Annotated in this window: 51 protein-coding genes and 1 pseudogene (1 of these 52 only partly in view); 28 read left to right on the forward strand and 24 right to left on the reverse strand. The window is 71.2% G+C overall.

Annotation, left to right across the window (positions count from 1 at the left end; all coding sequences use genetic code 11):
* Nucleotides 1–294 carry the 5' portion of a sterol carrier family protein gene (locus tag J5V16_RS24590; RefSeq protein ID WP_243901394.1) on the reverse strand. Its footprint begins 48 nt before the window's first position, so only the first 294 of its 342 coding nucleotides appear in the window; it begins with the start codon at nt 292–294; its stop codon lies beyond the left edge, outside the window.
* Between the two features lie 280 nt (nt 295–574).
* On the opposite strand from J5V16_RS24590, the gene J5V16_RS17375 reads away from it, so the two are divergent.
* The 3 genes from J5V16_RS17375 (at nt 575) to purM (ending at nt 5,681) form a co-directional block, all read left to right on the forward strand.
* The gene (locus J5V16_RS17375; protein ID WP_243901366.1) at nt 575–2,566 is read left to right on the forward strand and encodes a carboxypeptidase regulatory-like domain-containing protein; all 1,992 of its coding nucleotides are present in this window, start codon (nt 575–577) and stop codon (nt 2,564–2,566) included.
* A gap of 524 nt (nt 2,567–3,090) precedes the next feature.
* Nucleotides 3,091–4,605 carry an amidophosphoribosyltransferase gene (gene purF, locus J5V16_RS17380; protein WP_208497779.1) on the forward strand — a complete coding sequence of 505 codons (1,515 nt, stop codon included), beginning with the start codon at nt 3,091–3,093 and terminating at the stop codon, nt 4,603–4,605.
* Nucleotides 4,602–5,681 (forward strand): phosphoribosylformylglycinamidine cyclo-ligase, encoded by a 1,080-nt coding sequence (gene purM / locus J5V16_RS17385; protein ID WP_208497780.1) that lies wholly within the window; start codon nt 4,602–4,604, stop codon nt 5,679–5,681. The genes purF and purM overlap by 4 nt, the downstream gene beginning before the upstream one ends.
* Here purM and J5V16_RS24595 read toward each other — a convergent pair.
* Together J5V16_RS24595 and J5V16_RS17395 are read right to left on the reverse strand one after the other, a co-directional pair.
* Nucleotides 5,647–6,699 (reverse strand): phosphatase PAP2 family protein, encoded by a 1,053-nt coding sequence (locus J5V16_RS24595; RefSeq protein ID WP_208497781.1) that lies wholly within the window; start codon nt 6,697–6,699, stop codon nt 5,647–5,649. The two genes, purM and J5V16_RS24595, sit on opposite strands and share 35 nt — an antisense overlap.
* 255 nt (nt 6,700–6,954) lie before the next feature.
* Complete coding sequence (locus tag J5V16_RS17395; protein WP_208497782.1) at nt 6,955–8,106, reverse strand: alkene reductase; 1,152 nt, start codon at nt 8,104–8,106, stop codon at nt 6,955–6,957.
* A gap of 56 nt (nt 8,107–8,162) precedes the next feature.
* Here J5V16_RS17395 and J5V16_RS17400 point away from each other — a divergent pair, with 56 nt between their 5' ends.
* Entirely contained in the window at nt 8,163–8,525 is a 363-nt protein-coding gene (locus J5V16_RS17400) for a MerR family transcriptional regulator (RefSeq protein ID WP_208497783.1), read from the forward strand.
* A gap of 186 nt (nt 8,526–8,711) precedes the next feature.
* Here J5V16_RS17400 and J5V16_RS17405 read toward each other — a convergent pair whose 3' ends face one another.
* Nucleotides 8,712–9,287: a maleylpyruvate isomerase family mycothiol-dependent enzyme gene (locus J5V16_RS17405; protein WP_208497784.1), complete on the reverse strand. Its 576-nt coding sequence runs from the start codon at nt 9,285–9,287 to the stop codon at nt 8,712–8,714.
* On the reverse strand, nt 9,251–10,051 hold the full coding sequence (locus J5V16_RS17410) for a nuclear transport factor 2 family protein (RefSeq protein ID WP_208497785.1): 801 nt from the start codon (nt 10,049–10,051) through the stop codon (nt 9,251–9,253). The genes J5V16_RS17405 and J5V16_RS17410 overlap by 37 nt, the downstream gene beginning before the upstream one ends.
* Nucleotides 10,052–10,144: 93 nt before the next feature.
* Here J5V16_RS17410 and J5V16_RS17415 point away from each other — a divergent pair, with 93 nt between their 5' ends.
* Both J5V16_RS17415 and J5V16_RS17420 read left to right on the forward strand, forming a co-directional pair.
* The gene (locus J5V16_RS17415; RefSeq protein ID WP_408612485.1) at nt 10,145–10,651 is read left to right on the forward strand and encodes a hypothetical protein; all 507 of its coding nucleotides are present in this window, start codon (nt 10,145–10,147) and stop codon (nt 10,649–10,651) included.
* Between the two features lie 116 nt (nt 10,652–10,767).
* Nucleotides 10,768–11,343, forward strand: coding sequence for a dihydrofolate reductase family protein (locus J5V16_RS17420; RefSeq protein ID WP_208497787.1), 576 nt, complete (start codon nt 10,768–10,770; stop codon nt 11,341–11,343).
* Between the two features lie 8 nt (nt 11,344–11,351).
* On the opposite strand, the gene J5V16_RS17425 is transcribed toward J5V16_RS17420, so the two are convergent.
* The 4 genes from J5V16_RS17425 to J5V16_RS17440 are packed head-to-tail and all read right to left on the reverse strand — an operon-like array spanning nt 11,352 to nt 13,644.
* The gene (locus J5V16_RS17425) at nt 11,352–11,939 is read right to left on the reverse strand and encodes a DinB family protein (RefSeq protein WP_208497788.1); all 588 of its coding nucleotides are present in this window, start codon (nt 11,937–11,939) and stop codon (nt 11,352–11,354) included.
* 33 nt (nt 11,940–11,972) lie between these two features.
* Complete coding sequence (locus J5V16_RS17430; RefSeq protein WP_208497789.1) at nt 11,973–12,461, reverse strand: AAA family ATPase; 489 nt, start codon at nt 12,459–12,461, stop codon at nt 11,973–11,975.
* Nucleotides 12,462–12,483: 22 nt separating this feature from the next.
* A complete protein-coding gene (locus J5V16_RS17435) occupies nt 12,484–13,077 on the reverse strand; it encodes an O-methyltransferase (RefSeq protein WP_208497790.1) in 594 nt (197 codons plus the stop codon).
* A 30-nt stretch (nt 13,078–13,107) separates the two neighbouring features.
* Nucleotides 13,108–13,644: a GNAT family N-acetyltransferase gene (locus J5V16_RS17440; RefSeq protein ID WP_208497791.1), complete on the reverse strand. Its 537-nt coding sequence runs from the start codon at nt 13,642–13,644 to the stop codon at nt 13,108–13,110.
* 557 nt (nt 13,645–14,201) lie between these two features.
* Here J5V16_RS17440 and J5V16_RS17445 point away from each other — a divergent pair.
* Nucleotides 14,202–14,621, forward strand: a complete 420-nt coding sequence (locus tag J5V16_RS17445) for a low affinity iron permease family protein (RefSeq protein ID WP_208497792.1) — start codon at nt 14,202–14,204, stop codon at nt 14,619–14,621.
* Nucleotides 14,622–14,698: 77 nt separating this feature from the next.
* Here the strand turns inward: J5V16_RS17445 and J5V16_RS17450 are convergent, their stop codons facing one another.
* From J5V16_RS17450 to J5V16_RS17475, 6 genes are all read right to left on the reverse strand, one after another.
* Complete coding sequence (locus J5V16_RS17450) at nt 14,699–15,139, reverse strand: peptidase inhibitor family I36 protein (RefSeq protein ID WP_208497793.1); 441 nt, start codon at nt 15,137–15,139, stop codon at nt 14,699–14,701.
* Nucleotides 15,140–15,368: 229 nt separating this feature from the next.
* Nucleotides 15,369–16,106 (reverse strand): SDR family NAD(P)-dependent oxidoreductase, encoded by a 738-nt coding sequence (locus J5V16_RS17455; protein ID WP_208497794.1) that lies wholly within the window; start codon nt 16,104–16,106, stop codon nt 15,369–15,371.
* Nucleotides 16,106–17,380 (reverse strand): enolase C-terminal domain-like protein, encoded by a 1,275-nt coding sequence (locus J5V16_RS17460; RefSeq protein WP_307793004.1) that lies wholly within the window; start codon nt 17,378–17,380, stop codon nt 16,106–16,108. The genes J5V16_RS17455 and J5V16_RS17460 overlap by 1 nt, the downstream gene beginning before the upstream one ends.
* 82 nt (nt 17,381–17,462) lie before the next feature.
* The gene (locus tag J5V16_RS17465) at nt 17,463–18,293 is read right to left on the reverse strand and encodes a fumarylacetoacetate hydrolase family protein (protein ID WP_208497795.1); all 831 of its coding nucleotides are present in this window, start codon (nt 18,291–18,293) and stop codon (nt 17,463–17,465) included.
* Nucleotides 18,290–19,141, reverse strand: a complete 852-nt coding sequence (locus J5V16_RS17470; protein ID WP_208497796.1) for an amidohydrolase family protein — start codon at nt 19,139–19,141, stop codon at nt 18,290–18,292. The genes J5V16_RS17465 and J5V16_RS17470 overlap by 4 nt, the downstream gene beginning before the upstream one ends.
* Nucleotides 19,138–20,127: an aldo/keto reductase gene (locus tag J5V16_RS17475; RefSeq protein WP_208497797.1), complete on the reverse strand. Its 990-nt coding sequence runs from the start codon at nt 20,125–20,127 to the stop codon at nt 19,138–19,140. The genes J5V16_RS17470 and J5V16_RS17475 overlap by 4 nt, the downstream gene beginning before the upstream one ends.
* 90 nt (nt 20,128–20,217) lie before the next feature.
* On the opposite strand from J5V16_RS17475, the gene J5V16_RS17480 reads away from it, so the two are divergent.
* The 5 genes from J5V16_RS17480 (at nt 20,218) to J5V16_RS17500 (ending at nt 25,485) form a co-directional block, all read left to right on the forward strand.
* Entirely contained in the window at nt 20,218–21,015 is a 798-nt protein-coding gene (locus J5V16_RS17480) for a GntR family transcriptional regulator (RefSeq protein WP_208497798.1), read from the forward strand.
* Nucleotides 21,016–21,067: 52 nt separating this feature from the next.
* Nucleotides 21,068–21,763 (forward strand): (Fe-S)-binding protein, encoded by a 696-nt coding sequence (locus tag J5V16_RS17485; RefSeq protein ID WP_208497799.1) that lies wholly within the window; start codon nt 21,068–21,070, stop codon nt 21,761–21,763.
* Nucleotides 21,760–23,187 (forward strand): lactate utilization protein B, encoded by a 1,428-nt coding sequence (locus J5V16_RS17490; protein WP_208497800.1) that lies wholly within the window; start codon nt 21,760–21,762, stop codon nt 23,185–23,187. Before J5V16_RS17485 ends, J5V16_RS17490 begins: the two co-directional genes overlap by 4 nt.
* Entirely contained in the window at nt 23,184–23,774 is a 591-nt protein-coding gene (locus J5V16_RS17495) for a LutC/YkgG family protein (protein ID WP_208497801.1), read from the forward strand. Before J5V16_RS17490 ends, J5V16_RS17495 begins: the two co-directional genes overlap by 4 nt.
* A 76-nt stretch (nt 23,775–23,850) precedes the next feature.
* Complete coding sequence (locus J5V16_RS17500) at nt 23,851–25,485, forward strand: serine/threonine-protein kinase (RefSeq protein WP_208497802.1); 1,635 nt, start codon at nt 23,851–23,853, stop codon at nt 25,483–25,485.
* A gap of 14 nt (nt 25,486–25,499) precedes the next feature.
* Here the strand turns inward: J5V16_RS17500 and J5V16_RS17505 are convergent, their stop codons facing one another.
* Nucleotides 25,500–26,195, reverse strand: a complete 696-nt coding sequence (locus tag J5V16_RS17505) for a glycosyltransferase family 2 protein (protein ID WP_208497803.1) — start codon at nt 26,193–26,195, stop codon at nt 25,500–25,502.
* A 94-nt stretch (nt 26,196–26,289) separates the two neighbouring features.
* Here J5V16_RS17505 and J5V16_RS17510 point away from each other — a divergent pair, with 94 nt between their 5' ends.
* From J5V16_RS17510 to J5V16_RS17530, 5 genes are all read left to right on the forward strand, one after another.
* On the forward strand, nt 26,290–28,452 hold the full coding sequence (locus J5V16_RS17510; RefSeq protein ID WP_208497804.1) for a hypothetical protein: 2,163 nt from the start codon (nt 26,290–26,292) through the stop codon (nt 28,450–28,452).
* A 61-nt stretch (nt 28,453–28,513) separates the two neighbouring features.
* On the forward strand, nt 28,514–29,089 hold the full coding sequence (gene dcd / locus J5V16_RS17515) for a dCTP deaminase (RefSeq protein WP_208497805.1): 576 nt from the start codon (nt 28,514–28,516) through the stop codon (nt 29,087–29,089).
* Nucleotides 29,090–29,188: 99 nt separating this feature from the next.
* The gene (locus J5V16_RS17520) at nt 29,189–30,067 is read left to right on the forward strand and encodes a mechanosensitive ion channel family protein (protein WP_208497806.1); all 879 of its coding nucleotides are present in this window, start codon (nt 29,189–29,191) and stop codon (nt 30,065–30,067) included.
* Nucleotides 30,068–30,319: 252 nt separating this feature from the next.
* The gene (locus tag J5V16_RS17525) at nt 30,320–30,907 is read left to right on the forward strand and encodes a TetR/AcrR family transcriptional regulator (RefSeq protein ID WP_208498005.1); all 588 of its coding nucleotides are present in this window, start codon (nt 30,320–30,322) and stop codon (nt 30,905–30,907) included.
* 161 nt (nt 30,908–31,068) lie between these two features.
* Complete coding sequence (locus J5V16_RS17530; protein ID WP_208497807.1) at nt 31,069–31,974, forward strand: hydroxymethylglutaryl-CoA lyase; 906 nt, start codon at nt 31,069–31,071, stop codon at nt 31,972–31,974.
* Between the two features lie 221 nt (nt 31,975–32,195).
* Here the strand turns inward: J5V16_RS17530 and J5V16_RS17535 are convergent, their stop codons facing one another.
* Nucleotides 32,196–32,807 (reverse strand): hypothetical protein, encoded by a 612-nt coding sequence (locus J5V16_RS17535; protein WP_208497808.1) that lies wholly within the window; start codon nt 32,805–32,807, stop codon nt 32,196–32,198.
* A gap of 201 nt (nt 32,808–33,008) precedes the next feature.
* Here J5V16_RS17535 and J5V16_RS17540 point away from each other — a divergent pair, with 201 nt between their 5' ends.
* Both J5V16_RS17540 and J5V16_RS25800 read left to right on the forward strand, forming a co-directional pair.
* Nucleotides 33,009–35,810 (forward strand): helix-turn-helix transcriptional regulator, encoded by a 2,802-nt coding sequence (locus J5V16_RS17540; RefSeq protein WP_208497809.1) that lies wholly within the window; start codon nt 33,009–33,011, stop codon nt 35,808–35,810.
* Nucleotides 35,811–36,047: 237 nt separating this feature from the next.
* Nucleotides 36,048–36,474 (forward strand): annotated as a pseudogene (locus J5V16_RS25800) (type II toxin-antitoxin system VapC family toxin).
* A 39-nt stretch (nt 36,475–36,513) separates the two neighbouring features.
* On the opposite strand, the gene J5V16_RS17555 reads toward J5V16_RS25800, so the two are convergent.
* Nucleotides 36,514–37,890, reverse strand: a complete 1,377-nt coding sequence (locus tag J5V16_RS17555; protein WP_208497812.1) for an MFS transporter — start codon at nt 37,888–37,890, stop codon at nt 36,514–36,516.
* A gap of 214 nt (nt 37,891–38,104) precedes the next feature.
* On the opposite strand from J5V16_RS17555, the gene J5V16_RS17560 reads away from it, so the two are divergent.
* A complete protein-coding gene (locus tag J5V16_RS17560; RefSeq protein WP_243901369.1) occupies nt 38,105–38,707 on the forward strand; it encodes an NADPH-dependent FMN reductase in 603 nt (200 codons plus the stop codon).
* Between the two features lie 252 nt (nt 38,708–38,959).
* Nucleotides 38,960–41,689 (forward strand): helix-turn-helix transcriptional regulator, encoded by a 2,730-nt coding sequence (locus tag J5V16_RS17565; RefSeq protein WP_208497813.1) that lies wholly within the window; start codon nt 38,960–38,962, stop codon nt 41,687–41,689.
* 283 nt (nt 41,690–41,972) lie between these two features.
* On the opposite strand, the gene J5V16_RS17570 is transcribed toward J5V16_RS17565, so the two are convergent.
* The 3 genes from J5V16_RS17570 to radA all read right to left on the reverse strand — a co-directional run bounded on the left by J5V16_RS17570 (nt 41,973) and on the right by radA (nt 44,629).
* Nucleotides 41,973–42,434: a GNAT family N-acetyltransferase gene (locus J5V16_RS17570; RefSeq protein WP_243901400.1), complete on the reverse strand. Its 462-nt coding sequence runs from the start codon at nt 42,432–42,434 to the stop codon at nt 41,973–41,975.
* Between the two features lie 142 nt (nt 42,435–42,576).
* Nucleotides 42,577–43,080: a GNAT family N-acetyltransferase gene (locus tag J5V16_RS17575; RefSeq protein WP_208497815.1), complete on the reverse strand. Its 504-nt coding sequence runs from the start codon at nt 43,078–43,080 to the stop codon at nt 42,577–42,579.
* A gap of 67 nt (nt 43,081–43,147) precedes the next feature.
* Nucleotides 43,148–44,629 (reverse strand): DNA repair protein RadA, encoded by a 1,482-nt coding sequence (gene radA, locus J5V16_RS17580; RefSeq protein ID WP_408612480.1) that lies wholly within the window; start codon nt 44,627–44,629, stop codon nt 43,148–43,150.
* A 177-nt stretch (nt 44,630–44,806) separates the two neighbouring features.
* Here radA and J5V16_RS17585 point away from each other — a divergent pair, with 177 nt between their 5' ends.
* The 4 genes from J5V16_RS17585 to J5V16_RS17600 all read left to right on the forward strand — a co-directional run bounded on the left by J5V16_RS17585 (nt 44,807) and on the right by J5V16_RS17600 (nt 48,674).
* Nucleotides 44,807–45,673, forward strand: a complete 867-nt coding sequence (locus J5V16_RS17585) for an HAD family hydrolase (RefSeq protein ID WP_208497817.1) — start codon at nt 44,807–44,809, stop codon at nt 45,671–45,673.
* Nucleotides 45,674–45,707: 34 nt separating this feature from the next.
* Nucleotides 45,708–46,727: a LacI family DNA-binding transcriptional regulator gene (locus J5V16_RS17590; RefSeq protein ID WP_208497818.1), complete on the forward strand. Its 1,020-nt coding sequence runs from the start codon at nt 45,708–45,710 to the stop codon at nt 46,725–46,727.
* 536 nt (nt 46,728–47,263) lie between these two features.
* Complete coding sequence (locus J5V16_RS17595) at nt 47,264–47,623, forward strand: ArsR/SmtB family transcription factor (protein WP_208497819.1); 360 nt, start codon at nt 47,264–47,266, stop codon at nt 47,621–47,623.
* A 208-nt stretch (nt 47,624–47,831) separates the two neighbouring features.
* On the forward strand, nt 47,832–48,674 hold the full coding sequence (locus J5V16_RS17600) for a hypothetical protein (RefSeq protein WP_208497820.1): 843 nt from the start codon (nt 47,832–47,834) through the stop codon (nt 48,672–48,674).
* 6 nt (nt 48,675–48,680) lie between these two features.
* Here the strand turns inward: J5V16_RS17600 and J5V16_RS17605 are convergent, their stop codons facing one another.
* Complete coding sequence (locus J5V16_RS17605; RefSeq protein WP_208497821.1) at nt 48,681–49,871, reverse strand: hypothetical protein; 1,191 nt, start codon at nt 49,869–49,871, stop codon at nt 48,681–48,683.
* Nucleotides 49,872–50,117: 246 nt separating this feature from the next.
* Between J5V16_RS17605 and J5V16_RS17610 the strand changes: the two genes are divergently transcribed.
* The 3 genes from J5V16_RS17610 to J5V16_RS25130 all read left to right on the forward strand — a co-directional run bounded on the left by J5V16_RS17610 (nt 50,118) and on the right by J5V16_RS25130 (nt 53,173).
* On the forward strand, nt 50,118–50,837 hold the full coding sequence (locus tag J5V16_RS17610) for a DedA family protein (RefSeq protein WP_255537493.1): 720 nt from the start codon (nt 50,118–50,120) through the stop codon (nt 50,835–50,837).
* A gap of 441 nt (nt 50,838–51,278) precedes the next feature.
* A complete protein-coding gene (locus J5V16_RS17615) occupies nt 51,279–51,866 on the forward strand; it encodes a hypothetical protein (protein WP_208497823.1) in 588 nt (195 codons plus the stop codon).
* Between the two features lie 332 nt (nt 51,867–52,198).
* Nucleotides 52,199–53,173, forward strand: a complete 975-nt coding sequence (locus tag J5V16_RS25130; RefSeq protein WP_208497824.1) for a chaplin family protein — start codon at nt 52,199–52,201, stop codon at nt 53,171–53,173.
* A gap of 88 nt (nt 53,174–53,261) precedes the next feature.
* Here the strand turns inward: J5V16_RS25130 and J5V16_RS17625 are convergent, their stop codons facing one another.
* Both J5V16_RS17625 and J5V16_RS17630 read right to left on the reverse strand, forming a co-directional pair.
* Complete coding sequence (locus J5V16_RS17625; RefSeq protein ID WP_208497825.1) at nt 53,262–53,771, reverse strand: SRPBCC domain-containing protein; 510 nt, start codon at nt 53,769–53,771, stop codon at nt 53,262–53,264.
* On the reverse strand, nt 53,768–56,320 hold the full coding sequence (locus J5V16_RS17630) for an Hsp70 family protein (protein ID WP_208497826.1): 2,553 nt from the start codon (nt 56,318–56,320) through the stop codon (nt 53,768–53,770). The genes J5V16_RS17625 and J5V16_RS17630 overlap by 4 nt, the downstream gene beginning before the upstream one ends.
* Nucleotides 56,321–56,343 lie beyond the last annotated feature (23 nt).

Below are 56,343 nucleotides of genomic sequence, written 5' to 3' on the forward strand. Positions count from 1 at the left end.
GCCGAGGTCGGCGCGCTGGCCTGAGGCCGAGACCTTGCCGGAGGCGACCGCCTCCTGCCACCCGGTGCGGCCGGTGGCGAGGAGGAGGAACACGAGGGGTTGACATTCCACGACGTTCGGCGGCGTGCCGCGGCGGTGCCGGGGGCCCTCGACGCACTGCACCGCGCCGTACGGCGGGACCCGCACTTCCACGGAATGACCTGGGGCTTTGGCGGCCAGCGCCTGCAGCAGCTCCCTGACGGCGCCCTTGAGCGTCTCGCGGTCGGGCGCTTCGTCGTTGTCGATCGCGGCCATGGCATCGACCACAGCGTCCACGGGGAGACCTCCGAACCACGTTAGACTGCCCGTTACGGCATGTCGCCGAACGGGCGTGCTTTGTATATCGTGCCGTTGGTGAACAGCACTCGACTTGCGAGTGTCGAATGAACGCCGCCGTGCCTGCACCCCGGTCCCGTGACCGAAATGAGACCAGGCATAGTGGCGACGACGGCCCGCTTCCGTGGGTTCGTCGTGCCTGCCCGTGGCAGATCGCCGCGAGTGGCGCTGGATGGCACATGCCCAGGAGGGGATGTAGATGACCGTAGCGGCCGAACCGAGCGGGACCCAGACTAACGTCCCGCGGTCCCGGCGCGGAAGACGGGGTGGCCTGCGCGCGCGCCTGGCCGGCCTCGCCGCGGCGGGCGGTGTGCTCCTCGGCATCCTGGCGTTCCCGCAGGCGGCGGCCGCGCAGGACGTCGCCGGGTGGTTCAACGGGGCGTTCAACCCGAACCCCGTCTCGATCGGCGGCCAGGCCACGGTCGTCTCCTTCACGGTCATGAACAACAACCCGGTGCAGCCCAAGGACATCACCCTGAAGGCGAGCCTCGACGGGCTGAACGACTACGTCTCCGCGGTCGACAACGACGGCGGCGGGGGCTACTGCACCCGCGAGGACGGCGACAAGGTCAAGTGCGCGGCGGTCGAGCCGGGCGGGCAGCGGACCGTCACGTTCTCGGTCGTCACCGCGACCGAGTCGGACCTGCCGAGCGGCGAGCAGGCCTCGGGGAACTTCACGGTCGACTTCGAGGGGCAGACCCAGTCGAGCGGCCTCAGCATCGTCGGCACCGCCACGGTCGCCAACGTCTCGTCGATCAAGGGCGAGGTCACCTCGAACGCCGAACCGGTGCCGGACGCCGAGCTCGAGCTCACCGACGGTGAGGGCGAGACGCACGAGACCACCACCGACGACGAGGGCATGTACGAGTTCACCGGCGACTCGTCGAACCCGATCGCGCCCGGCGAGATGACGCTGAAGATCACCGCGGAGGGGTTCGAGGACAAGGAGGAAGACCTCACCGTCCGCGAAGGCAACAACGAATTCACGCTGAACATCACGCTCTCCGCGACGGCGGAGGAGACCACGGCCGCCGCTGAGTCGCCGGCCCCGGAGACGACCGAAGCGTCGCCGCCGCCCGCCGACGACGGCGAGGGCGGCATGTCCGGGACCCTCATCTTCCTCATCATCATCGGCGCGCTCCTGGTCGTCGGCGGCATCGTCGGCATCTTCTTCCTGCTGCGCGGCGGCAAGGACGACAAGGACGACGACGGGGAGAGCTTCGCGCCCGACACTCCGCCGGACCACACGCCGACCGCGGCCCAGGTCGGGACGCCCGGCGTGTACCAGGCCGGACCCGCGCCCGGTTCGGACGCGCCGACGATGATCCACCCCGGCGGCCTCGTCGACGGGGCGGGCGCCGCCCCGACCCAGTTCGGCCCCGCGTACGGCGGCGGCTCGGACTCGACGCAGGTCATGCCGCAGGGCGGCTTCGGCGCTGCGCCGGGCATGCCGGGTGGCCAGGTCGGCCCCGACGGGACGACGATCCTCCCGGTCGTCAAGACGCCGGGCGGGCCCGGCGCCTCCGACGCGACGCAGATCATGCCGCAGGCCAACCTGTCGCAGCCGCCGGCGGCCCCGCCCAGCCCGTACGGCGACGCGCGCCACTCGGCCCCGCCGAGCGCCTTCGCCGACCCGGGCGCGACCCGGCCGCACCCGGGGCCGTCGCCGGCCGGCTCGCCGAGCCCGTACGGCGACCTGGGTTCGACCCGCCCGCACCCGGCGCCCACGCCGCCGCCCGCGACCGGTTCGATGTTCGACCCGCAGCAGCCGGGCAGCGCGCCCCGCGACTCGGGTTACGGCGCGCCGAGCGCTCCGCAGGACTCCGGTTACGGCGCGCCGAGCGCGCCGCGCGACCAGAGCTACGGTCCGCAGGGTTCGCCGAGCGCGCCCCAGTACGGGCCGGGCTCGCAGGCCTACGGCGCCCAGGGCGGCCAGCAGGGCTACGGCGCGCCGAGCGCGCCGCGCAGCGACTCGTACTCGAGTGCTCCGCGCCGCGACCCGTATGCGCCGCAAGAACAGCCGCCCGCAGGCGACTTCGGGGCGACCCGGCCGATGCCGCAGTACGGGGACCAGCCCCAGCCGCCGGCCGCGCCGTATGGCGGCGAGCCGAACCGCGAGGGCGACGACCAGGACCAGCGCGGCGAGCGCCGAAACTGGGGCGAGTGGGACGACCGCCCCCGCTCCTGGTAGCAGCCGCAGGGACTACTGAAACGCCGTGCCGGGCATTGCCCGGCACGGCGTTTCCCTTCGAGGGGTGGTCTGGCGGCTGGTCCAAGAGTCGCATCGGGGTACGACATTCCAGTGTTCGAAGATCGGCGGCGGGCGGAGTCGGCGGTTCGCGGGCACGCCGCATCTCTAGGCCGCGGGTTCCGAAGCGCCCCCGATACCGAGGGTGGCAGGCGGGTGCGACGTCGAGGTGTTCGAAACGGCGGCGGGGCGGCTTCCGGCGGACCGAGGCGGGAACCGCTGCCTGGCGTGATCGCTTTCACGGACGGGTGAATCCGGCCCCCGTAGGCCGGTATGCGGTGAGTTTCACCTCTTCAGCGAGGGGTCCGGCCCACAACGGCCGTTGTTGGACGGTGGCGACTTCCCGCAGGTCCGATAGACTGTGAATGGCGGTTCCGCCAGATGGTCGAAGCTCGCGTGCAGCATCGTTGGATGCCGCGACGCGGCTCGTGAGCCATCGACTCAGCCCAGCAAACTGAGGAGTTGCAGTGGCCCGAGGTGACGGTCGACTCACCACGGAACTCGATCCCGACAGTCCCGGCCCCCGCGACGCCTGCGGCGTCGTCGGCATCTGGGCCCCCGGGGAAGAGGTCTCGAAACTCACTTACTTCGGGCTCTACGCGCTGCAGCACCGCGGCCAGGAAGCCGCGGGCATCGCCGTCTCGGACGGCGCGCGCACCGTCGTCTACAAGGACCTCGGCCTCGTCGCCCAGGTCTTCGACGAGTCCACCCTCGCGCCCCTCCAGGGCCACCTGGCCATCGGCCACGCCCGCTACTCCACCACCGGCGCCTCCACCTGGGAGAACGCTCAGCCGACCATCCGGTCGACCTCGACGGGCACCGCGATCGCCTTGGCGCACAACGGCAATCTGGTGAACACCGCCGATCTCGTCAAGGAGGTCGACCGCCTCGGCATCGACATGGGCGGCACCACCTCCGACACGCACCTCATCACCGCGCTCCTGGCCGCGCATCCGGACGAGTCCGTCGAGGCCGCCGCCGAGCGCGTGCTCCCGCAGCTGCGCGGTGCCTTCTGCCTCGTCTTCATGGACGAGAACACGCTGTACGCCGCCCGCGACCCGCAGGGCGTGCACCCGCTCGTCCTCGGCCGCCTCGCCTCCGGCTGGGCCGTCGCCTCCGAGACCGCCGCGCTCGACACGATCGGCGCGCACTTCGTGCGCGAGGTCGAGCCGGGCGAGCTGCTCACCATCGACGAGCACGGCCTGCGCTCGACCCGCTTCGCGAACCCCGAGCCCAAGGGCTGCCTGTTCGAGTACGTCTACCTCGCCCGCCCCGACACGAAGCTGGCCGGACGCAACGTCTACGCCACCCGCGTCGAGGTCGGCCGCACCCTCGCCCGCGAGTACCCGGCCGACGCCGACCTCGTCATCGGCGTCCCCGAGTCCGGCATCCCGGCCGCGATCGGATTCGCCGAGGAGTCCGGGATCCCCTACGGCCAGGGGTTCACCAAGAACCAGTACGTGGGCCGGACCTTCATCCAGCCCTCGCAGTCGCTGCGCCAGCTGGGCATCCGCCTGAAACTCAACCCGCTCGTCGACCAGATCAAGGGCAAGCGCCTCGTGATCGTCGACGACACGATCGTGCGCGGCAACACCCAGCGCGCCCTCGTCCGGATGCTCCGCGAAGCGGGCGCGGTCGAGGTCCACATCCGCATCTCCGCGCCGCCGGTTAAGTGGCCGTGCTTCTACGGCATCGACTTCGCCACCCGCGCCGAGCTCATCGCCGGATCGCTCGACACCGACGGCATCCGCGCCCAGATCGGCGCGGACTCCCTCGGCTACGTCTCGATGGAAGGCCTCGTGCGCGCCACCGAGCAGCCCGCGTCCCGGCTCTGCATGGCCTGCTTCGACGGCCAGTACCCCATCGAACTGCCCGCTTCCGATCTGATCGGCAAGCACCTCATGGAAGCGCCCCAGGCATCGAAGCCCGGCGTCCGATCGACCGAAGCGAGCACGCAAGTGCGGGAAGGGACCACAGCGTGAGCAGCGGCACCACCACTCCGAGGACCATCTCCTACCAGTCCGCGGGCGTCGACATCGACGCCGGCGACCGGGCGGTCGACGCCCTGAAGCCCCTGATCAAGAAGACCGTCCGGCCCGAGGTGGTCGGCGGGATCGGCGGATTCGCCGGGCTGTTCGCGCTCGACACCGAGAAGTACAAGAAGCCGCTGCTGGCCTCCTCGACCGACGGCGTGGGCACCAAGCTCGTCATCGCCCAGAAGATGGACATCCACGACACGGTCGGCATCGACCTCGTCGCGATGGTCGTCGACGACCTCGTCGTGTGCGGCGCCGAGCCCCTGTTCCTCCTGGACTACATCGCCACCGGCCAGGTCGTGCCGGAGAAGATCGCCGCGATCGGCGGCGGCATCGCCGACGGCTGCCGCTGGGCCGGCTGCGCGCTCATCGGCGGCGAGATCGCCGAGCACCCGGGCGTCATGAAGCCCGACGACTACGACATCTCCGCCACCGGCGTGGGCGTCGTCGAGGCCGACCAGCTGCTCGGCCCCGAGCGCGTCAAGCCCGGCGACGTCGCGATCGCGATGCGCGCCTCCGGTGTCCACTCCAACGGCTTCTCGCTCGTGCGCGAGGCCCTGTTCGGCGTGGGCAAGATGGAGCTCGACACGGTCGTGCCCGAGTTCGGCAACCAGCGGACCCTCGGCGAGGAGCTGCTGACCCCGACCCACATCTACGCCAAGGACTGCCTCGAGCTCGCCAAGGAGTGCGACGTGCACGCCTTCGCGCACATAACCGGCGGCGGGCTCGCCGGCAACCTCATCCGGTCCGTCCCCGAAGGCCTCCAGATCGAGGTCGACCGCGGCACGTGGACGCCGAACCCGGTGTTCGACGTCGTGCAGCGCGTCGGCGGCATCGGCGGCGAGGAGATGGAGCGCACCTTCAACATGGGCGTCGGCATGGTCGCCATCGTCGCGCCCGACCAGGTGGACCGCTCGCTGGCGGTGCTCACCGCCCGCCACGTCGAGGCCTGGACCATCGGCGAGGTCACCGAAGGCCCCGGCGGCGTCACCCTCGCGGGTGAGTATCTGACGGCTGGCTAGGGATCCCCGGGTCCTCGGACCCGGCCTCCCGCCCGTCCAGGCCGGCGGCCTCCGCCTCGGCCGCTTCGAGCGCGTCCCGGTGCTGCTTCGCCTTCGTGCTGAGCCACAGCCAGATCAGGCCGAGCGTGGGCAGCACCGCGGCGGCGATGAGCGCCGGCACCAGGTGCAGGGTCGGCGTGAGCATGACGCCGAGGATGAGCAGCACCGAGATCAGGATCGTGCGCCGCGTCGCGGGGTCGAACACCGAGAGTGGGCCGAGCGGGATCGTGTGCCACGGCACGCGCTTGGCCATGCGGATGATGATGAGGCCCAGCAGGAACCCGGCCGGCTCGTCGGAGAGCCAGTGCTGGCCGAGGAACACCTGCGAGCAGAACACGATCACCGGCGGGGCGATGAGCAGCGTCCAGCGCGCCCACGCGGGGATCACGTGGCCGATGAGCATCACGATGAGGCCGAACAGCAGGATCGAGTTCACGGCGTGCCCGGAGGGGAACGCCGTGGCGTCGACGATGTTGGGGCCGCCGCCCTCGGGGTGGTACGTGAAGAGCAGCGGCCCTTCCGGGGAGACCTTGAACAGCGCGAACGGGTGCTGCGAGAGCGGGCGGCCGAGCAGGTGCTTCATGCCGAGGATGCTCGCGAGCGTGATGAACGAGATGACGTACATCAGCAGCGGCCGGATCGACCGCGAGCGGAGCGCGCACCAGATCGCGATGAGCAGCGTGACCGTCGCGACCGTGCGGGCCTGGCCGAACTCGGCCCCGCCCTTCGCGATGTTCGCCAGCCACTCCACGTCGTTCGCGTCCACGGCCCACAGGCGCACCTCGATGTCGAGGCGCACGAGCCACGACGGGTAGCTCACGAAGAACGCGAGGGCGAGGAACCCGAGGAACATGAAGAGGTCGGGCCACCAGCTCTTGGGGCGCTTCCCGTACGGTTCCCAGTCGAACCAGCCCACGGGGATGTAGCGGCGCAGCGGCGTGATGATCTGACCGACGAACGCGTCGTCACGGACAGTCACACCTCGGTCCGTGATCCCCGCGCTCCTGCGCGCGGTCGTCGACCGGTTCGATTCAGAAGGCATAGATGGATGTTCGCCTGCGAAAGTGAATTTTGATGCCGCCACACCCGAACTGGACCGAATTTGTTATCAGGTCGGTATATATGGTGTGGTTTGGGACGCAGCAGGATTGAGCTGCGCCGATACTCCGCGATACCGGTCACGTTCCACCGAAACCCCGGCGTTACTCCGAATGTGACCGGCATCGCCTGCGGCTCAGGCGGGAACGGGCTGCGTGTCGGAGGCGCCGATCACCGGGTAGTCGGTGTAGCCTGCCGCGCCGCCGCCGTAAAGCGGCAGGTCGGTGCGGAGTGGATTGAGGGGCGCGCCGGTGCGCAGCCGCTCGGGCAGGTCGGGGTTGGCGATGAACGGGCGGCCGATCGCGACCAGGTCAGCGCCCGCGTCGAGGATGCGCGCGGCGGCGGCGACCCCGCCGTCGGCGGGGATCGGATCCGCTTCGGGCGCCTCGGGATTCGAGGGGTTCGCGATGAGCACGCCGTCCCAGCGCCGCCGCAGTTCAGCGAAGAGCGGCGTGGGGGAGGCGTAGGCGAGGTGCAGGTAGGCGAGGCCGAGCGGCGCGAGCGCGTCGAGCAGGGCCGGGAACAGCTCGTCGGCCTCGTCGACCTCGATCCCGTTGTGCGGGTTGCCGGGTGAGATCCGCAGGCCGGTGCGCTCGGGGCCGACCTCGGCGGCGACGGCCCGTACTACCTCGACGACGAACTTGATGCGCCCGGCGACCGAACCGCCGTACTCGTCCGTGCGGTGGTTGGTGCTGGTGGCGAGGAACTGGTTGAGCAGGTAGCCGTTGGCGGCGTGCACTTCGACGCCGTCGGCGCCGGCCCGGACGGCGTTGCGGGCGGCGGCGATGAAGTCCTCGCGGGTGTCCTGCAGGTCGGCAGTGGTCATCTCGCGCGGGACCGGCGGCGTGCCGTGCCCGTTCGGAGTGTGGATGTAGCCGGGGAGCCGGATCGCGGAGGGTGCCAAGGGGACCAGGCCGCTGGTGTCGGGGTGGCCGATGCGGCCGCCGTGCTCGACCTGGAGGAAGATCCGGCCACCTGCCGAGTGCACGGCGTCGGTGACCGTCCTCCAACCATCCACTTGGGACTCGGTGAAGAGGCCGGGGATGTCCGGGTAGGTGTAGCCGACCTGGCTGGGGGAGCTGGCTTCGGCGACGATGAGGCCGGCGGAGGCGCGCTGGGCGTAGTACTCGGCCATGAGCGGCGTGGGCACGCCGCCGGCGGCCGCGCGGTTGCGGCTCATGGGGGGCATGACCAAGCGGTTCGGCAGGTCGAGTGAACCCAGCCGGGCGGGTTCGAAGAGGCGCTGAACAGGGTTTTCGGACGCGGCGGTCGCGGTTTCGTTCGTCATGCCGGTACCGTAGAACCTGACACCAATGTCAGGTTCAAGGGAATGTGAGGCACGCCATGCGAATCGGTGAACTCGCCCGCAGGACGGGCGTGAGCGTGCGGTCCCTGCGCTACTACGAGCAGCAGGGGCTCCTGCACTCCGACCGTACCCCGGGCGGCCACCGCGAGTACCCCGAGCGTGCGGTCGACCGGGTGATCCGGATCCAGGTGCTCTACGCGGCCGGGCTCAACAGCCGCACCATCGACGGGATCCTTCCGTGCATCCACGACGCCGACGGCGGCCCGAACGAGTCCACCACCGAGACCCTGGCCGCCGAACTCCGCATCGAACGGGAGCGCATCGACCGCAAGATCGAAGACCTCCTGCGCAGCCGCGAAATCCTCGACGAGGTCATCGCCACAGCCGCTCTCCCCGCCTGAGTCGGCACACGTTTCGCAGGTCAGAGACGTATGTCAGACCCGTGTGGGAGAGAGTCCTTTTCATCGGTAGTGGTGAAGGTGGGAACGGGAGGGTACCCGGGACCGCCCGTATGCCTTCCCGGCCCGCCTCGGGCCGGTGCCGCCCGCGCCGTCCTCGATCGGCTCTCGCGACCGCGAGAGCAGGGCCTATGTCAAGGGGCCCTTGAGGACTGCCAGTGCCGCGTTTCGGTCCCCGGACCAGCGGAAGACGTCGTCCGCCGGAGTGCGCCTGCCGCGCAGCAGGAGCAGGAGGTCGCCTGCGGTGCCCTCGATGTCGGCCACCGGTTCGCCGGGGCCGAAGACCCACCAATCGTCGGAGTCGGTGGCGCGCAAGCGGATGCACACATCCGGCGGCCAGGCCTTGCCGCGGCCGATCTGTCTCGGGGCCAGCACGTCGAAGACCTCGGAGATGCCCTCGCAGGCCAGCTCGCCGTCGAGCGGCCCCGCTTCGCCGACGGCCCGTTCGGCATCCCAGCGGTGCAGCATCATCGACACCGCGCGCGAGCGCTGCCAGTAGCCCGCGGTCGGCGGCGTGTAGTAGCCCCACGCGGGCGCCTCGGGGTCGATGTCGAGCGCCATGAGCAGCACCTCGCCGGTGCCGTCCACCCAGCGGGTGAGCTCGTACCGGTCCTCCGGGACCTTCGGCGGGGTCCCGTCGGGCGGCTCGGCCTGGCCGTCCCAGTCCGTCACCGCGGCGGCGGCGAACAGGTTCGCGGTGCCCACATGCGCGGCGAGTTCGGCGAGAGTCCGGACCTCGTCTCCGTGCTCGATCGGCGCGTCCAGGTCACCGCCGGCCAGGCAGGCGCCGAACGCGTCGAGTTCGCGCCGGAAATGGCGGAGAAACGACGCAGCATCCATGCTCCCCAGCCTATCCGCGACTGTGACGCGGCGCTCCCTCCAGGTCCCGTCCGACTTCCCCGCCGGCAGGGATCGGAGCAGATCCGGAGCCTCCTCGGTGAGCGCGACGGACGCTCCGGCGCATTGACCTGCATCGATAAACGGCCGGGGTTGCCCTCCTCTCGACGCGAGCCCGGTTGCGCAGGAACGGGAACGATGGAGCCCTCGCCGGTGACCGGTGCCGAATCCTCGTATCGGACTTCGTAAACGCGCTCGCGGAACTTCCAGCCGTCCGCGGTGCGCACGTATTCGTCGTGGTAGATCGCGATGTTCTGATGCGAGCTCCCGTTGTTGAGCTCGATGAGCTCCTGCATGTAGGCGCGTCCGCTCGCGGTGTCGCCTTCGAGCACGATCACGCCCGGGTGCGAGGTCTGGATGAAATAGCGCCACATGGTCGGTGCGCGCATCCCCCACGCGCGGATCTGCTCGCGGCCTTCCAGTTCGACGGGGATGTTCGGCATGCGCAGCGCGCCGTCCTCGGCGAACAGCGAGGCGAGGCGCGGATAGTCGCGCATCATCGCGCAGTCGGAGAACTCGGCGCGCAGCGCCTCGATCTCGACGCGGTCGGCGATCGTTCGGAAGTCGGTCATCTCGCGGTTCCTTCCTCGTGGTGCTGCCTCCAAGACCGAACAGGAGCGCGAAGTGTGACCGGTGCGAGGAAACTGTCGCAGCCGTCACGGAAGATGGGCGCCATGACCGACACACCCGATCCGATCATGGAAGCGATCGGCCGAGCCGTGATGCAGGGCCAGAACGGCGACTCCGCCGCCGCCCGAACGGCACTGCTCGACCTCTGGAACCGCATCGGCGTCACCGGTGACCCCCTGCACCGCTGCACCCTCGCCCATTCGATGGCCGACCTCTACGACGACGCCGCGCAAGCCCTCGCCTGGGATGTGCGAGCCCTCGACGCCGCCGATGCGGCGACCGACGAACGCGTGCAGGCCCACCAGGCGGGGCTCGAGCTCGCGGGCTTCTACCCGTCGCTCCACCTCAACCTCGCCGACGACTACCGCCGCCTCGGCTCCTTCGAAGCCGCCGAAGAGCATGTGCGCCAAGCGGAACAGGCCGCCCCGGCCCTGCCCGAGGGACCGTACGGCGACCTGATCCGCAGCGCCATAACGGGAGTCGCGGCCGCCATCGCGGCGAGAGACACCGCACCGAGGGCGTCGGCGCCGGCGGCGTCCTGAACACGACGCCGACCGCGTACCGGAACCGCTTCCGCATCGCCGTTCCGTAAGCGATGAATTCCGGCTCCGAACCTCGTCTCCACCGGCAAAGGGAGATCGAACGCTAGGAGCGCACCATGACCGCGACGTACACGTGGGACGTCTTCGCGACCGTCGACGGCTTCGGCTCGTACGGACCTGACGGCGACTGGGGCGGGTACTGGGGCAAGCAGGGCCCCGAGTTCCTCGACCGGCGCCTCGCCGACATCACCCAGGAGCAGCGGATGATCCTGGGCGCCAACACCTTCCGGCTGTTCGCGAAGATGCTCGGCACGCTCTCGGACGCCGACCTGGGCCCGGTGGTCGCCCGCATGCGCAGCATGCCGACCACGGTCGTGTCGAACACGCTCGAAGGCCCGCTGGACTGGCCGGACGCTGGCGTCGCGTCCGGCGACGGCGTGGATGTGGTCGCGCGGCTCAAGCAGGAGTCCGAGGTGCCGCTGCGCTCGCACGGCAGCCTCTCGCTGAACCGCGCCTTGATGGCCGCCGGCCTCGTCGACCGCGTCCAGTTGACGATCTTCCCGGTGCTCTCCGGCCGCACAGGCACCTTCCCGGTCTTCGCCGGAGCGGACGACTTCGACCTCGACCTGCTCGACAACCGCACTTTCGACGGCCGCATCCAGGAACTCACCTACCGCCCGACCTTGCACTGACGGGTCGGCTACCGCCCGGAGGCTTCGCGGGCGGCTTGTTCGAGCCGGTCGCGGTAGGCGGCCCACCAGGCGTCGTCGCCGCCGGGGAGGCCGTTGAAGTCGGGGCGGAGCCCGGCGGTGCCGTCGATGAGCTCGCGCACGATGTCGGCATGGCCGCCATGGCGATTCGTCTCGCCGATCATGAGCACGAGCATCTGGTGGAGGGTGACGTCGGCGTGTTCGGCGGGCCACCATGGGACGCTCCCGGCGGCGTCGAGCCCGAGGGCCTCGATCGTGGCATCGGCGTGGGTCCAGACGCGGCGGTAGCAGTCGATGATGAACGCGGACGGCTCGTCGGTCCGGGCCCACATGTCCGTGTTCGGCTCGTCCGGGTCGTCGGCGAACCAGGGCGGGGGATCGGCCATCGGGCGGCCGAAGACCTCGCCCAGGTACCCGGCTTCGATCCCGCCGATGTGCTTGACCAGGCCGAGGAGGTTCGTGCCGGTCGGGGTCATGGGGCGGCGCAAGTCGTACTCGCCCAGGCCGTCGAGTTTCCAGAGCAGGCTTTCGCGGGCGTTGCGGAGGTCACGGTGCAGGTGCGCCTTGGCGTCGGTCATGCCCGTGATGGTCGCATCGGGGTCCGACAGGGCTTAGAGGCCGACGTGGGCGAGGAGCCGTTCCATGACCTCGCTGAGGGGCGGGGTCGTGTCGATCTCGGCGGTGGCGCCGGCGCGGAGGAGTGGTTCGATCTCCTGCCAGTCCGCCAGGGCTGCAGCCAGTTCGGCGGGCGTCTTGCCGTAGGTGTTGCCGGTACGGGACTCCAGGCGCAGGCGGATCACGTCGAGCGGTGCGCTGAGCAGGATGACGTGGTCGAAGTCGCGGTAGAACTTCCACTGGTTGGGGACGCAGCCGCTGACGAAGAGCGCGTCCGCGTCGGCGGTGTCGAGGAGGCGGCGCATGCGATCCTCGCGCCAGACCCAGTCGGGTTCGGCCGTGGGCTTCGGCGGCACCGCGTCGGGTTCGGGGGCGCACCAGCCGTCGTAGTCGGTGTCGACGGCCCGGTGGCCGAGGTCGGCGAGGCGGGCGACGACCGTGGACTTGCCGACACCGGAGACGCCGGTGAGCAGTACGCGCAGCATCCCTGCAGGCTATCGGGTGCCGCTACGGGCGGCGGGTCGCCACGATCGTGGCGAGGTCGGGCGCGAGCCGCACCTCGGCGGCCAGCAGTGCCGGATGCTCGAGCCAGTCGAGCCGTGCGCTGTCGGGTCGGCCGTCGTGCACGGGCGGCCATGTGGTCATGGGCGTGAAGTCGTCGATGACCAGCGAACCGCCCGGGCGGAGCAGCCGTTCGGGGTCGGCGGCCGCGCCGCGCTTGCCGTTGCCGCCGCCGTCGACCACGAGCAGGTCGAACGGCCCACGGTCGTTGATGAGCGTCCAATCGCCTTGCAGGATCACGACATCGGGGATATCGGCGAACAGCCCGGCGACGCGCGCCGCCCGTTCCGCGTCGCGTTCGACGCTCACCACCGGCACGCCCGGGCGCCTTCCGGCGACGAGCCAGGCGAGTCCCACACCGCAGCCGGTCCCGGTCTCGCCGATGGTGTCCGCGCCGGCCGCCAGCGCGTGCAGGAAGCGGCCCTGCTCCAGGCGGCAGGAGGACGGGAAGCCGAGCTCATCGGCGAGTGCGACTGCGGCCGAGACGATCGCGGGGAGGTCCCGCACGCCCGCGTAACCCTCGGTTCCCTTGATGGACATCGGCCTCCGCCTTTCCGCTTGGCCACCATGCTAGTTCACGCCCGCGCTGCGGATCTGCTGCTCGGCGGTCAGGTGCCGTCGCATGCAGATGCGGGGCCAGCGGTCGAGCCCGTGGGCCGCTTCCTGGTCGCGGATCTTGCGGAGCCCCGGGGTGAGTTCGGCGTCCGGGATCGGCTCGAATCCGCAGCGGGCGTAGTAGGGCGCGTTCCAGGCGACGTCGGTGAAGGTGGTGAGGGTGAGCGCCGCGAAACCCGTGCCACCGGCGTGCGCGGCGGCGTGCTCGATGAGGCGGCGGCCGATGCCGCGCCGTGCCCGGTCCGGGTGGACGGAGACCTGCTCGATGTGCAGCGCGCCGTCCACCGGCTCGGCGATGAGATAGGCGACCGGCAAGTCGTCGACGGCGACCCATGCCAGCCCGGACCGCTGGTAGGGGGCGAGTTCGTCGAGGCCGAGCGGTTCGTCGTCGGCGATCGCCGACATCCCGACGAGCCGGAAGCACTCGCCGGCGGCGCGTTCGATGTCTTGGCAGCGCGGCAGGTCGGCGAGGTCGGCCGGACGGATTCGCATCGGGCCAGTGTGCGCGACCCGCCTCGCCGCGGCAACCGGGTTTGCGGGTCATTCGGTTCGAGCGGCGAGGCGGATCGCCCACTCCCGTTCGGCGACGGCGAGACCGTGCTCCCGCACCTCGACCAGTGCCGTCCGGTCCACCGTCGCCACTGTCGGACCCGGCGGGGCTCGGTGCCCCAGGCGGGACCTCCCGCGTCCCTGGTGCGGCAGGCCAGGTGCACCAGGTCGCCGACGGGGAACGCGAACGCGGACACGTCGTCGGTGCACTCGCCCCACTCGAGGAACGCGTGCCGCGCCCAAGCCGACTCGGTCTCGCCGTACCGCCCGCGTTCGGCGGCGTCGAGAGCCGCTGCGGGCGAGGTGAACCCGGGCGGAGACCCGGCTGGGACGCGGTAGCGGGCGAGTTCGTCCTTGAGCTTCTTGACCAGCAGCGGTGTACGGCCACGACCCGGCGAGGGTCGACGCCGTCTACGGTGCACTCAAGCGACTCTGGGCCTGACCTGGGGATTCATCTCGGGCAGCGTTTACCGGCGGCTGTGAGCGGGTAACGCTCGGGCATGACCTCGAAAGCGGAGAAGGCCAGACGCGACAAAGCGACGATGCCGAAGGACGTCACCCCCCATCTGGGATTCTTCGACCGCATGGCGTCGCGCGTGGCCAGTTTCACGGCGCGCGCGTGGTTCTTCAGCATCTGCGTCGCCACGATCATCATCTGGGCGCCGTCGGTGGTGCTGTTCGACCTGTCCACCTGGCAGCTCATCATCAACACGACCACCACGATCGTGACGTTCCTGCTGGTCGCGTTGCTGCAGAACACCGAGACCCGCGCGAACGACGCGGTGCAGCAGAAGCTCAACGCGATCGCCGACGCACTGGCCGAGCTCATGGAGGCCTCGCACCGCGATTCGGAGGAGATGCAGGAGCAGGTCCGCCAGCTGCGCAAGGCGGTGGGCCTCGAGGACGAGGAGAGCGCGTGAGACCGGGCCGCGGCGGCGGCGCCTTGCCGCGGCGGCCCAGTCGGTTCAGTTCAGGGGAATCGGGGTCTGGACAGGTCTTAGCAGGCCGAGACGACGCGGATGCTCTCGATCCAGTCGTTTCGGTCGGGCTCGAGGTCGCTCAGGTTGCGGATGTCGACGCCCGGGCCGAGGCAGAAGTAGGCGCCGGTCGCGCCGTCGTTCGCGTAGAGCCGGAGGATCTTGTTCGACTCGTTCGAGATCGAGGAGATCTCGTTGTCGCCGTTCCACCAGTCGATCTCGTAGGTGGAGCCGACGCCGCCCACGCGCCAGTTGACCCACTTGTCGCCGCTGTAGCCGGCGTTCTCCCAGCCGCAGACGTAGCCGGAGGAGCAGCCGCCCGCCAGGATCTCGGCGTCCGTGTTCGTCTCGGCCTGCGCCGAACCGGCGGTCAGGGTCAGGCCCGCGACCACCGCGACGCCCGCCATGGCGGCGCCGGCCTTGACGCGACGCTTCATCGATTCGATCTTCTCGCTGCCCATGTGAGCACCTTTCGCCGAGCGGCGCCCGTTGCGCCGCGATCTCGCATGTCCGGCACGGTTGCAACTGGTTTGCCGCGATCCGTGCACTGGGAAGACGCGCAGCGGCGGGGCATCGGATGCCGGTGGTGAAAATGCTCCCTTTTCATGTTCGCGGACAACCGATTGCGGCGCAACAGGACATGCATTACCCTGCGCCGCAATCAAACTGGAGAGGTTCCTAAGTGAAAGGCTAGCGGACGATCCGCAGGCCCGAGACGCCGCCGTCCACCGCGAGGCTGGTGCCGGTGAGGGACTTGTTCGCGGGGTCGGCGAGGTAGACGATCGCGGCCGCGACCTCCTCGGGGGTGACGAGGCGACCGGTGGGCTGGCGCTGCTCGAGGCGGGCGCGTTCGGCGGCCGGGTCCTCGGCCTGCTCGAGGAGGCGCTGCACCCACGGGGTGTCGGCGGTGCCGGGGCTGACGCAGTTGACGCGGATGCCTTCGGCCACATGGTCGGCGGCCATGGCGAGGGTGAGCGAGTGGACCGCGCCCTTCGACGCCGAGTAGAGCGCGCGCTTGACGAGCCCGGTGGTCGCGGCGATCGACGTGGTGTTCACGATCGCGGGGGCCGCGGACTCGCGCAGGTGCGGCAGGCACGCGCGGGAGAGGCGGACCATGCCGAGCAGGTTCACGTCGAGGACGCGGAACCACTGCTTGTCGGAGTTCTCCTCGACGGTGCCGACCGCGCCGATCCCGGCGTTGTTGACGACGATGTCGATGCCCCCGAACTGCTCCTTCGCGGCGGCGACGGCGAGGCGGACCTGGTTGTCGTCCGCTATGTCGCACTTGCGGGACCAGTGCCGCTCGCTCAGGTTGAGGTCGAGCACGGCGACGTTGGCGCCGCGGGCGGCGAAGGCGTCGGCAGCGGCGGCGCCGATGCCCGAGGCGCCTCCGGAGACCACGACGGTGAGGCCTGCGAAACCGGTCATCAGTTGCTTCTCCATTCGGGACCGTGCGGGTAGGAGTACCGGACCAGGCTGTCGCGCTTCATCTCCGCGGAGAAACCCGGTGCGGCGGGGGCCTGGTAGCGGCCGCCTTCGATCACTGTAGGGGCGGTGAAGTGCTCGTGGAGGTGGTCGACGTACTCGATCACGCGGTCCTCCATGGTCGCGCTCACCGAGGTGTAGTCGAACATGGAGAGGTGGCAGACGAGCTCGCAGAGGCCGACGCCGCCCGCGTGCGGGCAGACCGGCACCCCGAACTTCTTCGCCAGCAAGAGGATCGCCAGGTTCTCGTTGACGCCCGCGACGCGCGCGGCGTCCAGCTGCAGGAAGTCGATCGCGCCGGCCTGCAGGAGCTGCTTGAACACGATCCGGTTCTGGACGTGCTCGCCGGTGGCGACCTTGACGGGGGCCAGGCGCCTGCGGATCGCGGCGTGGCCGAGCACGTCGTCGGGGCTCGTGGGCTCCTCGATCCACCACGGGTCGAACTCGGCGAGGGCCTTCGTCCACTCGACTGCCTGGTCGACGTCCCAGCGCTGGTTGGCGTCGATCGCGATGCGGATGCCCGGCCCGACGGCGGAGCGCGCGGCGGCGAAGCGGCGGCGGTCGTCCTCGAGGTCGGCGCCGACCTTGAGCTTGATCTGCGTGTAGCCCGCCGCGACGGCCTCGCGGGCGAGGCGCACGACCTTCTCGTCGTCGTACCCGAGCCAGCCGGGCGAGGTCGTGTAGGCGGGGTAGCCGTCGCGCTCGATCTCGGCGATCCGCTCGGTCTTGCCCGCCTCGGCCTCGCGCAGGATCCTAAGGGCCTCTTCAGGAGTGAGAGCATCGGAGAGGTACCGCCAGTCGATGCAGCCGACGACCTCTTCGGGGGTGAGCTGCGAGAGGTACTTCCACAGCGGCAGCCCGGCGCGGCGGGCGGCGAGGTCCCAGGCGGCGTTGACGAGTGCGGCGGCCGCGAGGTGCATGACGCCCTTCTCGGGGCCGAGCCAGCGGATCTGCGAGTCGTGCGTGAGCCGCTTGTACAGCTCGCCCAGCGCCGCCGGACCGTCCACATCGGTCCCGATCACGTAGTCCGCGAGCGTCTCGATGGCGGCGCAGCAGATGTCGTTGCCGCGCCCGATGGTGAAGGTGAACCCGTGCCCCTCGCGGCCGTCGTCGGCGTGGAGCACGACGTAGGCCGCGGAGTAGTCCGGGTCGGGGTTCATCGCATCGGAGCCGTCGAGGCTGCGCGAGGTCGGGAAGCGGACGTCGATGACGTCCACTGCGGTGATAATGCTCAGTGTTCACTCCAGTTCGGGGAAAGGCGAGCGAAGCGAGCCGGATGGGCGGGGCGACGGGTGCGGGTCACGCTTGGACCGTCGGGTTCGAGGTGTGCCCCAGGCCGTCGATGCCGACCTCGACCGTGTCGCCGGCCTTGAGGTAGGGGAAGCGGCCGGAGAGCGCGACGCCCTCGGGAGTGCCGGTGAGCAGCAGGTCGCCCGGGTCGAAGGCCATGAACTGGGACATGTGGTGGATGATGCGCGCCACGGAGAAGATCATGTCCTTGGTGTTCGAGTCCTGGCGGATCTCGCCGTTCACCTTGGACCACATGCGCAGTCCCTGCACGTCCGCGATCTCGTCGGGGGTGACGAGGTACGGGCCGAGCGGCGTGAAGGTGGGGCAGGCCTTGCCCTTGGAGAACTGGCCGCCGGAGCGCTCGATCTGGAACTCGCGCTCGGAGAGGTCGTTGGCGACGAGGAAGCCGGCGATGCAGTCGAGCACGGCCTCCTCGGACTCCAGATAGGACGCCCGCTTCTTGAAGACGACGCCGAGCTCCACCTCCCAGTCGGTGCGGGTCGACGCGCGGGGGATCTCGACATCGTCGTTCGGGCCGACGATCGTGTTGGGGTGCTTGTAGAACACCACGGGCTCGGCGGGCGGCTCGGCGCCGGACTCGGCGCAGTGCGCGGCGTAGTTCATGCCGATGCACACGATCGCGGAGGGCTTGGCGATCGGCGGGGCGATGCGCTGGCCCGCGATGTCGATCTCGGGGAAGCCCGCGGTGGTGGCGATGCCGCCGCGCTGGAGGAACTCGCCGTCGATGTCGCCGATCGGACCCGAGAGGTCGTAGTACTTGCCGTCCGCGAGTGCCACGGGGGTCTCGAAGCCGGGCCGGCCGATGCGCAGGTACTTCATTGCTCTCCTAGCTGGTAGGTCCGGGCGGCGGTGCCGCCGAAGACGTCGGGGTCGGGGCGGCCGAGGATCTCGGTGAGGGCGTCTTTGACGCGGGTGTAGGTCGAGGCGAGTTCGCAGACGGGCCAGTCGGAGCCGAACATGAGACGGTCGGGGCCGAACAGCTCGAGGGCGGTCTGGACGAAGGGCCGCAGGTCGGCGGGGGTCCAGTGCCGCCAGTCGGCTTCGGTGACGAGGCCGGAGAGCTTCGCGGTCACGTTGGGCCGCTTGGCGAGCGGCGTGACCGCTTCGCGCCAGGCCTTGAGGCCCGGTTCGCCGTCCCGGACCTGGGGCTTGCCGAGGTGGTCGAGGACGAACACGAGCTCGGGCACGGCGGCGGCGGCCTTCGCGGCGGCCGGGAGCTGGTCGACGCGCACGATCAGGTCGTAGGTCGGCACGGTGCCCGCGATGGACTTGAGGGCCGCGATGGCCTCGGGCCGGGCCAGGAAGTCCGCTTCGGGGCGGCCCTGGACCTGGTCGCGCAGACCCACGAGATACCGCGCGCGGGGGTGGTTCGCGTAGCGCGCCAGCGTGTTCGCCAGTTGCGGGTCGAGGAGGTCGATGAAGCCGACGACCCCGGCGATCTCGTCCACGGCCCCGGCGAGGTGCAGGAACTCGACGGTCTCGGACGGGTGGCCCCAGTCGGCCTCGACCAGGACCGTCTTGTCGACCCCGGCGGCCTTCAGGTTGGCGCGGAGGTCCTCCACGCCGTAGTCGCGGCGGATCGGCTCGAGCTCGGGTTCGCTGGCGAGCCAAGGGTAGTCGGCGGTCCAGAGGTGGTGGTGCGCGTCGATCACAGGCGGAGCGGTCATGACGGGACGGGAGCCTCCTCGGCCAGCAGCCCGGCGCTCTTGAGGTCGTGCCACAGCGCGCCGGGGATGGGGTGGGCGTACATGGCGAGGGCGTCGTCGACCTCGGCGGGGGTGCGCGCGCCGACGAGGATCGACGCGACGGCAGGGTGGGCGGCGGGGAACTGCAGCGCGGCCGCCCGCAGAGGCGTGTCGTACCGCTCACAGATCGCGGCGATGGCCTGCGCTCGGGCGAGGAGTTGTCGGTCCGCCTCCGCATAGTTGAAGTGCGCTCCGGGCTTGGGGTCCGCGAGGATGCCGGAGTTGAAGACGCCGGCGGCGATCACGGAGACGCCGCGCGCGAGGCAGAGGGGGTAGAGCCGGTCCAGGGCGGACTGGTCGAGGAGCGTGTAGCGGCCCGCGATGAGGGCCACGTCGAAGTCGGCGCTCGCGAGCATGTCGGCGGCGGCCTCGGTCGAGTTCATGCCGACGCCGATGGCGCCGATGCGCCCGGCGGCCTTGAGTTCGGCGAGGGCCCGGTGGGTCCCGGCGAGGGCGTCGGCCTGATGGTCGTCGGCGTCGTGGATGAGGCCGATCTCGACGCGGTCGCTGCCGAGGCGTTCGAGGCTGCCGTGGTAGGCCTCGTGCGCGCCGCGGTAGGAGAAGTCGAAAACGGCGGCCTTGCCGTTGGGCTCGCCCCAGATGTCCCAGGGGCCTTCGTGGTCGACGAGGACGCGGCCCATCTTGGTGGACAGGGCGTACTCGCCGCGCGGCCGGTCGGCGAGCGCGCCCCCGAGCCGCTCTTCGGAGAGCCCGGCGCCGTAGTGCGGGGCGGTGTCGAAGTGCCGGATGCCGCCCTCCCAGGCGGCGTCGACCGTGGCGGCCGCGACGGCCGGATCGACCGGCTCGAAGAGTCCGGCGAGCGGCGCGCAGCCGAGCCCGACCGCGGTCACGGACACGTCGGTGTCGCCGAGGGTGCGAGAGGGGAGTGGTTGCCGGTCTCCGACCACGGGGGCCTCCAATGGGAGCAAAAGGGGCGCTGCGGCAGCCCGAATCGAGCTAGCCGCGCCGTCGCGACATTATCCTATAGGATTGTGCGCATGACGGCTACATCAGCGACCCCGCAGAAGCGCACGCTCGCGGACGAGGCCTACACCGAGCTGAAGTCCCGGATCATGCGCTCGGCCCTGGTCCCGGGGGCGAAGCTGAGCATCGACGGCCTGGCGAAGCAGCTCGCGTTCTCGCAGACGCCGATTCGGGAGGCCCTGGCGCGCCTGGAGTCCGAAGGACTGCTGGCGCGGCGCCCGCTGAGCGGCTACACCGTCGAGCCGCTGCTCTCCGCCGCCGAGTTCGACGACCTCTTCGAGATCCGGATGATGCTCGAGCCGAGGGCGGCGAGAAGGGCGGCCGAGCGAGGCGCCCGCGACCTCGCGGGGGCCCGAACGGCGACCGTGTTCGCGGAGTCGGGCCGGGCCGGTGCAGGGTCCCCGGGCACCGCCTCGATCGAGGGACTCACTGCGGCCCAGGCGGATGTGCTGCTCGCCTGCGCGCGCACGCCCGACGCCGGGGCCGACAAGCTCGTCTTCACCGAGGCCGACGCGCGCTTCCACAACTCCGTCGCCGAACTGAGCGGCAGCGCCCAGCTCGCCAAGGCCATCCGCCGCCTCGACGCGCACCTCCACCTCCACCGCGCGTACATCGAGCCCGAATCGATCGGGGAGACCGAGGTGGAGCACCTCGCGGTCGCGGACGCTATCATTACTCAGCAACCGCTTGCCGCAGAGGAGGCCATGCGCCGCCACCTCGAACGCTCCCGAATCCGGCACCGCGCCGCCTTCGAAGCGGCCCGCACCACCCAGCCGACCTCGAAACCCAGGCGCGCCAAGGCGACCCGATGAACCATGCAAAGGCCACCGGCCCGCTCCACCCGGAAGCAGAGGTGCGACCGCCATGCCCCGCGTAGGACTGTTCATCACCTGCGTCAACGACGCCCTCTTCCCCGAGACCCCCAAAGCCGTCGTCGCCGTCCTCGAACGCCTCGGCTACGAGGTCGACTTCCCCGCCGCCCAGACCTGCTGCGGCCAGATGCACGCCAACTCCGGCTACAAAGACGACGCGGCCCGGCTCGCCCGCTCCTTCGAGCGGGTCTTCGAGCCCTACGACGCCGTCGTCACCCCGTCCGGCTCCTGCGCCGCCATGACCCGCGACCAGTACCCCCACCTCACCGGCAGCACCATCGGCCGGCGTGTCTACGAGCTCTCCGAGTTCCTCATCGACGTCGCCCGCGTCGAAGACGTCGGCGCCCGCTTCCCCCACACCGTCACCTACCACCCCACCTGCCACGGCACCCGCGCACTCGGCCTGGGCGACAAGCCCCTCCGGCTCCTGCGCGCCGTCCGCGACATCGACCTCGTCGACCTCCCCGCCGCCGACCAGTGCTGCGGCTTCGGCGGCACCTTCGCCCTGAAGAACAGCGAGGTCTCCTCCGCGATGCTCGCCGACAAATGCCGCCACGCCGCAGACACCGGCGCCGAATACCTCGCGGCCGCCGACAACTCCTGCCTCACCCACATCGGCGGCGGCATCTCGCGATCGGGCGGCCCCCGCCCGATCCACTACGCCGAGATCCTCGCGAGCGCCGCATGAGCACGGACGCCCGCATCGTCCCGGCCGCCTCCCTCATCCCGGCCGACGCACCGTTCCCCAAGGCCGCCAAGGTCGCCCTCGGCATGCCGCAGCTGCGCAAGAACCTCGCCCACGCCACCGGCACCATCCGCGCCAAGCGCGCCAACGTCGCCGGGGAGCTCGACGACTGGGAGCGGCTGCGCGACACCGCGTCCGCCATCAAGGCCGACGTGCAGCACCGCCTCCCCGAACTCGCGATCGAGTTCGAGCGCAACGCGACCGCCGCCGGCGCCACCGTCCACTGGGCGCGGGACGCCCAGGAGGCCAACGAGATCGCCGCCCGGATCGTGCGCGAGGCGGGTGCCGACGAGGTCGTCAAGGTCAAGTCCATGGCCACCCAGGAGATCGAGCTCAACGAGCACTTCGAGGCCCACGGCCTCAAGGCCTTCGAGACCGACCTGGCCGAGCTCATCGTGCAGCTCGCCGAGGACAAGCCGAGCCACATCCTCGTGCCCGCGATCCACTACAACCGCACCCAGATCCGGGACATCTTCACCCAGAGCATGGGCGATGCGCCGAGCGGGCTCACCGATGAGCCTGCGGCGCTGGCAGAAGCCGCGCGGCTGCACCTGCGGCGGCGGTTCCTGTCGGCGAAGGTCGCGGTGTCGGGCGCGAACTTCGCGGTGGCCGAGACCGGTTCGCTGGTCGTGGTCGAGTCGGAGGGCAACGGCCGCATGTGCCTCACGATGCCCGAGACGCTCATCAGCATCGTAGGGCTGGAGAAGCTACTGCCGCGCTTCGGCGACCTCGAGGTCTTCATGCAGCTGCTGCCCCGATCATCCACTGGGGAGCGAATGAACCCGTACACCTCGGTGTGGACGGGGTCCCGCGAGGGTGACGGGCCGCGGGACGTGCACGTGATCCTGCTCGACAACGGCCGCACCGGCGTCCTCGCCGACGAGGTGGGCCGCCAGGCGCTCTCGTGCATCCGCTGCTCGGCCTGCCTGAACGTGTGCCCGGTGTACGAGCGGACGGGCGGGCACGCGTACGGCCACGTCTACCCGGGGCCGATCGGCGCGATCCTCGCGCCGCAGCTCGAGCCGGGCCGCCACGACGACCTGCCGTACGCCTCGAGCCTGTGCGGGGCCTGCTACGAGGTCTGCCCGGTCAAGATCAACATCCCCGAAGTGCTGGTCCACCTGCGCCAGCAGGGTCCGCACGAGGCGGGGGAGAAGGCCGCCATGGGCGCGGCGAAGGCCGTCATGGCCAGGCCGCGGCTCTGGCGGGCCGCCCTCAAAGCGGCGAGGTTCGGCTCGATGCCATGGCGCCGCAAGGGGTTCCTGCGGCGCCTGCCGTGGCCGGGCAGCCGGTGGACGGTGAGCCGGGACCTGCCGGTGCCGCCGAAGGAGGACTTCCGGGACTGGTGGAAGGAGCGGCAGCGATGAGCGGCGCGCGCGAGGAGATCCTGGCGCGGATGCGCCGCGCGCTGGAAGGCGCGGGCGAGGCGCCGGTGCCGCCGCGTGAGTACCGCCGCGCTTTGGATGCGGGCGTTGACATCACGGCGATGCTCATCGACCGGCTCGTGGACTACAAGGCGAACGTGCATCACGGCCTGGCGTCGATCCCCGCGGCGCTCGCGGGTGCGAAGCGCGTCGTGGTGCCCGCGGACCTGCCCGCGGAGTGGCGGCTCGGCGGGGCCGAGTTCGTCGCGGACGAGGGCCTTTCGACGGCGGACCTCGACGGGATGGACGCGGTGCTGACCGGTTGCGCGGCGGCCGTGGCGGTCTCGGGCACGATCATGCTCGACACCGGTGCGGCCCAGGGCAGGCGGGCGATCACGCTGGTGCCGGACCACCATGTGGTGGTCGTGCGCGCCGAGCAGATCGTGGGGCATCTGGCCGAGGCGCTGCCGATGCTCGACCGGACGGCCCCGCAGACGTGGATCTCGGGTCCGTCGGCGACGAGTGACATCGAGCTGCAGCGCGTCGAAGGCGTGCACGGGCCGCGCCGTCTCAAGGTCGTGCTCCTCTGATCCGGCCTGGTCGGCCACCCTCTGCTCATACGGGGCGAGCGCCCCGTAGTGGTCGCACCCGGTCATAATCGCCGTCATGCTCCTCACGAGACCCGGTGTGCTGCTGGGCAATCGCTACCTCCTCCATCAACGGATCGGCTCGGGCGGCATGGGGGAGGTGTGGCGCGCTGACGACACGATGCTGCGCCGGCCCGTCGCCCTGAAGGTCCTGCACCCCTCCCTCTCGGACGACGAGGGTTTCCGGCGGCGCTTCGTCGAAGAGGCCCGCACGGTGGCGGCCCTGCGGGCGCGCGGCGTGGTCGAGATCTACGACATCCGCGCCGAGCGGGACGAGAGCGGCGAGGTCATGACCTACCTGGTCATGCAGTTCCTGGAGGGGCGCTCGCTGCACGAGGTCGTCGACCGGCAGGCGCCGCTGCCCGCGCAGCGCGTGCTGCCGCTCCTCGCGCAGATTGCCGACGCGCTCGAAGCGGCGCACTCGGCGGGGATCGTGCACCGGGACATCAAGCCCGCCAACATCATGGTCGACGGCAAGGGCCTGCCGACGATCCTCGACTTCGGCATCGCGCTGCGGCGCGACCAGACCGCGCTGACCGCCACGGGCACGGTGCTGGGCACCGTCGGGTACGCCTCGCCCGAGCAGCTGCGCGGCGAGGAGCTGACCGGGGCCTCGGACCTGTACTCGCTCGGGGTCATCGCGTACGAGTGCCTCAGCGGCGCGATCCCGTTCGACCGGGACTCGCCCGCGGCCGTGATCACCGGGCACCTGCACGAGTCGCCGCCGCCGCTGCCGCCGAGCGTGCCGCAGGCGGCGGCCGAGCTGGTGGACTGGGCGATGGCGAAGGACCCGGCGGACCGCCCGGCCTCGGCGGGAATGTTCGCGCGGGAGTGCAGGGTCGCGGTGGCCCAGGCGAGGACGGTCGCCCGCGAACCCGATCGGACCACAGTGGACCTTTTGGTGTCTTCGTCGCCGCCGCCGCGCCCGACCGCGGCGATGCCGCCGGGCGCCATGCCGCCCGCGGCCGGGCACGGCGCCGCTGATGCGGAGCGGCCCAGGCGGAAACGCGGCCGCGGCGTGCTGCTCGGCCTCGCGGCGGTGGTCGCCGCCGTCGGCCTGACCATCGGCGTCATGCAGTTCCTCGACGAGGACGAACCGGACGGCCGCAGCGCCGGTGAAGACCCGAGCGGCGGGCCGACGTCAGCTGACGCGACGGACACCGATGCGTCGACCGAGACGACCTCTCCGGAGGAGGCGGGCGAACCCGAGGTGCCCGCCGCGTCGATCCTCGTGAACGCCGAGTCGGGCGACTGCCTCATCGGCTACTTCGACACGCCGCCGCCGAGCGCGCGGATGGACCCGTGCGACGGTGACGGGATCGACGAGTTCGCCATCGCCGACAGCGGCGACGGCGTCCGCTTCGAGCACACGTACGAGGTCTCCGCCGGCGAGGACGCCACCATGTGCGTCGTCTGGGACGGCGAGTTCATGAACTTCAGCGAGAGCTGCGACGGCCCGGTCTTCGAATTCGAGTACCTGCGCACCGACGAGGCCGAGGAGGCGGACTTCTGGAAGGTGCGCGCCGTGGGCGGCGGGAACTACTGCCTCGACGTGTCCGACGAGCCGGTCACCCCCGAGGGCGCTTACGCGCCGGTCCTCAACCCGTGCGCGGAAGGCGACACGGGTCAGCAGTGGCGGACCGCCGCCCTCTGAGGGCAGGCGCCCGGCTAGCGGCGGTTGCGGCGCACGCGCTCGCGGCCGAGGAGCCAGAGCGCCTGGACCCCGTCGGTCCAGGTGATCTTCTTGCCCTCTTCGCGGCTGCGCGCGGTGTAGGAGATCGGCACCTCGTAGGGGCGGATGCCGCGTTTGAGGAGCTTCGCGGTCAGCTCGGCCTCCATGCCGAAGCCGCCGGAGCGGATGTTCAAGTCCAGGTACATCTGGCGCGGGAGCAGCTTGTAGCAGGTCTCCAGGTCCGAGATGTAGGAGTTGAAGAGGATGTTCGCGGCGAGGGTGATGCCCTTGTTGCCCATGACGTACCAGAACGAGTACGCCGAGTGGGAGCCGAACGAGCGCGACCCGTACACGACCTCGGCCTTGCCGTCGAGGACCGGGGTGAGGAGCCGGGGCAGGTCGGCGGCGTCGTACTCGCCGTCCGCGTCGAAGACGACGACGTGGTCGCCGTGCGCGGACTTGGCGGCCGTGCGGATCGCCGCGCCCTTGCCCCTGTTGCGGTCGTGGCGGATCAACCGCACCCGTGGATTGTCCTCAAAGGTCTGCAGGACCTCCCAGGAGCGATCGCGGGAGCCGTCGTCGACGGCAACGATCTCGGTCTCGCAGGGGAACTCCACTGCGAGCAGCTCTTTCAGCGTTCCGGCAGCGAGGCGTTCCTCGTTGAAGACCGGAACGAGAATCGACAACAGCATTGCTGCTCCATCCCCGCGGATCGAACAAGATTGCACAACCATAACGCGCTCATGCCAGGACGGCATCGGCCGGACGGGTCGTGTTGAACGCAGGGTGTTGAATGTACTGGTGCTGCTCGTCCTGTGGCTCCTGCTCCTGCTTCCGGCGCTCGCCTACGCCGTCCGCCCCGGCGACGGGGCCGTCCTCGCCCCCGCCCGGCTCGCCGTCGTGCGGGCATCGGTCCTGTTGGGGGCGTATGCGATCGGCGTCGTCGAGGTCGCCTCCGCGTTCACCGCGCTCACCGCGCCCACGGTCCTCACCGCGTGGCTCGCCGCGACCGCCGCGGTGGTCGCGGCCGTGCTCGTGCGCTCCGTGCGAGACGTGACCCCCGATGACGGCGGCGGGCCGCTCGCGCGCTTCACCGGCCGCGGCCAGCCCCTCGACGCCCTCCGCGAGGAGCTCCGCTCCCGCCGCGGCGCCACCCGTCGCACCTGGCGGCGCACCAAGTCCGCCGCCGCGGCCGCCCCCGCCTGGCAGTGGGCGCTCGGGTGCGTCATCGCGATCCTCGCGATCAGCGTCGCCGTGCTCGCGATCGCATCGTCGCCCAACAACTTCGACTCCCAGACCTACCACCTGCCGCGCATCGAGCACTGGGTCCAGAACGCCAGCGTCGCCGTCTACCCCACGGACATCCACCGGCAGGTCGACATCGGGCCCGGCTCCGAGTACCTCCTCGCCCACCTGCGGCTCCTCTCCGGCGGCGACGCCGCGTACAACCTCCTGCAGTTCCTCGCCGGGATCGGCGCGGCACTCGCCGCCTCCCGGATCGCCGCGCAGCTCGGCGGCGGCCCCGTCGCCCAGCTCGCCACCGTCTTCCTCCTCGCCACCACCCCCGAGATCCTGCTCCAGGCCTCCAGCACCCAGGTCGACCTCGTCGCCGCCGCCTGGGTCGCGTGCCTCGCCACGATCGTCCTCGACGAGTTCACCCGGCCCGGGGACGCGAACGCGCTCCTGCGGATCACCGCGCCCCGCTCCGACGCGCTCTACCTCGGGCTCGCGCTCGGGCTCATCGCCGTCACCAAGAGCACCGGGCTCCTCGCCGCCGCGCCGCTCCTGCTCGTGTGGGGCGTGGGGCGGCTCGTGCGCGACGGCCACCGCCGCCGCCCCTGCCTGTGCGGCCGCAGCCCCCGGCGGTGCTCCCGCGCCGACGCCTCGCGCGCCGCGACCGCCCGCACCGCCACCGTCGCCGCGTCCCTCGCCATCCTCGCCATCGCCCTGATCCTCGTGGGGCCCTTCCTGCTCCGCATGCACCAGGCCTTCGGGCACCCGCTCGGCCCCGACGTGCTGCGCGAATCCATCGGCGTCCAGACCGCCGACCCGCGCCTCCTCCTCGTCAACGGCCTGCGCATTGCCCAGACCAACCTCGACACGCCCCTGTTCTTCCTCTCCGACGCGTTCGCCGCCGCGGTCAACGGCCTCGCGAACCTCATGGGCGTCGACCCCAACGACCCCCGCATCACCTTCGGCTCCACCCGGTTCCCGGTGCCCGCCTGGTACCCGGACGAGGACCGCGCCGCGTTCCCCGTCACCGGCGTCGCCGCCCTCGCCGGGCTCGTCTGGTTCGCGGTCAAAGGCCCCCGCCTGCGCCGCGCCTACGCCGCCGTCCTCGCCGTCGCCTTCATCGGCGTCGCCTGCACCGTCTCGTGGCAGCCCTGGGTGAACCGGCTCGTCGTCTTCCTCGTCGTCCTCGGCGCGCCCGCCGCGGGCCTCCTCGCCGCCGGGATCGCGAAAGGGTTCGTCAAGACCGCCCGCGAACGGGGCCGCCGCCGCGCCGCGTGCGTCCTCGTCACCGTGATCGCCGTCGTCGCCTCCCTCGCCGGCGTCCTCACCGTCGCATACGGCTACCCGCGGCGCCTCGCCGGGACCTGGGGCGTCTTCAGCGTCACCGACATCGAAGAGCGGTTCATGCGCCGCCGCGAATGGATGCCGCAATATGAGGAGGCCGCCGCGGCCGTCGCCGAGACCGACCCCGACCGCGTCGGCCTCGTCCAGGGCAACGACTCGTGGGAGTACCCGTGGTGGATCCTCCTCCCGGCCGACACCGAGATCTTCGCCCTCCAGTCGATCGTCCCCGGCCAGACCCCGCCCGACCCCGCGACCATGGACGCCATCGTCTGCGCCGAAGACCTCGACGAATGCCGGATGCTCGTCCCCGACGGCTGGGAGTACCACGAACTCGGCACCGTCGCGTACGCGATCCCGCCCGCCGGATCGTGAACACGACACACACCGGCGGACCGGCTGACCTGCCTAGACGGGCTGTCCGTAGGCTGGGGCCATGCTGCTTAGCGACCGCGACATCCTCGATGCCGTCAAGAACGACCGCCTCGGCATCCAGCCGTTCGACGACGAGCTCGTGCAGCCCTCCAGCATCGACGTCCGCCTCGACCGGCGCTTCCGGGTCTTCAACAACCAGAAGTACACCCACATCGACCCGTCGAAGCAGCAGGACGACCTCACCTCCGCCGTCGAGGTCGCCGACGACGAGTCCTTCGTCCTCCACCCCGGCGAATTCGTGCTCGCCTCCACCCTCGAGGTCATCACCCTCCCCGCCGACCTCGCCGCCCGCCTCGAAGGCAAGTCGAGCCTCGGCCGCCTCGGCCTGCTCACCCACTCCACCGCCGGCTTCATCGACCCCGGCTTCTCCGGGCACGTCACCCTCGAGCTCTCCAACGTCGCCAATCTGCCCATCACCCTGTGGCCGGGGATGAAGATCGGGCAGCTGTGCGTCTTCCGGCTCACCAGCCCCGCGGAGAACCCGTACGGCGCCGGGGCGAACTTCTCCCGCTACCAGGACCAGCGCGGCCCGACTCCGTCGAAGTCGTGGATGCACTGGCGCACTTGGCCCACCTAGGCCGACATGTCCGAAGTCAGGGTGCTTGCTACCTCCCCGTTGGCAGTTTCTCGGCCGAAACGCCAGAATTAGGGGCGCTATCAGGCTTACGCTGCGGTTATGGACATATCGCAGAGCTTCCAGAACATGTTGGACACAGTGGTCGCGTTCCTGCCGCGGGCACTGGCGTTCCTGGCGATCCTCATCATCGGTTGGTTTGTCAGCCTTTGGGTCGGCAAGCTGATCGGGAAACTGCTCCACAAGGTCGGCCTCGACAAGGCCGGCGAGAAATCCGGTCTGCGTCGTTTCACCGGCAGATTCGAACTGAGCGAGCTGCTCGGCAAGATCATCTACTACATGCTGCTGCTGTTCACGCTGCAGCTGGCGTTCGGCGCGTTCGGGAACAACCCGGTCTCGACGCTGCTCAACCAGCTCGTCGGCTGGCTGCCGCAGCTGTTCGTCGCGCTCGTCATCATCGTGGTGGCCTTCGCGATCGCCAACGCGGTGCACGGCATCGTCAGCGGCACCCTGAGCGGGACGAGCTACGGGAACATCGTCGCCCGCATCTGCCAGGTCGCGATCATCTTCTTCGGCGCGGTCGCCGCGTTCGGCCAGGTCGGGATCGCCACGACCGTGACCACGCCGATCCTGTGGACCGTGCTCGCCATGATCGCGGGCGTCGTCATCGTCGGCGTCGGCGGCGGGCTCGTCGGCCCGATGCGCGCGCGCTGGGAGCGGATGCTCGACACCGCCGAGGACGAGGCGGCGAAGATGCAGACGAGCGGCGGCGACATGCCCGGCGACACGACGTCGCCGATGTCGAAGAAGTACCGCTCCGAGCGGTACGGGTCGGCCGCCGACACCCAGGCCCCGGCGGCGGGCGCCATGGGCGAGGCGGGCGAGATGGGCGGCGCGATGCCCGAGGGAGCGCGGCCGCGCGGGACGAGCGCGGGCGCGGGCCTCGAGACCGAGCGCCCGATGCCGCCGAACGAGCCTTAGGAGCCGCACCGGGAGGCGATGTGTCTGGCCTCCCGTGGCGTTTCCGCAAGCGCGGCAAGGTGAGGCGCCGCGAATCGGGGTCCCCGGCGGGGGAGGCCCCGGCGGGCACTGCTCGACACGCCGGCCGCACTCCGGAGACGGGGTGCGGCCGGCCCGCGTCCCCGGCGTGATCCGCCACTTGCGCCGTGTGCAAAAGTGGGCTTTTGCTCCCTGCTCACGGGTGTACGCGCGAGTAGCCTCATCGAGGTGGAGATGAATGCCGATAGCCGAGGCGGTTCGAAGCGCCGCCGCGAGATCCTCGACGTGGCCGTCCGACTGCTCGCCAAGCACGGGTACCACGGCGTATCGATGGACGACATCGGCGCGGCCGCCTCCATCACCGGGCCCGCGCTGTACCACCACTTCAAGGGCGGCAAGGAGCAAATGCTCGCCGACGCCCTCATCCCCGTCTCGGAACGGCTCCTGGCGGGCGGGCGCCACTGGGCGTCGCTGCACTCGGAGGACCCGCAGGCCGCGCTCGAGGCGCTGGTGGACTTCCACCTCGAGGTCGTCATCGACTCGCCCGAGATCGTCATCCTCCACCTGCACGAGCTCGACCGGCTCCCCGAGGAGCCGCGCCGCCAGGTGCGCAAGCTCCAGCGCGTCTACGTCGAGGAGTGGGTGGGCGTGCTGTGCCGGCTGCGCCCCGGGCTCCAGCCCGAACAGGCGCGCGTCCTCGCCCACGGCGCCTTCGGCCTCATGAACTCCACCCCGTACCTCTCCCTCGGCGAAGAGGTCAGCGCCGACGAAACCGCGGCCCTCCTCCGAGCAGCGGCCCTCCGGGCCCTCGACCCCGGCTAGGGCGGATCCTCCGCTCCCGCGCGACCCGTGCGCCTGCCTGCCCGGGCGCGTTGGGCGGGTATACCGACCTCCTTTCGTGTTGGCGGTCGTCCCGCATTGCGGGAATGGGGGTTAGCATGGGCTGATGGGCCGCAACGGGTCGCGGTCCGGGGAGGCGGAGCATGCACCAGCCCGATCGGGTCTCGCTGCGCGAGGTGGCCCCTCGCGACGGCCTGCAGAACGAGCCGCCCGTGCCGACCGCCGACAAGATTCGGCTGATCGACGCGCTGTCGCGCACGGGCCTGTCGCGCATCGAGGCGGTCAGCTTCGTCAGCCCGAAGGCCGTGCCGCAGATGGCCGACGCCGCCGAGGTGTGGAAGGCCGTCGAGAAGCACTCCGGCATCCGCTACAGCGCCCTCGCCCCCAACCGCCGCGGCGTGGAGCGCGCCCTCGAGGCCGGGTTCACCGCAGTCGAGGTGGTCGTCTCGGCTTCGGAGACCCACAACCGCGCCAACATCGGGCGCAGCGTGGCCGAATCGCTCGCCGAGCTGCCCGACATCTGCGGCCTGGCGCGCGAGCACCTCGCCTCGGTCGAGGTCATCATCGCCACGAGCTTCGGCTGCCCCTTCGAAGGCGACATCGCGCCCGCGAAGGTCGCCCGGATCGTGGAGGCGGCCGAGGCCGCGGGGGCCGGTCGAGTCGCGTTCGGCGACACCACCGGCATGGGGACCCCTCGCCGTGTCACTGAACTGCTCGACGCGGTCGACACCGCGCTGCCGATGCTCATGCACTTCCACGACACCCGGGGGACCGCCCTGGCCAACCTCCTCACTGCGCTCGATCGCGGCGTCGTGGAGTTCGACGCCAGCGTGGGCGGAATCGGCGGATGCCCGTTCGCTCCGGGCGCCTCCGGCAATGTGGCGACCGAGGAAGTGGTCCACATGCTCCACGACATGGGCGTGGAGACCGGTGTGGACCTCGAAGCCCTCATCCGCACTGCCGAACTCGCCCAGGAGATCGTGGGCCGGCCGCTCGAGTCCGGCGTCCTTCGCGCCGGGCCCAGGACAAGGTTGACGCCGAAACCTTAAGCAGACCTGAAGCCGCCTGAAGACGGCTTCAGGAAGGCGCGCACGGGCATAGCGAAGGCCCCGGGGTCTCGAACCTCCCCGGGGCCTTCATCCGGACACCGCCACAGGACGGCCGGTGCCCGCGTGCCGGGTAAAACCTCCGAATACCCGGACGACCTCATCGTGACATCGAAATCCCAGAGTTCCCATGGAACTCAGACGAATCTCACGTCACATTTCTCTTACTCGTCGGAATCATCAGGGACATATTCCGCGAACTTCCACGCCGCCAGCACCGCCGCCACCACCACGAGACCGAACACGCCCCGCCAGCCGTACAGCGGCACCGCGAACAGCGCCCCCACACCCGCCGCGATGCCCGTCAGCAGTGCCGCCGCCGACAGGGCGATCGACCCCGAGCCGTCCCCGACCTCCGCGGCCGACACCACCCGGCCCGACAGCGCCACCGCGAACCCGGCGGCGATGCCGAACGCCCCGGCCGCGCCGATCGCGAACCCGAACCCCGGCGACAGCGCCACAGCGAGCGCGCCGAGTGCCAACGCCCCCAACGCGATCGCCCCGGTGTACCGGGCACGGCCGAGCGTCCCGGTGCGCCGGGTCGCGTTCGCCGCCACGACGAAACCGATCGCGAAGGCCCCCAACGGCCACAGCCGCGTCCCCGGCGAAGCATGGAACTCGGCGGCGATGTCGATGACCAGGAACGCGGTCACCGCCGCGGCCGCGAAGGCCACGGCCTGCCCGTACGCCGCCCACAGCGCCGGCGCCCAGCGGAGCGGGCCGCGGCGCTTCGGCGCGGCGGCCCTCGGCGTCGGAATCTGAGTCGGTGCGGTCATGGGAACGACGCTACGAGCGCGTCCGCGTCCGCGCCCCGGTCGCCCGACTGGGATCGGCGACTGGGAACCGAACCCGGTAAGCGCGAGCGTTCGACCAGGTGGCGGCCGCCCCAGTCGACCCCAGTCGAATGACAGATGCGAGCGGTCGGACCCCGTGGCTACCCTGGAAGGGTCCCCGGTCGTCCTGAGGATGGAGCCGCCGTGAAAAACCTTGCCGAGACCACGCGCGCGCGCCAGGACGCCCCCCGGGGCGTCCCGCTCTTGGACGACGCCGACCACGGCCGCCCCGTCCTCTACGGCCGCGACGCCGAACTCGACTCGATCCAGGCCCTTCTCGACGGCGCCCGCGTCGGCCACGGCGGCGCGCTCGTCGTGCGCGGCGAACCCGGCATCGGCAAATCCGCCATCGTCGACGCCGTCATCCCCCGCGCCGAAGGCTTCACCGTGCTGCGCACCCTCGGCGTCGAAGCCGAGCACACCTGGTCCTACGCAGGCCTACAGATGCTGCTCCACCCCCTGCTCCACCGCATCGACCGCCTCCCCGCCGCCCAGGCCGAAGCCCTCCGCACCGCCCTCGGCATGGGCGACGGCACCGGCCGCGCCCACTCCCTCCAGGTCGGCCTCGCCCTCCTGAACCTCCTCGTGGACGCCTCCGCGAAGCAGCCCGTCTACGTCGTCATCGACGACGCCCACTGGCTCGACCGCGACTCCACGAACGCGCTCCTGTTCGCCGCCAGGCGACTCTCGACCGAATCGATCACGATGGTCCTGGTCGTGCGCGACGGCTTCGCCCCCGACTTCCCCGCGCCCGGCATCCCCGAACTCACCCTCGGCCCGCTCGACCTCGATGCGTCCCAAGCGATCCTGGACATGCGCGCCGACGAGATCCCCTACACCAGCCGCGACTGGATCCTCCGCATGTCCGAGGGCAACCCCTTGGCGCTCCTCGAGCTCCCGGCTGCCGACAACGAGGAGTCGCTGCTGCGCGCCGACACCTCCAACAGCCGCTACTCCACCACGTCGCGCATCAAGCAGGCGTTCACCGAACGCATCATCGCCCTCCCCGAGGGCACCCGCACGATCATGCTCCTCGCCGCCGCCGAAGAGACCGGCGAGACCGCCGTGATCGCCGAGGCCGCCGCCAAACTCGACGCCAGCCTCGCCGACCTCGAACCGGCCGAAGTGGACGACCTGCTGCGCTACCACCGCGGCCGCATCGAATTCGTCCACCCCTTGATCCGCTCCACCGCCTACCACTCCGCGCCGCGCGCCCGCCGCATCGAAGCCCACCGCGCCCTCTCCGAAGCGTTCGGCGACGGCGACATCCGCGCCGCCCGCCACCTCGCCGCCGCCACCACCGGCCTCGACGAGAAGGCCGCCGCCGCACTCGAATCCATCGCCTCCTACGAGGCCGAACGCGGCGGCTGCGTCGCCGAGATGGCCGCCCTCGAACGCGCCGCGAGCTTCACCCCCGACCCCTGCCGCCGCGCCCGCCGCCTCACCGAGGCCGCCCAATGCGCTTACGCCGCAGGCATGACCGGCAAAGCCGTGGAACTCGCCGAAGCCGCCGAACGCCTCACCGACGACCACGTGCTCCTCGCCCGCACCGCGCTCATCCGCGCCACGATCCTCTCCTGGGCCGGCCACTCCAAAGGCTTCGACGTGTGGATGGAATCGGCCGAGCACTACGCCGCCACCGGCCACGAGAACACCGGCTACCCCCTCCTGCGCGGCGTCTGGAACGCCTGGGAGACAGGGGACTTCACGAAGGTGAAGTACGCGTCCGGGCTCGCCTCCAAGTACGGCGGCTCGAACAACGCCTGGGTGCGCCGCCTCGCGCGCGCCGCCGCCGGCCTCAACCGCCAGCCCGGCGACACCGCCGGCGAAGCGGTCGACGCCCTGCGCTCCCTCTACGACTACTACCAGCCCCTCCACGAGGACTTCCAGGCGTTCGACCAGGTCCTGGCCGCGCGCTGGCGCTTCCTCGCCGGTGACGTGCCCGCCGCGCACCAGGCGGCCGCCGAGCAGGTGCGGGCCTGCCGTGAACGCGGCGCGATGAGCCCGCTCGTGCAGGCGCTGCTGGTGCAAGCCCAGACGCAGTTCCACTATGGACGATACGCGGACGCGCAGGCGTCCGCCTCCAGCGCGATCGAGCTGGCGCACGAGCAGAACGACCGCCGGGCGCTCATGCAGGGCCGCATCTGGGTGCTGCTGCCGATCGCCGCGATCCGCGGTGAGGAGCGGCGCTGCCGTGAGCTCGTGGCCGCCGCGATCCAGGACGCGCCCGAGGACTCGGTGATCCCCGCCGACACCGCCTTGGGGCTCTTGGAACTCGGGCTCGGCCGGTACGAGGCCGCGTTCGAGCGGCTGCTGCGCATCGCCGAGGGCGGCACCCCCATGGAGGTGCTCATGCAGGTGCCGACGCTGGTGGAGGCCGCGTTCCGGGCCGGGCGGCTCGCGGAGGTCAAGGAGGCCTTCGACTGGTTCGCCGACTGGGCCGACGCGACCGGCCGCTCCTACTGGGAGGCGCTGGTGGAGCGGTGCCGGGCGCTGTTCGCGACCGAGGCCGAGGCCGGGACGCACTTCGCGCGGGCCGTGGAGCTGCACCGCGCCGACGACATCGACCCGTTCGAGCGGGCGCGCACCGAGCTGCTGTACGGCGAGTGGCTGCGGCGGGTGCGGCGCATCAACGAGGCGCGGGCGCACCTGCGCGAGGCCACGGAGGTGTTCGAGCGGCTCGGCACGGTGCCGTGGACCCAACGGGCGCAAGGGGAACTGCGCGCGGCGGGCGACTCGACCGCCGTCGAGTCGAAGCCCGACCTGGCCGAACTGCTGACACCGCAGGAGCTCCAGGTCGTGCGCCTCGCCGCCGACGGTCTCACCAACCGCCAGATCGGCGAGCAGCTCTTCGTCAGCCCCCGCACCGTGGGCTACCACCTGTACAACGCCTACCCGAAGCTCGGCGTCTCCTCCCGCACGGAGCTCGCGAAGCTGGACCTGTAGGTCGGTCACGCCGAGCCGCCGACGACATGTAGCCCGACTGGGCACGCAGTGCTACCTTCGGGTATGCAGACGATTACGCAGCGAGAGTTCCGCAATGACTCGGCGGCGATCATGGATTCCGTAGAGCATGGTGAGACGTACGTGATCACTCGAAACGGCGTGGAAGTGGCGGAGGTGCGGCCCCGCAGTCACCGTCGAAAGGTGACCGCTGCCGAACTCGTCGAACGCCATCGCAAGATGACCCCTGGGAACGGTCTCGTGGCTGAGTCCGAGTCGCGCGGGATTCTCGATACCTACGCTTACATCGATCTCGGGACGATCAACCCGGAACGGCTGCCCGACATCCCGGAACTCACCGCGATCACCATGACGGAGCTTCACCAGGGTGTGGCGATGGCCCGAACCGCGGAGCAGCGCATCGGCCGCCTTGAAAAAACTCAACGCGGCGATCGCTGACTTCGAGCCGCTGGCCTTCGACTCGGAAGCGGCCAGCCGGTACGGCACACTCGCCGCCTTGACGGTGGAACAAGGCCGTTCTCCGAAGCCCCGCCAGATGGATCTGATGATCGCTGCGGTCGCATCTGTCCACGAGCTTCCGCTCTACACGCGGAACCCGGACGACTTCAAAGGCCCGGAGTCGGTGCTGCTGGTCGTCGCGATCTGACGCTGCGGCGCCCCGCCCTACGGCGGGGCGCCGCGCACTTCACGCGGTCGCGGGGACCGGGGTCCGCCACGGCTTCGTCGTCACCTGCAGGGCCGCGCCGAGGAGGAGCAGGGCGGCGACGGTCCAAGCCGAGAGGCGGTAGCCGTCCACGGCCGTCGCGCCGAGGCCCCACGCCAGCGCCGCCAGGACCGGGCCGAGTGAGGTGCCGATCGTGCGGGTGGTCGCCATGAACGCGCCGGCCGTGCCGGACTGCTCGGCCGGGGCCGCCGCCAGCAGATGCGCGTTCATCGGGCTGTTGAACACCCCGAACGCCAAGCCCAGCAAGGCGATCCGCGTCCCCAGGTCCCACAGGCCCGTGTCGCCGTCGACGAACAGCAGCGGCACCACGCCCATGACCACGAGGCCCGCCCCGGCGAGCGAGACCCGTCCGGCCCCGAACCGGTCGGCGAGCCAGCCCGAGACCGGGGTCATGACCGCGACGCCGCCGATGAAGGTGAGCATCACCGTCGACACGAGCTCGGGCCGCACCTCCTGCACGTCCGTGAGCAGGAACGGCAGGCTGAAGTTCAGCAGCCCGCCCACACCCGACATCAGCGTCAGGCTCAGCAGCGCCCCGCTCACTTGCGGCGACCGCAGCAGCGCCACCGTCGGTGCCGACGACTTCTGGCGCACCCACACCGTGCCCAGCACCAGACTCGACGCCAACGCGCCCAGGGCGATCCACGGGGCCGTGTCGAGGTACTCGAAGGCGAGGAGGAACGCCGCGATCGCGCCGCCCGAGGTCGCCGTGTCCACCAGCAGCGCCCGGTCGGGGCGCGGCAGGCCGGTCCCGTTGCTGGGCACCGTCACCGCCAGCGCGACCAGCGCGATCGCGGACATGGCCGCGAGCACCCAGAACAGGCCGCGCCAGTCGAACGCGGCGATGAGGAACCCGCCGACGCCGACCATTCCCATGCCGCCCACGGTCATCATCAGCGCGATCGCCGACATGGCGCGGCCGCGCTGCGACGCGGCCGCCGAGGTGACGATGATGCGCCCGGTCATGCCGAACAGGAGCCCGCCGAGGAGGCCGGCGAAGGCGCGGGCGGCGAGCAGCAGCCCGAACGTGGGGGCGAGGGCGGCCGCGACGGAGCCGACGACCAAGGCCGCCATGGAGAACACCGAGACGGCGCGCAGGTCGGCGCGGTCGGCGAGGCGTCCGGCGGCGATGGCCACCGCGCCCACCGGGAGGGCGTAGGAGAGCAGCACCCAGGCGGTGGCGGCCTCGGTGACCGCGAAGTCGGTGCGGATCGCCGGGAGCGCCACCGCGAGGGTGGACATGCCGCCGGCGACGACGAGCTGTGCGAAGCCGACGGCGAGGATCGCTCCCCATCGGGTGGTCGCGGCCTCCGGGGCCTTGGTTGCCGTAGTAGTCATGGCCGCAACGCTAAGAAGGTTCCGACCGGTCGGGCATCTGCCATCCGACCGTATTCCAGGCGGTCACCTCGGCGGGGAGCTCGACCGGTCGTCGACTGGCGACGTGCCCTCGGCACACCGGTCGCGCCCCAGTCGGTCGACGGATGTGGTGCCGGTCGGTCCGTCCGTAGCTTCGTCACCGCAAGCAACGAGCGATGAAGGAGCGGACATCATCATGAGCGACAAGCTGAACCTGGGCGTCATCATCGGGTCGACCCGCGAGGGCCGCTGGGCCCCCGCCCCCGCGAAGTGGATCGCGGGCGTCGCCGAGCGGCACGGCGCGTTCGACGTGGACCTGATCGACCTGCTCGACGCCGACCTGCCGCAGCACATGGCCGAACGGGACATGTGGTCGACGCAGGACGATCCGAGCGACGAGGTCGCGGCCCTCTCCGAGCGGCTGCACCGCGCGGACGCGTTCATCGTCGTCTCCGGCGAGTACAACCTCTCGATCCCGGCGGCGCTCAAGCACGCCATCGACTACTACATGAACGAGTGGGCCGCCAAGCCCGTCGCCATGGTCACCTACGGCGGCAAGCTCTCCGGGGGCCAGAACGCGGCGCAGCATCTGCGGCAGATCTTCCCGGAGCTGCGCACGATGACCGTGCGGAACACGATCTCGTTCCCGCGGTTCTACCAGCACTTCGACGACCGCGGCGAGTTCACGAAGTTCGACGAGAGCGAGCCGGCCGCGAAGACCCTCCTCGACGAGCTGCACTGGTGGTCGCGGGCCCTCGCGAACGCCCGCGCCGCGACCCCGATGCCCAGCCCCTACTAGGCGTGAGCGGTCGGACCGGGTCTAGGGGTGTGCGAGCGTTGCGGACGGCCGTTATCCGGCCCGTTCGCCCGCTCGCCGCGTTGTCGGCCCTCCGAATGCAACACCGGTATTCGAAGGGCCTTCCGCCTTGCGGGCGAACGAACGGACTCGGATACCGACTTGCCCGGGACGCTCGCACACCCCTAGGCCTTTCGTCCTGGGACCCGGTCCGGGGTCTTATCGGGCCGCCGTGACGCCGGTACCGTTGCAGGCGTGCTGTTGTACGGACGCGACACTGAGACCGCCGCCCTCGCCGAACGCCTGGCCGCCGCCCGCGAGGGCCGCGGCTCGGCCCTGGCCGTGCGCGGCGAGGCCGGCATCGGCAAGTCGACCCTGGTGGCCGCGGTCGCCGAGCACGCCGATGGCGTGACCGTGCTGCGCTGCACCGGCGTCGAATCCGAGCACGCCTGGTCCTTCGCGGGCCTCCAGGCGCTCCTGCTGCCCCTCACCGGGCACCTCGAGGCCATCCCCGAGCACCACGCGTGCGTGCTCTCCCGCGTCCTCGGGCTCGACCCGGCGCCGGACAAGGACGCCCCGCCCGGTGACCTGCGCTTCACGGTCGGCCTGGCCGCGCTGAGCCTCCTCACCGAGGCCGCCGGGCACCAGCCGGTGCTGTGCGTCGTCGAGGACGCGCACTGGCTCGACCGCGACTCCGCGGACGTCCTCCTCTTCATCGCCAAGCGCCTCGCGGCCGAAGCGGCCCTGATGATCTTCACCGTGCGCGAGGGCTACGCCCCCGACTTCCCCACGCCCGGGCTCGATGAGCTGCGTCTCGGCCCGCTCGACGACGACGCGGCGGGCGCCCTCCTCACCGACCGGCTCGGCGGCCTCCAGTACGGGTCCCGCAGCCACCTGCTGCGCACCGCCGAAGGCAACCCGCTCGCGCTCCTCGAACTGCCGCTCGTCGAATCGGACGCGCGCCTGGCCGCCGACTGGACCGGGGCGCGCTCGACCACGAGCCGCCTCAAGCAGGTCTTCGGCGACCGCATCGACCGCCTTCCCGAGGCCACCCGCACCCTGCTGCTCGCCATCGCCGCCGACGAGACCGCCGACACCGGCCTCGTCATCAACGTCGCCGAGAAGCTCGGCGCGCAGCTCACCGACCTCGCCCCCGCCGAAGCCGACGACCTCGTGCGCTTCCACGGCGACCGCTTCACCTTCGGGCACCCGCTCATCCGCACCGCCGCCTACCAGAACGCGCCCGTCTTCCGCCGCATCGAGGCCCACCGCGTTTACGCCGAAGTGCTCCCCGAGGACGACCACCGCCGCGCCCTGCACCTCGCCGCCGCCGCGACCGGCCCCGACGAGACCGTCGCGGCCGCCCTCGAAGCCTCCGCCGCGTGCCTTTCCGGCTGCGGCGGGCACGGCGTCGAGTACACGATCTTCGAACGCGCCGCCCTGTTCACCCCCGATCCGCGCGAGCGGGGCCGCCGGCTCCTGCACGCCACCGAAGCGGCCGTCGCCGCCGGCAACGGCCCCAAGGCCCGCAGCCTGTATGAGCAGATCCTGCGCTACAGCGACGACCGCGCCGTCCTCGCCCGCGCCACCCTCATGGCCGCGCTCGTCGCCGCCTGGGCCAACGACGTCCGCGAGTCCTACCGGCTCTACATGGAGGCCGCCGACCACTACGTGGCCGCCGACATCACCTCCACCGGCTACCCGCTGTTCCGCGCGGTCGAACTCGCCTGGCAGGCCGGCGACTTCTCGCGCGCCGAGGTCGCCGCCGAGTACGCCGAACGCATCGGCATCGCCCATTCGCCGTGGGTGCGCGACCTCGCCAAGGCCACCGCCGGGTTCAACCGCTCCTGCACCATCACGGTCACCGAAGCCGTTGCGGCCCTGCGCAACCTGATCGGCATCCACGAGAGCTTCGGTGACAGCGTCTCGCCCGAGAACCGCGGCATGGTCGCCTGGTGGCAGACCCTCATCGGCGACATCGCCGCCGCCGAGCGCACCGCCTCCGAGACCGTCCGCACCGCCCGCCAGACCGGCGCGGCCGGGGCGCTGCCGCGCTCGCTCACCCTCAACGCCCTCACCGAGTTCCACAGAGGACGATGGAAGGACGCGGAAGCGCTCGCGAGCAACGCCATCGAGGTCGCCATCGAACTCGGCCAGAAGATCGGCCCCGTCAAGTCCCGCGCCTACGTCCTCGCCCCGATCGCCGCCCTCCGCGGCGAAGAGGAGCACGTCCGCGAACTCGTCGACACCGCCCTCGCCGACTCGCCCGGCGACACGGTCGTCACCGTCGACATCGCGCTCGCCCTGCTCGACTTCTCCATGGGACGCAACGAGGAAGCCCTCGACCGCCTCGCCACCGTCCTCGAATCCAGCGCCGCCGGCGAAGCGCTCGCGTATGTGCCGGTCGCGGTCGAGGCGGCCGTGCGCGCCGGCGACGCCGACCGGGTCGCCGCCGCCTTCCAGTGGTACGCCGAATGGGCCGAGGCCAGCGGCCAGGCCCACCTCGCCGCCCAGGTCGAACGCTGCCGCGGCCTCCTCGCCGCCGAACACGAGGCCGGGGCGCACTACGAACGCGCCGCCGAACTCCACAAGACGGACGAAGGCTTCCCGTTCGAAACCGCCCGCACCGACCTCATCCTCGGCGAATGGCTGCGCCGCGCCCGCCGCGTCAACGAAGCCAAGACCCGCTTGCGCTCAGCCGCGGCGGTATTCGAACGCCTCGGCGCCGAACCCTGGAGCGAACGCGTCCGCCGCGAACTCCGCGCCGCCGGCGACGCCGGCCCCATCGAGGCCGCACCCGACCTCGCCGACAAGCTCACACCCCAAGAGTTGCAAGTGGTCCGCCTCGCCGCCGCCGGCCTCAGCAACCGCGAGATCGGCGAGCAGCTGTACCTCAGCCCCCGCACCGCCGGCTACCACCTCTACAAGGCCTACCCCAAACTCGGCGTCGCCTCCCGCAACGAACTCGCGAAGCTGGGACTGTAGAACCGCCCCGACCAGCCGCCCCGCTACGACCCGACCCGCCCCGACCCGACGCGCTCCGCAGCGACGAACTGCGCCGAGGCGGCGAAAGCCGAGCGATCCCGCCGGGCACCCCTGACGTCAACAGGGCCTCGGGGTTGGGCCCCCGGTTTTCAACGGTGCCCGAGGGGTACGACAATTCCGTCCGTCGGCAGCGCCGATGCGGATGTGATCCCCGTCCAGTGCTGCTCCGGGTTCCGCTGCCGGTCAGTCTCGGGGCAGAAGGGCGTCGTAGGCCCGTAGCCGGTCAAGCCTGAGGCGGCGGGGCGTCGTAGCGGACGGTGCCTACCTCCGTGCCCGGTCCGGCCAGCACGAAACCGGCCTTCTCCAGCACCCGGACCGAAGCCGGGTTCGACGGCTCGACATGCGCGAACACCGCCTCGACCTCAGGCGCGGTGAACGCGTGCGCCGTCAACGCCCGCACCGCCTCAGACGCATAGCCGCGGCCGCGCCGCGACGGCGCCACGCCGTAACCCAGCTCGACCGCGCCCGCCGTCGGCGGCCAGAACAAGCCCAGCGAACCCACCACCAGGCCCGACTCTCGCTCCACGATCAACCGATGCCCGAACGGCCCCGACCACGCCGGCTCGGCCGCGATCAGCGGCGCGATCACCTGGTCGCCCTCGGCGGGGAAGCCCTCCGCCCAGTCGTCCAGCCGGCCGCCCTCGGTCACCACGGCCGCCTCAGCGGCCGTCCACACGCGCAGCATCAGCCGCTCGGTGCGCAGATCAGCGACGGCCCCCTCGGATTCGAACGAAGCATCAGTCACGCCCGCCACCGTAGACCCGCGCCCCGCTCCGCGCAACGGCAATCACCATCGCCTTGTCCCGCAACCAAATACGCCCCCGCACTCAGGCCGGTCGCCGCAACTCGAATATCGTCACGCCTCCCGACGGCTCGAAACCATTGTGCGCGAACCCCACCCGTTCCAGCACCCGCAGCGACGGCGCGTTCGCCAGCTCCACCATCGCTATCACCTCCGCGATCTCCGACACCTCGAACGCATGCGCCACCAGCGCCCGCACCGCCTCCGTCGCGTAGCCGCGGCCGCGCCGCGACGGCACGAGCGCGAAGAACAGCTCCGCCTGTCCGTTCTCGTGCGAGCCCTCCAAACCGACCGAACCCACCACCAGATTCGACGACCGCTCCACCACGAGCCGGAATCCGAACGGATCGGGCAGCGCGTCCAGCGCCCACGCGGCCTGCTCGGCGCTGTCCGCATCAGGGAAGTCCTCAGACCAGCCGCGCAGGCGCTGACCCACGAGGACCGCGTTCGCCTCCGGCATGGTCCACGGCCGCAACACCAGCCGCGCCGTCCGCAGCCGCCCGACAGCGCCACCAACCGCGCCGCTCACCCCGCCACCGGCTTCTGCCTGACCGCATTCCTCACTGCGCCAACGGCTTCCACCCGAGCCGGACGGGTCACCCGCGCCTCGCCCAGGTCCGCGCCGCCGCCTGCTTCGCGTCGATGATCGTCTCCACCTCCACGACCTCGATGCCCCGATGCCGCTCCGCCACCGAACCCTTCGGCACGATCGCCGTCTTGAATCCCAGCCGCGCCGCCTCGCTGATCCGCCGGTCCGCGTTCACCGTCCGCCGCACCTGCCCCGTCAGACTCACCTCGCCGATCGCCACCAGATCCGCGCTCACCGCGATCTCCTGATCCGCGCTCACCAGCGCCAGCGCCAACGCCAGATCCGACGCCGGCTCGCGCACCCGGATGCCGCCGATCGTCGTCGCGTACACCTCCCTGTCCAGCAGCCGCATCCCGCCGCGACGGGTCAGCACCGCCAGCACCATGTTCAACCGGGCCTGATCGAGCCCCGACACCGTGTGCCGCGGGATCGCCCCGTCCTTCACCGACTTCCCCAGCAGCGCCTGCACTTCCACCGGCACCGCCCGGCGGCCCTCCATCGTCACGGTCACGCACGTGCCCGGCGTCGGCTCGGTCGGCGCGTCGTCGAGGAACAGCCCCGAAGGGTCGGCGAGCGAGATGATGCCGTCTTCGGCCATCTCGAAGCACCCGACCTCGTCGGCCGGGCCGAAGCGGTTCTTCACCCCGCGCAGCAGCCGCAGCATCGAATGCCGGTCGCCTTCGAAGTGGACGACCGTGTCGACCAGGTGCTCGAGCGCGCGCGGGCCGGCGATGCCGCCGTCCTTCGTGACGTGGCCGACGAGGATCACGGCCATGTTGCGCGACTTGGCCTCCGCGGTGATCGCGCTGGCGACGGCCTTGACCTGGGTGACGCCGCCGGGGACGCCGTCGGTGTCGGGGGCGATGACGGTCTGGACGGAGTCGAGGATGAGGAGGCCGGGTTTGACGTCCTCGACGTGGCCGAGGACGGCGCCGAGGTCGGTTTCGGCGGCGAGGTAGAGCTCTTCGGAGAGGCAGCCGGTGCGGTCGGCGCGGCGGCGCACCTGCGCGGCGGACTCTTCGCCGGTGGCGACGAGGGCTTTGCCGTAGCCGGCTTCGCCGAAGCGGTGGGCGACTTCGAGGAGGAGGGTGGACTTGCCGACGCCGGGTTCGCCGGAGATGAGGGTGACGCCGCCGGGGACGAGGCCGCCGCCCATGACGCGGTCGAATTCGCCGATGCCGGTGGGCAGGCTCGCGGCTTGGGCGGCGGAGACGGTGCCGATGCGCATGGCGGGCTTGGCGGGCCGCCGTGCGGCGGGCAGTGCCGTGCCGATGCCGCTGCTGCCGCTCTGGCGGGGCGGGGCCGCGGTCTCCTCCATCGACCCCCATTCGCCGCAGTCGGGGCACTGCCCGACCCACTTGGGGACGCGGACTCCGCACGCGCCGCACGCGTAGGCGATTCGCTGGCTCTTCGACATGGCGCCAGAGTACGGCCACCGCCCGACAGGACCGCCCCTCGCGCGCCCCCGGTCCCGGCCGCTTGTGATCATCGCCTCGAAGGCGACCGCAACGCCGACCGATTGTCGTACCCCTCGGGCACCGTTGAAAACCGGGGGCCCAACCCCAAGGCCCCTGTCGACGTCGGGGGTGCCCGCTGCCGGGGGACTTCGGTGCCGCTGTGCGACAAGCGCTCGAAACGGGGTTGTCCGGCTGTTTAGACTTGCGGCATGAACGCAGCGGAGCCGACAAGCGGCTCACCGGCACTCTCGCTCGAACCCGTCGCGGCACCGGGCCGCTCGCGCCCCGGCGCGGCCTTCTTCGACCTCGACAAGACCGTGATCGCCAAGGCCAGCAGCCTCGCCTTCTCGCGGCCGCTCTACCAGGGCGGGCTCCTGGCCCGCCGCGACGTCCTCAAGGTCGCCTACTCGCACCTCCTCTTCCGCCTCGGCGGCTCGGCCGACGAGGTCCAGATGGCGCGCACCCGCGACTACGTCGCCGAGCTCTCGCGCGGCTGGCCCGCCGAGGAGGTCCGCGCGATCGTCGACGAGACCCTGGAAGAGCTCATCGCGCCCGCCGTCTACGCCGAGGCGGCCGCGCTCATCGAGGCGCACCGGTCCGCGGGCCGGGCCGTGGTGCTCGTCAGCGCCTCGGGCGAGGAGATGGTGGCCCCGATCGGCCGGATGCTCGGCGCCACCGATGTCATCGCCTCCCGCATGGTCATCGGCGATGACGGCCGGTACACCGGCGAGATCGACTTCTACGCGGCCGGGCCCGCGAAGGCCGAGGCGATCAAGGAGTTCGCGTCCGCGCGCGGGATCGACCTCGACGCGTCGTTCGCCTACTCCGACTCGATCACCGACGAGCCGATGCTGCGCACCGTCGGCTTCCCGCGCGCGGTCAACCCCGACCGCGGCCTGCGCCGCCTCGCGCAGGAGGAGGGCTGGCCGCAGCTGACGTTCCGGCGTCCCGTGGCCCTGCGCCAGCCCCTGTCCGGGCCGAATCCGCTCAAGGTCGCGGCCGTCGGCGTCGGCGTTGCGGCTGTTGCGTATGTGGTCTGGCGAGTGTGGAGGGAACGCCGTTTCAGGACCGCTTGAGCAGCGCTTTCCGCAGATGGGTAGCCTCAGCGGGATGGAACGCAAACAACCGGCCCGACTGGCCGATGTCGCCCGAGCCGCCGGCGTCTCGGTGGCCACCGCCTCTCGCGTGCTCAACGGCTCCCCCCACCGGGTGAGCGACCAGCTGAGCGAGCGGGTGCGCGAGGCGGCACGCCGGTTGCGATACGCCCCCAACGTCGGCGCGCAGGTCCTCGCGCGAGCGACCTCCCAGACCGTGGCCCTGCTCCTGCACGACGTGACCGACCCGTACTTCGGGCAGATCGCCGGCGGCGTCCTCGCCGAGGCCGCCCGGCGCAACGTGCGCGTGCTCATCGCCGACACCGGCATCGACCCCGATTCAGAGGTGCAGCACCTCGACTCCCTGCGCGGCTACCGGCCGCGCGCGGTGATCGTGGCCGGTTCGCGCACCACCGACAAGGCCGCCGAGCAGCGCCTCGCCGAGCACCTGTCGGATCTGCTGGAACTGGGCGCGACCGTGGTCAGCGTGGGCCAGCCCGGCCTGCCCGGGCGCGTGGTGCGCCCGGCGAACCGCGAGGGCGCGGCCGCACTCGCCGGATACTTGACGCAGCTGGGCCACCGCCGCTTCGCCGTGGTGGCGGGCCCCGAGCAGCTCCAGGTGGTGCGCGAGCGCCGCGAGGGCTTCCTCTCGGCGCTGCCGGAGGACGCCGAGGTCGTGCACGTCGCGGCCGAGTTCTCCCGCGACGGCGGCTACCAGGCGGGGCGTTCGCTCCTCGCCGGCGAGCGGCTGCCGACCGCCGTGTTCGTGACCAGCGACGTGCAGGCCACGGGCCTGTGCACGGCCCTGCGCGAGGGCGGCGTGAGCATTCCCGAGCAGGTCTCGGTCGCCGGGTTCGACGACATCCCGATCGTGCGCGACCTCACCCCCTCCCTCACGACCGTGGCGCTGCCGCTGCACGACATGGGCGTGCGGGCCTTGGAGGCGGCCCTGGTGGAGGAGGACGAGTACCCCGAGGAGCTCCTGGTGGACGCCGAACTCATCGAGCGCGCCTCGACGGCCCGCCCGCGCCCTTGAGACGGCGCGGAGGACGGAGCGTTCGCCGGGCGGGGCCGATCGGCCCCGCTCTTCGCTTTGTGAGGGATGTGCGCTTTCTCAAGTCCATGTAACGGGCTTGAAACACAAGTGGCCCCATCGGCGGCGGATTCGCGCTACCCTCGGAATCAGGATGTTCTATATATTGGGACGTCGATCCAAAAGAATCGCGTGAACCCGCTCTCAATCACGAGGCGGCAACCGCTTAAATATTGGTAGATTTAGATATAACTCCAGGTAGTGCGGGTTTAACTGAATAACCGTCGCTGTGGCCTGCAAACTGATCTTGTGTCAACGGTAGATCCGCTGGCACGGCAGGCGTAATCTCGGCGGTGGATCCGGTCAGGGACTTGGTGCGACCCGAGCGAGATCCGTAGGAACCGAAACCCTTTGCGAGCCGGAAGCGTCGTCGTTACCGTCCGGCCACACCGCGAGGGCATATTCAGGGTTGGAACTGGATTAATGGCAGTGCGGCCGAGTCCGGTACCGACTGGAACCAATCCGGAAGGAACACGATCATGGTGCGAGTCACCGTCGAGGCCGAGACGCCCGTCTCGCCGGTCAGCGGCGAAACGCTTTCCAAATCCGACGCCGAGCGCATCGCGGGTGTCCTCAAAGCACTCGCCGATCCGAACCGTCTCCAGCTCATCAGCCTCATCCAGGCCGCTCCCGAGCAGGAGGCCTGCGTGGCCGAGCTGACCGAGCCCCTCGGGCTCTCCCAGCCGACCGTCAGCCACCACCTGCGAATCCTGGCCGAGGCCGGGGTCGTCGAGCGCGACAAGCGCGGTGTGTGGGCGTACTTCCGCCTCGTCCCCGAGACGATGCGGATCGTCGCCGACCTGCTGACCCCGCCGAAGCGCCGCCCCCGGCGCCGCTGAAGGACGCGGACCGCAGAGCGACTGACGCGCACGGCCGGCCCGCCGCCGGCACCGACCGCCGGCGGGCCGGGTCGGCCCTGCGCGCTCCGGCTCAGGCCGGTACTGCGCTGCGCGCCTGCGCAACTGGCGCGCGACAGCGGACAGTCTTCATCGGATAACTGAAAAACGCGAACTCGACTGGGTTTGCGCCAGGTCATACACTCGTCACATGACCGGTGTGCATCGCAGACGCGGCCGCCTCTCCAAGGAGGGCCGCCGCCTCCTCGGCGGGCTCGCGCTGCTCGCCGTCTTCGCCCCGGTCACCGCGGTCACCCTCAACGCCGCCATCGCCCACGTCCAGTCCTGCGGGACGGAGGTGGAGCTGCACGTCGCCGCCGCCCCCGAGATGGCCGCGGCCCTCCAGGACTTCGTCGCCGCCGGCGGCGGCGCCCCCTCGCGGGGCTCCGATGTGTGCGCCGACATCACCGTCGAAGCCGTCAGCGGCAACGCCCTCGCCGAGACCGGCGCCGACGTGTGGGTCCCCGAGACCGCCCTCTGGCGCAACCTCCCCGACGCCGGCATCGCCGACCAGTGGAACGTCCTCCAGGAATCGACCGCGAGCGCCCCGGTCGGCCTGGCGCTGCCCGCGGGCGAGAGCGCCGACGGCGTCCTCCCCGACGAAGCCGACGTCGCCCTCCAGGACCCGCGCGGGCACGCCGCGAGTCTCATGTGGATCATGATGTTCGGGGTCGACGAGCACACCGTCGAAGGCGGGGACGGCACGCCCGTCATGTCGGCGCCCGAGGTCGCCGCAGCCGGGAACCCCGATCTGCAGGCGCCGGCGGGCGCGGCGCAGGTCGGCCAGTTCGAGTACCCGATGCTGGCGCGCGCCGACCTGGGCGAGGACGAGCGAGAGGCGGCGCAGAACCTGCTGCGCTCCTACAAGGGCGAGTCGTGGGGCGAAGTGCTGGCCGCGCACGGCCTCGGCGCGGCGACCACCCAGTCCGCGCCCACATCGACCGAGCACATCGCCTCGGCGCTGCAGCGCTGGGACGCCCGTCCGGACGCGTGACCGCGCCTATTCGGCGGTTTTGGCGAGGGCCTGGCTGAGCACGTCGTTGAACACGTGCCAGCCCTCCTCTTCGCGCTCGGCGGCGATGTCCGCGGTGGCCCACGCCTGGAAGGTGCCGCCGGCGTCGGTGACGAAGACGCTCAGCGAACCGCGCCAGCGCCCGTACACCTGGTCGCGCTCGGCGAAGGCGATGTCCCCGGCCATCTCTTCGAGCGGCTGGTAGGGGAGGGCTTCGCGCATCATCTTGCGGGCGGCCCGGGGGCACTCGCCCTCGCAGGGCAGCCAGCCGACGGTGATGGTCGACTCGCCGTCGTCGGCGGTGCAGACGGCGGTGGCGCCGTCCTCGGCGCATTCGAACTCGTCGGGGACTTTGAACGCGAAGGGCCAGTTGGCGGCCGCGAAGGTCGCGGTGGCGGCGTCGTCGGCGAAGGCGCTGCCGCCGACGCGTTCGGCAGGGGCCTCGGGGTCCCATTGGGGCACTTCGTTGCCGGCGGACCCTTCGGTGGGTTCGGCGGCGGGGGCTTGGGAGACGCCGTCGACGGCCGCGGTCGTGGGCTGCTCGGCCGAGCCGTCGGACCCTTCGTCGTCGGGGCGGGAGAGGACGGCCCAGACGCCGATGACGAGAGCGAGGGCGACCACGACGGAGCCGATCCCGATGAGGATCGGCTTGAGCTGCGAGGGCTTCTTGGGCGGGGCGATCATGACGACGGGCGGCGACAGCGGCGGCGACCCGGCGAAATTCGCGCCGCGGGCGTTCGGCGAGGCGGGCGGCCCGGAGACGCCGACGGGGGAGGCGGGCGCGGCGGAGCGCTGGGCGGCGGCCATCTGGTGGGCGGCGCGCTGGGCCGCGGCGGCGGGGCCGACGGGGAGCGGGCCGGTGGCGGGGCCGAGGGCGAGGAGGCGGTCCATGATGCGTTCGGCGCCGCGCAGGCGCGCGTCGTGGAGGACGACGACGTAGGGCTGCTCGCCTTCGAGGTCGGCGACGAGGATGGGGGCGTCCTCGGGTCCGGCGGTGGCGTAGGCCCAGGCGACGGTGTCGGAGAGGAGGCCGCGGCGGGCGGGGTCCTTGGAGGAGGTGGTGCCGAGGGTGAGGATCTGCACGGGCCGGCCGTTCTCGTCGCGGCCTTCGCACAGCTCGTAGGCGCCTTCGACGCGCGCGGTCGTGACATCGGTGTACGGCCCGACCGTGCGGCTCATCGACGCCCCCCTCAGCTGCGATCCGCGTGCGCTTGACGGCCCGCCACCGGGCGTGCGTGCCGTAAGGCGGCGCGGCATTATCCCTAAGTATGGCCCGGCTCCGCACGCCTCGCGACACCTGGCCGCGGGCAGTCCGCCGAATGGCAGGGCGGGCCGGGGGCGGTCTCGGTCAGACGACCGAGGCGGGCGCGAAAGTAAGCCGGTTACGCTGGCGGCGTGACCAACTTCCTCAGCCAGGGCCTGGCGATGGCCACCGCATCGACTGAGATCCCCGAAGCCGAGGGGCAGGGCGACCTCATCCAGTGGGTGCTCGGCCTCATCGAGAAACTCGGCGAGGTCGGCGTGGGCCTGGCCCTCGCGATCGAGTCCGTGTTCCCGCCCATCCCGTCCGAGCTGATCCTGCCGGTGGCCGGGTACCTCGCCTACGACGACAAGATGAACTTCTGGCTGGCGATGTTCTTCGCCGCGCTGGGTTCGATGGCGGGCGCGTACATCCTCTACTACGTCGGGTACGCGTTCGGGCGTGAGCGCACGCGGTGGATCTTCGAGAAGTTCCCGCTGCTTGAGCTCAAGGACTTCGAGCGCTCGGAGCAGGTGTTCGCCCGGTGGGGCGGCATCGCGGTCCTGGCGGGTCGCTGCCTGCCGCTGGTGCGCAGCGCGATCTCGGTGCCGGCGGGCATCGAGAGGATGCCGTTCTGGAAGTTCACGGGCTACACGCTGGTCGGTTCGGTGATCTGGAACGGGATCTGGATCGGGCTGGGGTTCGCGTTCGGGCCGACGATCAAGCCGGTGATCGAGGAGTACTCGGGGCTGCTGAGCAAGATCGTGGTGGCGATCATCGGCCTGCTGTTCCTGTGGTTCGTGGTGGCCCGCACGATCAAGATCATCCGCAAGAAGCGCGGCGGCGGCGACGAGAACGGGAACGCCGGCCACTCGGACACGATGATCCTGCGCCGCGTGCAGTAGCCTCCTTTCACGCTTTCGGGTTGCGGCCCTTCACCTTTGGTGGAGGGCCGTTTCGCGTGTCCAGTCGGGCATATGAGTCATCCACGTATTTTGATGCCGCAACGCCGCAATGTTTTCGATTTTCTTCGCGTCTGGGCGTAACCGCACCCGAGCCTCCCCAGTTAGTCAGTGTGGCCGCGTCACCGCGGCCGGGCCGCAGTGTCACCGGCCCAATGGACAGCGAGCGCGGTCCTCGACCCGCCGGCGATCCAGCCGGCAAGGTCGCGGCTGAGGTCCGCAGTCGGCAGGTGCGTACGCCCCCGTGGCGGCCGCGCCGCCTCGACCCGCTGCCGACCACTGACAATTCAGCGATCTTGCACCGCACGGCGGTCGATTCGCGCTGCTTCCCCAGCCGTCGACCACGCACGCGCGGTACAAAGAAAGGCAACAAAGCAGATGGAAATGCGCACTGTGCGTACGGCGGGCCTCATCGGAGGCCTCGCTACGGGGGCTCTGCTGCTCGCCGGGACGGCGGCCCAGGCCGCTGACACCGAGGCTCCGGAATCGACCGGCGACCTCGTCATGGCGACGCCGGAGGCCCTCGGGGGGCTCCCGGTCTCTCCCGACGCCGTGACCGGTCTGACCGGCGGCGTCACCGACAAGGTCCCCGGCATGGACGCCGTGAGCTCGGTTCCCGGCGTGGGCTCCCTGGTGCCGGAGGCGGCCGTCGCGGAGGCTTCGGGCGGGCACCCGACCGCGGGCGCGATCCTCGAGCCGGACCAGCTCGCGAGCGACCTCGAGCAGGCCGTCCCGGGCAGCGACGTCCTCGCGGACGCCGTCGCTCAGGTGGACGCCGTCGGCCTGGGGGTCACGGAAACCGACAACATGCCGGAGGCGAAGGGCGACAAGGTCAAGGCGGGGCAGGACACGTCCGTCGACGCCCACCAGAACACCCGCGCCGAAGCCCCCGCCGGGCCGCTCGGCGCGGTGCCCGGCGGCGACCTGCTCTCGGACCTCGGCGGCGGCCTTCCGGTGCCGTTGCCCTTCTAAGGCTGCAACACGCCGCGGCGCGCGCTTCCGCCAGGCGCGCTGCGGCAACCACGGTTCGATGGGGCCCGGCACGGGCCGGACGCGAACGACCGGCGAATCCCGCGGCGGTGCACAGCCGCGGCTCCAGGTCGCGCCGTCCGTCCAGGCCGGCCCCACCGGCCGAGCAAGGAAACAGCACGACAGCAAGACCGACGACTCTCCCCGGTTTCACAGCGCCCGTCCGACCCGCAGGACCCAGCCTGCAGGGCGGGAGCACGCTTTCGAAACCACGGAGCTTCACGGGGGGTACGTGATGGAACAGCAAGAACCATTTCCCTGAAAGGTGAGACTTCGTGAATAACTCATGGGCACGCAAGACCGCGCAGGCCAGCCTCGTCGCTACGGGGGTCGCCCTCGTCGCGGGTGCCGGCACCGCCCAGGCCTACGGCCCTGACGTCACCACGCAGGACCAGGTCGGCGCCGTGTCGGGCAACCAGGTCGTCGCGCCGATCCAAGCGCCCGTCAACATCTGCGGCGTGGCCGCGGCCGTCCTCGGCACCGCCTCCGCCGGCTGCGAGGGCGGCGCCGACGCCGACTACGACGGCGCGGGCGACCTGACCACGCAGAACAACACCGGCCTCGGCAACGGCAACCAGGCGTTCGCCCCGGTGCAGGCCCCGACCGACATCAGTGGCATCGCCGCCGCCGTCGGCGGCGTCGCAGACGGCTGGTCCACCGGCGGCTCGCACGCCGACGTCGAATCCGGCCACGGCGAATCCGGCAAGGCCGAGTCCGACACCGTCACCCAGTTCAACTACGGCGCGCTGTCCGGCAACCAGCTGCTCGCGCCGATCCAGGCCCCGATCAACGCCTGCGGCAACGCCATCGCCGTCGGCGGCGCGTCGAGCGCCGGGTGCGAGGGCGGCGCCGACGCCGACTACTCCGGTGCGGGCGACCTGACCACCCAGGACAACGTGGGCCTCGGCAACGGCAACCAGATCTTCGCGCCGATCCAGGCCCCGGTCAACGTGTGCGGCAACGCCATCGCGGTCCTCGGGCACGCCAGCGCCTCGTGCGAGGGCGGCTCCGACGCGGAGGTCCCCGGCGGCCACGACCACCACAACAGCCACAAGGAGCTCTCGACCAACGAGTCCTCCAATGTGGACATGAACGAGGAGCAGCTTCCCGCGGTTCCCGGTCTCGACGCGGTGAGCGGCGCGACCGGCGGTCTCCCGCTCGTCGGCGGCCTGGTCGGCAACACCACCTCCGAAGGTGTTGCGGACACGGTCGCGGGCGTCACGGAGCTCGCTGGCGCGGGCGTCCTCTAACAGCACGGCAACGGACCGCGCCTGCATGGCGCGGGCCGAGTGATAACGGGTGACTCCGAACGGCGGTCCGCCTAGAGCGGGCCGCCGTTCACGCGTACAGGGCCTTGAGCCGCGCCTCGAGCGCGGCGTTCATCGCGTTGAAGGCCTGCTCGGTGTCGGCGAGTTTCGACCTCATGAGCGGCACGAGCACGCCGGTGAACCGCTCGCCGTGGGTGAGGACCGTGGTGCCGTCCGTATGCGGTTCGAGCACGAGGTAGTGCTCCCCGTCGAGCAGGCCGCCGGGGCCGAGTTTGCCGAGCCAGCGGATCTGCCTGGCCGGGGAGACGCGCAGGACGCGCGGGCGGAAGCGGCTGGTCTTCCCGTTCGACTGCAGGAAGGACGCGGCCAGGCGCTCGTCCTCGGCGAGGAGGCCGGAGATCTCGGTGATGAACGGGTTCCACTCGCCATAGGCCGGGAAGTCGGTGAGCACCGCCCACACCTCGTTCGCGCGCGCGTCGAGCCGCACCGTGGTCTCGACGCGGTGCTCCTGGCCGAGCGCCCAGAGGCCGTACGCGGTGGCGGCGGCGATGATCGCGGCCGCGATGACGAAGAAGATCAATTCCCCAGACTCCAGAATCGGATGTTGCCTTGGTCGTCGCCGGTGACCGCGTAGTCGAGCCCGTCGATCCTGACCAGCGCCAACTCGGTCGGGAACCCGTCCGGCGGCTCGAATTGAACGGTAGCCGATGAATCGGCGCTCGTGGCCTGCGCGACGCCTGCGGAGTCGATCGACAGCAGTGTCGTCCCGTCCGGGGTGTCCGCCAACTCGAAGTGGAACTCGGCGGCGGCGTCGTGGTACGGGAACCGCCACGCCGGCTCCTGGGCGTCGAGGTCCCAGAGGTGCAGCATGTCGTCGTCGCCGTAGGCCATCGCGTAGGGCGTGCCCCAGTAGTAGACGACGGTGAACGCCGCGACGGCGCTGCCGTTCCAGTCGGCGGAGGTGAAGGGCGCGCCGTTGGCGGTGCCCCCGTACGGGTCGACGATGTCGAGCTCCCGGTTCCCGTCGAACGCCACGAGCTCCGAGTCCGTGCCGCCGGAGTAGGTGAAGAACCGCGGGTAGCCGTAGCCGCCGGGGACCGGGAAGTGCGCGATCGCGGTCCCGGTCCCCAGGTCGAAGATCTCGAACTCGTTCTGGTTGAGCAGACCGAGCGCGGGCGCGCCTTCGTTGTAGGCGATGCGGACGAAGTCCACCTGGGCGCCTTCGGCGACCATCTCGGGTGTGCCGGCGGGCCTGAACTCCCCGGTGTCCGGCCGCCACACCCAGGGCTCGTAGCCCTCGGTGACCGCGACCATGATCGGGGTCCCGTCGACGTCGGCCGCGGGCAGCAGGTCCCCGATGTCCGCATCGGGCCAGTGCTCGTCGATGAGCGTTCCCGACACCAGGTCCCACTGCTCGATGGCGCCGTCGGCGCCGCTGGAGAACAGCTCCGGGCCGTTGGCGCCATCGAGGAACGCCACCGACTCCACGGTGCCGTCGTGCGTGCCCCCGATGGTCGACAGGAGCGTGCCCGCATCGGCCGTGGACCAGTCGGGCTCGAACGAGGAGACGGTCGGCATCTGGCCGTCGAACTCGCCGCCGTCGTCGAACGGTTCGCCGTCATTCGGGCTGAAATACCAGACGAGCGCGGCGATGATGAGGATGTCGACGAGGATGAACGCGATGATGCCGCGGCGGCTGACCTTCTTGGCGCGCTGGCGTTCCGCCTCGGTGCGCGGCGGGGGCTCGTCCCCGCCCTCGACTGACAGGGGCGGCGTGAGGGGCGAGTGCGTCTGCGGGGGCAGGTTCCGCTGAGGGCTCGTCTCCGGTTGCGGCGCCGTCGGCGCGGTCGGCTCCTGCGGTGAGGGCGACGCCTGCGGTGAGACCGTGGGCGTGAGCTGGTAAACCGGCGTGGGTGCGATCTGCTGCGGCGCCTGCGGTGCGGGTGCGGTCTGCGGCGAGGGCGGGGCGAGGTGCGCGACGCCCGGCGTGAGCGGCGCGGGCGCGAAACCGGGCCGCTGCGGGGTCCGCTGGATCGGGAACGTCGTGGTGTGCTGCCCGGCCTGCGTCCACAGCACGCTGCCTTCGGCGACGACGACCTCGGGCTGGTCGAGGACCGTGGGCGCGACGCCGAGCGCGCGGTGGAGCATGGTGGCCACCAGCGGCATCCGGCTCGCGCCGCCGACGAGGAACACGCCGGCGCTGGCGGCGAGGTCGAGTCCGGCGGCGCGGATGACGGCCTGGGTGACGCGCATGGTCTGCTCGAGGTGGGGGTGGGCGATCTGCTCGAGCTCGGTGCGGGTGAGGTGCGCTTCGACGTCCAGGAGCGGGATCGCGATGTCGGACTGCTGGTGGCGCGAGAGGCGCTCTTTCGCGCCGCGCACTTCCTCCTGGAAGTCCCGGAAGTGCCTGCGTTCCTCCACAGTAGAGGGATTGACGAGGCGCTTCCAGCCCTCTCGGTCGCCGTACGTCTCTCCGAGGTGCTCGATGAGGGCGGCGTCGATGTCCAAGCCGCCCAAGTCGTTCCGGCCGTCGAGGGCGACGGTCTCGAACCCGTGCTCGGTGCGGCGCACCACGCTCGCGTCGAAGGTGCCCGCCCCGAGGTCGTACACGACGATCGAGGCGCCGACGGCCGTGCGGTGCTTGAGGGCCTCCGCGTAGTAGGTGGCGGCGGCGACCGGCTCGGGCACGAGCCGCACCTGGCCGAGGCCGGCGCGGGAGGCGGCGTCCTCGATGACCTGGCGGCGCGCCGGGCCCCATTCGGCGGGCACGGTGAGCGTGACCTGCGCGGGGCTGCCGACGACGCGGCGGCACTCGGCGGCGACCGCGTCCAGGACGGCCGCGATGAGATCGGGGACCTGGTACTCGCGGGCGCCCAGCAGTGTCGAGGGCCGGTCGATGAGGCGCTTCGGGTTCGGCTCGAACCGCTCGGGGTGGCGGCGGCCCGCGTGGACGGCGTCGCGGCCCACGAGGAGGCCGCCGTCGGCGTCGGCGCATACGGCCGAGGGCATCAGGGGCGAGCCGTCGAAGAGGAGGGGGCGCAGGCTCCCGTCGGCGCGGCGGACGACCGCGATCGTGTGCGAGGTGCCGAAATCGACGCCGAGCGAGGTTCCTTGGGGGCCGGGGCTCATGAGAGGAATCGTAACGAACCGGT

Origin of the sequence: Glycomyces niveus (assembly GCF_017592475.1) — a bacterium.
GTDB lineage: Bacteria > Actinomycetota > Actinomycetes > Mycobacteriales > Micromonosporaceae > Glycomyces > Glycomyces niveus.

Excerpts from the sequence above, each read along its gene's own strand:
- J5V16_RS17430 (WP_208497789.1), bottom strand. The coding sequence starts at position 12,461 with ATGCTGCGCGTACTGCTCACCGGCGTCTCCGGTGTCGGCAAGTCCACG.
- J5V16_RS17445 (WP_208497792.1), top strand. The coding sequence starts at position 14,202 with ATGACCTCGAAAGCGGAGAAGGCCAGACGCGACAAAGCGACGATGCCG.
- J5V16_RS17395 (WP_208497782.1), bottom strand. The coding sequence starts at position 8,106 with ATGACGAACGAAACCGCGACCGCCGCGTCCGAAAACCCTGTTCAGCGC.
- J5V16_RS17555 (WP_208497812.1), bottom strand. The coding sequence starts at position 37,890 with ATGACTACTACGGCAACCAAGGCCCCGGAGGCCGCGACCACCCGATGG.
- J5V16_RS17570 (WP_243901400.1), bottom strand. The coding sequence starts at position 42,434 with ATGCTGCGCGTGTGGACGGCCGCTGAGGCGGCCGTGGTGACCGAGGGC.
- J5V16_RS17530 (WP_208497807.1), top strand. The coding sequence starts at position 31,069 with ATGCACCAGCCCGATCGGGTCTCGCTGCGCGAGGTGGCCCCTCGCGAC.
- J5V16_RS17400 (WP_208497783.1), top strand. The coding sequence starts at position 8,163 with ATGCGAATCGGTGAACTCGCCCGCAGGACGGGCGTGAGCGTGCGGTCC.
- J5V16_RS17585 (WP_208497817.1), top strand. The coding sequence starts at position 44,807 with ATGAACGCAGCGGAGCCGACAAGCGGCTCACCGGCACTCTCGCTCGAA.
- J5V16_RS17420 (WP_208497787.1), top strand. The coding sequence starts at position 10,768 with ATGACCGCGACGTACACGTGGGACGTCTTCGCGACCGTCGACGGCTTC.
- J5V16_RS17590 (WP_208497818.1), top strand. The coding sequence starts at position 45,708 with ATGGAACGCAAACAACCGGCCCGACTGGCCGATGTCGCCCGAGCCGCC.
- J5V16_RS17490 (WP_208497800.1), top strand. The coding sequence starts at position 21,760 with ATGAGCACGGACGCCCGCATCGTCCCGGCCGCCTCCCTCATCCCGGCC.
- J5V16_RS17485 (WP_208497799.1), top strand. The coding sequence starts at position 21,068 with ATGCCCCGCGTAGGACTGTTCATCACCTGCGTCAACGACGCCCTCTTC.
- J5V16_RS17500 (WP_208497802.1), top strand. The coding sequence starts at position 23,851 with ATGCTCCTCACGAGACCCGGTGTGCTGCTGGGCAATCGCTACCTCCTC.
- J5V16_RS17605 (WP_208497821.1), bottom strand. The coding sequence starts at position 49,871 with ATGAGCCGCACGGTCGGGCCGTACACCGATGTCACGACCGCGCGCGTC.
- J5V16_RS17630 (WP_208497826.1), bottom strand. The coding sequence starts at position 56,320 with ATGAGCCCCGGCCCCCAAGGAACCTCGCTCGGCGTCGATTTCGGCACC.
- J5V16_RS17610 (WP_255537493.1), top strand. The coding sequence starts at position 50,118 with ATGGCCACCGCATCGACTGAGATCCCCGAAGCCGAGGGGCAGGGCGAC.
- J5V16_RS17600 (WP_208497820.1), top strand. The coding sequence starts at position 47,832 with ATGACCGGTGTGCATCGCAGACGCGGCCGCCTCTCCAAGGAGGGCCGC.
- J5V16_RS17480 (WP_208497798.1), top strand. The coding sequence starts at position 20,218 with ATGACGGCTACATCAGCGACCCCGCAGAAGCGCACGCTCGCGGACGAG.
- J5V16_RS17495 (WP_208497801.1), top strand. The coding sequence starts at position 23,184 with ATGAGCGGCGCGCGCGAGGAGATCCTGGCGCGGATGCGCCGCGCGCTG.
- J5V16_RS17450 (WP_208497793.1), bottom strand. The coding sequence starts at position 15,139 with ATGGGCAGCGAGAAGATCGAATCGATGAAGCGTCGCGTCAAGGCCGGC.
- J5V16_RS17425 (WP_208497788.1), bottom strand. The coding sequence starts at position 11,939 with ATGACCGACGCCAAGGCGCACCTGCACCGTGACCTCCGCAACGCCCGC.
- J5V16_RS17465 (WP_208497795.1), bottom strand. The coding sequence starts at position 18,293 with ATGAAGTACCTGCGCATCGGCCGGCCCGGCTTCGAGACCCCCGTGGCA.
- J5V16_RS17535 (WP_208497808.1), bottom strand. The coding sequence starts at position 32,807 with ATGACCGCACCGACTCAGATTCCGACGCCGAGGGCCGCCGCGCCGAAG.
- J5V16_RS17525 (WP_208498005.1), top strand. The coding sequence starts at position 30,320 with ATGAATGCCGATAGCCGAGGCGGTTCGAAGCGCCGCCGCGAGATCCTC.
- dcd (WP_208497805.1), top strand. The coding sequence starts at position 28,514 with ATGCTGCTTAGCGACCGCGACATCCTCGATGCCGTCAAGAACGACCGC.
- J5V16_RS17435 (WP_208497790.1), bottom strand. The coding sequence starts at position 13,077 with ATGTCCATCAAGGGAACCGAGGGTTACGCGGGCGTGCGGGACCTCCCC.
- radA (WP_408612480.1), bottom strand. The coding sequence starts at position 44,629 with ATGATCACAAGCGGCCGGGACCGGGGGCGCGCGAGGGGCGGTCCTGTC.
- J5V16_RS17505 (WP_208497803.1), bottom strand. The coding sequence starts at position 26,195 with ATGCTGTTGTCGATTCTCGTTCCGGTCTTCAACGAGGAACGCCTCGCT.
- J5V16_RS17615 (WP_208497823.1), top strand. The coding sequence starts at position 51,279 with ATGCGCACTGTGCGTACGGCGGGCCTCATCGGAGGCCTCGCTACGGGG.
- J5V16_RS17440 (WP_208497791.1), bottom strand. The coding sequence starts at position 13,644 with ATGCGAATCCGTCCGGCCGACCTCGCCGACCTGCCGCGCTGCCAAGAC.
- J5V16_RS17455 (WP_208497794.1), bottom strand. The coding sequence starts at position 16,106 with ATGACCGGTTTCGCAGGCCTCACCGTCGTGGTCTCCGGAGGCGCCTCG.
- J5V16_RS17520 (WP_208497806.1), top strand. The coding sequence starts at position 29,189 with ATGGACATATCGCAGAGCTTCCAGAACATGTTGGACACAGTGGTCGCG.
- J5V16_RS17410 (WP_208497785.1), bottom strand. The coding sequence starts at position 10,051 with ATGACCGACTTCCGAACGATCGCCGACCGCGTCGAGATCGAGGCGCTG.
- J5V16_RS17560 (WP_243901369.1), top strand. The coding sequence starts at position 38,105 with ATGAGCGACAAGCTGAACCTGGGCGTCATCATCGGGTCGACCCGCGAG.
- J5V16_RS17595 (WP_208497819.1), top strand. The coding sequence starts at position 47,264 with ATGGTGCGAGTCACCGTCGAGGCCGAGACGCCCGTCTCGCCGGTCAGC.
- J5V16_RS17415 (WP_408612485.1), top strand. The coding sequence starts at position 10,145 with ATGGGCGCCATGACCGACACACCCGATCCGATCATGGAAGCGATCGGC.
- J5V16_RS17470 (WP_208497796.1), bottom strand. The coding sequence starts at position 19,141 with ATGACCGCTCCGCCTGTGATCGACGCGCACCACCACCTCTGGACCGCC.
- J5V16_RS17375 (WP_243901366.1), top strand. The coding sequence starts at position 575 with ATGACCGTAGCGGCCGAACCGAGCGGGACCCAGACTAACGTCCCGCGG.